The 54806-nt window shown below is 68.1% G+C and carries 62 protein-coding genes (1 of these 62 running past the window's edge); 28 read left to right on the top strand and 34 right to left on the bottom strand.

Features of this window, described 5'->3' with window-relative positions:
* The 5 genes from MKL20_RS14845 to MKL20_RS14825 all read right to left on the bottom strand — a co-directional run.
* Nucleotides 1–193: the beginning of a GNAT family N-acetyltransferase gene (locus tag MKL20_RS14845; RefSeq protein WP_244037309.1), read on the bottom strand. The gene continues 413 nt to the left of window position 1, outside the view; 193 of the gene's 606 nt are visible here — the first part of the coding sequence; it begins with the start codon at nucleotides 191–193; its stop codon lies beyond the left edge, outside the window.
* Between the two features lie 185 nt (nucleotides 194–378).
* Nucleotides 379–645, bottom strand: coding sequence for a 50S ribosomal protein L27 (rpmA, locus tag MKL20_RS14840; protein WP_007568208.1), 267 nt, complete (start codon nucleotides 643–645; stop codon nucleotides 379–381).
* Nucleotides 646–709: 64 nt separating this feature from the next.
* Nucleotides 710–1024 carry a 50S ribosomal protein L21 gene (gene rplU / locus MKL20_RS14835; protein WP_007568206.1) on the bottom strand — a complete coding sequence of 105 codons (315 nt, stop codon included), beginning with the start codon at nucleotides 1022–1024 and terminating at the stop codon, nucleotides 710–712.
* 177 nt (nucleotides 1025–1201) lie between these two features.
* Complete coding sequence (locus tag MKL20_RS14830) at nucleotides 1202–1570, bottom strand: hypothetical protein (RefSeq protein ID WP_244037308.1); 369 nt, start codon at nucleotides 1568–1570, stop codon at nucleotides 1202–1204.
* A gap of 180 nt (nucleotides 1571–1750) precedes the next feature.
* Nucleotides 1751–2371 carry a YceI family protein gene (locus MKL20_RS14825; RefSeq protein WP_244037307.1) on the bottom strand — a complete coding sequence of 207 codons (621 nt, stop codon included), beginning with the start codon at nucleotides 2369–2371 and terminating at the stop codon, nucleotides 1751–1753.
* Nucleotides 2372–2525: 154 nt separating this feature from the next.
* On the opposite strand from MKL20_RS14825, the gene ruvA reads away from it, so the two are divergent.
* The 7 genes from ruvA to MKL20_RS14790 all read left to right on the top strand — a co-directional run bounded on the left by ruvA (nucleotide 2526) and on the right by MKL20_RS14790 (nucleotide 7535).
* Nucleotides 2526–3143 (top strand): Holliday junction branch migration protein RuvA, encoded by a 618-nt coding sequence (ruvA, locus tag MKL20_RS14820; RefSeq protein WP_243962383.1) that lies wholly within the window; start codon nucleotides 2526–2528, stop codon nucleotides 3141–3143.
* Nucleotides 3144–3370: 227 nt separating this feature from the next.
* Entirely contained in the window at nucleotides 3371–3643 is a 273-nt protein-coding gene (locus MKL20_RS14815; protein WP_244037328.1) for a bacterioferritin-associated ferredoxin, read from the top strand.
* Between the two features lie 45 nt (nucleotides 3644–3688).
* Nucleotides 3689–4186, top strand: a complete 498-nt coding sequence (gene bfr, locus MKL20_RS14810) for a bacterioferritin (RefSeq protein WP_243962384.1) — start codon at nucleotides 3689–3691, stop codon at nucleotides 4184–4186.
* Nucleotides 4187–4334: 148 nt separating this feature from the next.
* Nucleotides 4335–5132 (top strand): 4-hydroxy-tetrahydrodipicolinate reductase, encoded by a 798-nt coding sequence (dapB, locus tag MKL20_RS14805; protein ID WP_244037306.1) that lies wholly within the window; start codon nucleotides 4335–4337, stop codon nucleotides 5130–5132.
* 27 nt (nucleotides 5133–5159) lie between these two features.
* Entirely contained in the window at nucleotides 5160–5798 is a 639-nt protein-coding gene (locus MKL20_RS14800) for a 2,3-bisphosphoglycerate-dependent phosphoglycerate mutase (protein WP_244037305.1), read from the top strand.
* Nucleotides 5799–6443, top strand: a complete 645-nt coding sequence (locus tag MKL20_RS14795; RefSeq protein WP_244037304.1) for an alpha-ketoglutarate-dependent dioxygenase AlkB — start codon at nucleotides 5799–5801, stop codon at nucleotides 6441–6443.
* A gap of 123 nt (nucleotides 6444–6566) precedes the next feature.
* A complete protein-coding gene (locus MKL20_RS14790; RefSeq protein WP_244037303.1) occupies nucleotides 6567–7535 on the top strand; it encodes a hypothetical protein in 969 nt (322 codons plus the stop codon).
* Nucleotides 7536–7790: 255 nt separating this feature from the next.
* Here MKL20_RS14790 and MKL20_RS14785 read toward each other — a convergent pair whose 3' ends face one another.
* Entirely contained in the window at nucleotides 7791–8213 is a 423-nt protein-coding gene (locus tag MKL20_RS14785; RefSeq protein WP_243962389.1) for a hypothetical protein, read from the bottom strand.
* Between the two features lie 136 nt (nucleotides 8214–8349).
* Nucleotides 8350–9165, bottom strand: coding sequence for a hypothetical protein (locus MKL20_RS14780; RefSeq protein WP_244037302.1), 816 nt, complete (start codon nucleotides 9163–9165; stop codon nucleotides 8350–8352).
* A gap of 316 nt (nucleotides 9166–9481) precedes the next feature.
* Between MKL20_RS14780 and MKL20_RS14775 the strand changes: the two genes are divergently transcribed.
* Together MKL20_RS14775 and MKL20_RS14770 are read left to right on the top strand one after the other, a co-directional pair.
* Nucleotides 9482–10522, top strand: coding sequence for an aspartate-semialdehyde dehydrogenase (locus tag MKL20_RS14775; protein ID WP_244025570.1), 1041 nt, complete (start codon nucleotides 9482–9484; stop codon nucleotides 10520–10522).
* 651 nt (nucleotides 10523–11173) lie between these two features.
* On the top strand, nucleotides 11174–13207 hold the full coding sequence (locus MKL20_RS14770) for an alkaline phosphatase family protein (protein WP_244037301.1): 2034 nt from the start codon (nucleotides 11174–11176) through the stop codon (nucleotides 13205–13207).
* Here MKL20_RS14770 and MKL20_RS14765 read toward each other — a convergent pair.
* The 3 genes from MKL20_RS14765 to MKL20_RS14755 form a co-directional block, all read right to left on the bottom strand.
* A complete protein-coding gene (locus tag MKL20_RS14765) occupies nucleotides 13119–13400 on the bottom strand; it encodes a DUF2312 domain-containing protein (RefSeq protein ID WP_243962447.1) in 282 nt (93 codons plus the stop codon). The genes MKL20_RS14770 and MKL20_RS14765 overlap by 89 nt on opposite strands.
* A 116-nt stretch (nucleotides 13401–13516) precedes the next feature.
* Nucleotides 13517–13825 (bottom strand): DUF1244 domain-containing protein, encoded by a 309-nt coding sequence (locus MKL20_RS14760; RefSeq protein WP_243962393.1) that lies wholly within the window; start codon nucleotides 13823–13825, stop codon nucleotides 13517–13519.
* Nucleotides 13826–13887: 62 nt separating this feature from the next.
* Nucleotides 13888–14652, bottom strand: a complete 765-nt coding sequence (locus tag MKL20_RS14755; RefSeq protein WP_244037300.1) for an N-formylglutamate amidohydrolase — start codon at nucleotides 14650–14652, stop codon at nucleotides 13888–13890.
* 193 nt (nucleotides 14653–14845) lie between these two features.
* On the opposite strand from MKL20_RS14755, the gene MKL20_RS14750 reads away from it, so the two are divergent.
* Together MKL20_RS14750 and MKL20_RS14745 are read left to right on the top strand one after the other, a co-directional pair.
* The gene (locus MKL20_RS14750) at nucleotides 14846–16165 is read left to right on the top strand and encodes a glycerate kinase (protein ID WP_244037299.1); all 1320 of its coding nucleotides are present in this window, start codon (nucleotides 14846–14848) and stop codon (nucleotides 16163–16165) included.
* A 364-nt stretch (nucleotides 16166–16529) separates the two neighbouring features.
* Nucleotides 16530–16892 (top strand): DUF1036 domain-containing protein, encoded by a 363-nt coding sequence (locus MKL20_RS14745; RefSeq protein WP_244037327.1) that lies wholly within the window; start codon nucleotides 16530–16532, stop codon nucleotides 16890–16892.
* A gap of 8 nt (nucleotides 16893–16900) precedes the next feature.
* Here the strand turns inward: MKL20_RS14745 and MKL20_RS14740 are convergent, their stop codons facing one another.
* Nucleotides 16901–17332: a DUF2442 domain-containing protein gene (locus tag MKL20_RS14740; RefSeq protein ID WP_244037298.1), complete on the bottom strand. Its 432-nt coding sequence runs from the start codon at nucleotides 17330–17332 to the stop codon at nucleotides 16901–16903.
* A 4-nt stretch (nucleotides 17333–17336) separates the two neighbouring features.
* Nucleotides 17337–17525, bottom strand: a complete 189-nt coding sequence (locus MKL20_RS14735; protein ID WP_244037326.1) for a DUF4160 domain-containing protein — start codon at nucleotides 17523–17525, stop codon at nucleotides 17337–17339.
* A 335-nt stretch (nucleotides 17526–17860) separates the two neighbouring features.
* Here MKL20_RS14735 and pyk point away from each other — a divergent pair, with 335 nt between their 5' ends.
* Nucleotides 17861–19297 (top strand): pyruvate kinase, encoded by a 1437-nt coding sequence (pyk, locus tag MKL20_RS14730; protein WP_243949423.1) that lies wholly within the window; start codon nucleotides 17861–17863, stop codon nucleotides 19295–19297.
* A gap of 3 nt (nucleotides 19298–19300) precedes the next feature.
* Here pyk and MKL20_RS14725 read toward each other — a convergent pair whose 3' ends face one another.
* The 6 genes from MKL20_RS14725 to ubiG form a co-directional block, all read right to left on the bottom strand.
* Nucleotides 19301–20311 carry an alpha/beta fold hydrolase gene (locus MKL20_RS14725; protein ID WP_244037297.1) on the bottom strand — a complete coding sequence of 337 codons (1011 nt, stop codon included), beginning with the start codon at nucleotides 20309–20311 and terminating at the stop codon, nucleotides 19301–19303.
* A complete protein-coding gene (locus tag MKL20_RS14720; protein WP_243962397.1) occupies nucleotides 20308–20910 on the bottom strand; it encodes a tetratricopeptide repeat protein in 603 nt (200 codons plus the stop codon). Before MKL20_RS14720 ends, MKL20_RS14725 begins: the two co-directional genes overlap by 4 nt.
* 130 nt (nucleotides 20911–21040) lie before the next feature.
* Nucleotides 21041–21166 (bottom strand): type B 50S ribosomal protein L36, encoded by a 126-nt coding sequence (gene ykgO / locus MKL20_RS14715; RefSeq protein WP_003601867.1) that lies wholly within the window; start codon nucleotides 21164–21166, stop codon nucleotides 21041–21043.
* A gap of 166 nt (nucleotides 21167–21332) precedes the next feature.
* The gene (locus MKL20_RS14710; RefSeq protein ID WP_244037296.1) at nucleotides 21333–21950 is read right to left on the bottom strand and encodes a PAS domain-containing protein; all 618 of its coding nucleotides are present in this window, start codon (nucleotides 21948–21950) and stop codon (nucleotides 21333–21335) included.
* 135 nt (nucleotides 21951–22085) lie between these two features.
* Nucleotides 22086–22673: a YbhB/YbcL family Raf kinase inhibitor-like protein gene (locus MKL20_RS14705; RefSeq protein ID WP_244037295.1), complete on the bottom strand. Its 588-nt coding sequence runs from the start codon at nucleotides 22671–22673 to the stop codon at nucleotides 22086–22088.
* Between the two features lie 46 nt (nucleotides 22674–22719).
* Entirely contained in the window at nucleotides 22720–23481 is a 762-nt protein-coding gene (ubiG, locus tag MKL20_RS14700) for a bifunctional 2-polyprenyl-6-hydroxyphenol methylase/3-demethylubiquinol 3-O-methyltransferase UbiG (RefSeq protein ID WP_244037294.1), read from the bottom strand.
* Between the two features lie 263 nt (nucleotides 23482–23744).
* Here ubiG and MKL20_RS14695 point away from each other — a divergent pair, with 263 nt between their 5' ends.
* The 5 genes from MKL20_RS14695 (at nucleotide 23745) to MKL20_RS14675 (ending at nucleotide 31274) form a co-directional block, all read left to right on the top strand.
* Complete coding sequence (locus tag MKL20_RS14695; RefSeq protein ID WP_243962401.1) at nucleotides 23745–24980, top strand: aspartate kinase; 1236 nt, start codon at nucleotides 23745–23747, stop codon at nucleotides 24978–24980.
* A gap of 294 nt (nucleotides 24981–25274) precedes the next feature.
* Nucleotides 25275–27536 carry a phosphoenolpyruvate--protein phosphotransferase gene (gene ptsP, locus MKL20_RS14690; protein ID WP_244037293.1) on the top strand — a complete coding sequence of 754 codons (2262 nt, stop codon included), beginning with the start codon at nucleotides 25275–25277 and terminating at the stop codon, nucleotides 27534–27536.
* A 157-nt stretch (nucleotides 27537–27693) separates the two neighbouring features.
* Entirely contained in the window at nucleotides 27694–28779 is a 1086-nt protein-coding gene (prfA, locus tag MKL20_RS14685) for a peptide chain release factor 1 (protein WP_243962403.1), read from the top strand.
* 11 nt (nucleotides 28780–28790) lie between these two features.
* A complete protein-coding gene (gene prmC, locus MKL20_RS14680; RefSeq protein ID WP_244037292.1) occupies nucleotides 28791–29693 on the top strand; it encodes a peptide chain release factor N(5)-glutamine methyltransferase in 903 nt (300 codons plus the stop codon).
* Nucleotides 29694–30113: 420 nt separating this feature from the next.
* Nucleotides 30114–31274, top strand: coding sequence for a DUF4167 domain-containing protein (locus MKL20_RS14675; protein WP_244037291.1), 1161 nt, complete (start codon nucleotides 30114–30116; stop codon nucleotides 31272–31274).
* 204 nt (nucleotides 31275–31478) lie between these two features.
* Here the strand turns inward: MKL20_RS14675 and MKL20_RS14670 are convergent, their stop codons facing one another.
* The 4 genes from MKL20_RS14670 to MKL20_RS14655 all read right to left on the bottom strand — a co-directional run bounded on the left by MKL20_RS14670 (nucleotide 31479) and on the right by MKL20_RS14655 (nucleotide 34654).
* Nucleotides 31479–32234, bottom strand: coding sequence for a hypothetical protein (locus tag MKL20_RS14670; RefSeq protein ID WP_244037290.1), 756 nt, complete (start codon nucleotides 32232–32234; stop codon nucleotides 31479–31481).
* Nucleotides 32235–32251: 17 nt separating this feature from the next.
* Nucleotides 32252–32977 (bottom strand): RlmE family RNA methyltransferase, encoded by a 726-nt coding sequence (locus MKL20_RS14665; protein WP_244037289.1) that lies wholly within the window; start codon nucleotides 32975–32977, stop codon nucleotides 32252–32254.
* The gene (locus MKL20_RS14660) at nucleotides 32974–34056 is read right to left on the bottom strand and encodes a Ppx/GppA phosphatase family protein (protein WP_243962408.1); all 1083 of its coding nucleotides are present in this window, start codon (nucleotides 34054–34056) and stop codon (nucleotides 32974–32976) included. The genes MKL20_RS14665 and MKL20_RS14660 overlap by 4 nt, the downstream gene beginning before the upstream one ends.
* A gap of 124 nt (nucleotides 34057–34180) precedes the next feature.
* A complete protein-coding gene (locus tag MKL20_RS14655; RefSeq protein ID WP_243962409.1) occupies nucleotides 34181–34654 on the bottom strand; it encodes a response regulator in 474 nt (157 codons plus the stop codon).
* Nucleotides 34655–34966: 312 nt separating this feature from the next.
* Between MKL20_RS14655 and MKL20_RS32990 the strand changes: the two genes are divergently transcribed.
* From MKL20_RS32990 to MKL20_RS14610, 8 genes are all read left to right on the top strand, one after another.
* A complete protein-coding gene (locus tag MKL20_RS32990) occupies nucleotides 34967–35773 on the top strand; it encodes a cold-shock protein (protein ID WP_279594763.1) in 807 nt (268 codons plus the stop codon).
* Nucleotides 35774–36534: 761 nt separating this feature from the next.
* Nucleotides 36535–36846, top strand: coding sequence for an iron transporter (locus MKL20_RS14640; protein WP_244037288.1), 312 nt, complete (start codon nucleotides 36535–36537; stop codon nucleotides 36844–36846).
* A 29-nt stretch (nucleotides 36847–36875) separates the two neighbouring features.
* Nucleotides 36876–38366 (top strand): PepSY-associated TM helix domain-containing protein, encoded by a 1491-nt coding sequence (locus MKL20_RS14635; RefSeq protein WP_279594768.1) that lies wholly within the window; start codon nucleotides 36876–36878, stop codon nucleotides 38364–38366.
* A complete protein-coding gene (locus MKL20_RS14630; protein WP_244037286.1) occupies nucleotides 38363–38710 on the top strand; it encodes a DUF3325 domain-containing protein in 348 nt (115 codons plus the stop codon). The genes MKL20_RS14635 and MKL20_RS14630 overlap by 4 nt, the downstream gene beginning before the upstream one ends.
* 347 nt (nucleotides 38711–39057) lie before the next feature.
* Nucleotides 39058–40581, top strand: a complete 1524-nt coding sequence (adh, locus tag MKL20_RS14625) for an aldehyde dehydrogenase (RefSeq protein ID WP_244037285.1) — start codon at nucleotides 39058–39060, stop codon at nucleotides 40579–40581.
* 336 nt (nucleotides 40582–40917) lie between these two features.
* Nucleotides 40918–41343, top strand: a complete 426-nt coding sequence (locus MKL20_RS14620) for a DUF779 domain-containing protein (RefSeq protein WP_244037284.1) — start codon at nucleotides 40918–40920, stop codon at nucleotides 41341–41343.
* Nucleotides 41344–41359: 16 nt separating this feature from the next.
* Nucleotides 41360–41770, top strand: a complete 411-nt coding sequence (locus tag MKL20_RS14615; protein WP_244037283.1) for a carboxymuconolactone decarboxylase family protein — start codon at nucleotides 41360–41362, stop codon at nucleotides 41768–41770.
* Entirely contained in the window at nucleotides 41767–42207 is a 441-nt protein-coding gene (locus MKL20_RS14610; protein ID WP_244037282.1) for a cupin domain-containing protein, read from the top strand. The genes MKL20_RS14615 and MKL20_RS14610 overlap by 4 nt, the downstream gene beginning before the upstream one ends.
* Nucleotides 42208–42450: 243 nt before the next feature.
* On the opposite strand, the gene MKL20_RS14605 is transcribed toward MKL20_RS14610, so the two are convergent.
* The 7 genes from MKL20_RS14605 to gap form a co-directional block, all read right to left on the bottom strand.
* Entirely contained in the window at nucleotides 42451–43473 is a 1023-nt protein-coding gene (locus MKL20_RS14605) for a tetratricopeptide repeat protein (protein ID WP_243962417.1), read from the bottom strand.
* Complete coding sequence (locus MKL20_RS14600) at nucleotides 43470–44114, bottom strand: thiamine phosphate synthase (protein ID WP_244037281.1); 645 nt, start codon at nucleotides 44112–44114, stop codon at nucleotides 43470–43472. Before MKL20_RS14600 ends, MKL20_RS14605 begins: the two co-directional genes overlap by 4 nt.
* 20 nt (nucleotides 44115–44134) lie before the next feature.
* Complete coding sequence (gene fba, locus MKL20_RS14595; protein WP_243962419.1) at nucleotides 44135–45205, bottom strand: class II fructose-bisphosphate aldolase; 1071 nt, start codon at nucleotides 45203–45205, stop codon at nucleotides 44135–44137.
* A gap of 151 nt (nucleotides 45206–45356) precedes the next feature.
* Nucleotides 45357–45602, bottom strand: a complete 246-nt coding sequence (locus MKL20_RS14590; protein ID WP_244037280.1) for a hypothetical protein — start codon at nucleotides 45600–45602, stop codon at nucleotides 45357–45359.
* A 115-nt stretch (nucleotides 45603–45717) separates the two neighbouring features.
* Entirely contained in the window at nucleotides 45718–46920 is a 1203-nt protein-coding gene (locus tag MKL20_RS14585; RefSeq protein ID WP_244037279.1) for a phosphoglycerate kinase, read from the bottom strand.
* A 15-nt stretch (nucleotides 46921–46935) separates the two neighbouring features.
* Nucleotides 46936–47394, bottom strand: a complete 459-nt coding sequence (locus MKL20_RS14580) for a hypothetical protein (RefSeq protein ID WP_244037278.1) — start codon at nucleotides 47392–47394, stop codon at nucleotides 46936–46938.
* Nucleotides 47395–47481: 87 nt separating this feature from the next.
* Nucleotides 47482–48486: a type I glyceraldehyde-3-phosphate dehydrogenase gene (gene gap / locus MKL20_RS14575; protein ID WP_244037277.1), complete on the bottom strand. Its 1005-nt coding sequence runs from the start codon at nucleotides 48484–48486 to the stop codon at nucleotides 47482–47484.
* Nucleotides 48487–48971: 485 nt separating this feature from the next.
* On the opposite strand from gap, the gene MKL20_RS14570 reads away from it, so the two are divergent.
* Together MKL20_RS14570 and MKL20_RS14565 are read left to right on the top strand one after the other, a co-directional pair.
* Nucleotides 48972–49262 carry a DUF4164 family protein gene (locus MKL20_RS14570; protein WP_092039553.1) on the top strand — a complete coding sequence of 97 codons (291 nt, stop codon included), beginning with the start codon at nucleotides 48972–48974 and terminating at the stop codon, nucleotides 49260–49262.
* A gap of 38 nt (nucleotides 49263–49300) precedes the next feature.
* Complete coding sequence (locus MKL20_RS14565) at nucleotides 49301–49696, top strand: cell division protein ZapA (RefSeq protein ID WP_244037276.1); 396 nt, start codon at nucleotides 49301–49303, stop codon at nucleotides 49694–49696.
* A gap of 139 nt (nucleotides 49697–49835) precedes the next feature.
* Here MKL20_RS14565 and MKL20_RS14560 read toward each other — a convergent pair whose 3' ends face one another.
* From MKL20_RS14560 to madL, 5 genes are all read right to left on the bottom strand, one after another.
* Nucleotides 49836–50588, bottom strand: coding sequence for a hypothetical protein (locus MKL20_RS14560; RefSeq protein WP_244037275.1), 753 nt, complete (start codon nucleotides 50586–50588; stop codon nucleotides 49836–49838).
* Nucleotides 50578–52209, bottom strand: a complete 1632-nt coding sequence (locus MKL20_RS14555) for an RNA-directed DNA polymerase (RefSeq protein WP_244037274.1) — start codon at nucleotides 52207–52209, stop codon at nucleotides 50578–50580. Before MKL20_RS14555 ends, MKL20_RS14560 begins: the two co-directional genes overlap by 11 nt.
* 199 nt (nucleotides 52210–52408) lie before the next feature.
* A complete protein-coding gene (locus tag MKL20_RS14550; RefSeq protein WP_244037273.1) occupies nucleotides 52409–53080 on the bottom strand; it encodes a GntR family transcriptional regulator in 672 nt (223 codons plus the stop codon).
* A gap of 84 nt (nucleotides 53081–53164) precedes the next feature.
* Nucleotides 53165–53929, bottom strand: a complete 765-nt coding sequence (madM, locus tag MKL20_RS14545; protein ID WP_243962449.1) for a malonate transporter subunit MadM — start codon at nucleotides 53927–53929, stop codon at nucleotides 53165–53167.
* 23 nt (nucleotides 53930–53952) lie between these two features.
* A complete protein-coding gene (gene madL / locus MKL20_RS14540) occupies nucleotides 53953–54390 on the bottom strand; it encodes a malonate transporter subunit MadL (protein ID WP_244037272.1) in 438 nt (145 codons plus the stop codon).
* A 225-nt stretch (nucleotides 54391–54615) separates the two neighbouring features.
* Here madL and MKL20_RS14535 point away from each other — a divergent pair.
* Nucleotides 54616–54806: malonate decarboxylase subunit alpha (locus MKL20_RS14535; protein WP_244037271.1), on the top strand; the 191-nt coding region annotated here is incomplete at its 3' end.

The following is a 54806-nucleotide window of genomic DNA, read 5'->3' as shown; positions in this document are numbered from 1 at the left end:
CACGCGTCGTGAGCAGGAACGCATCGACGGTGTGCCGGTCGAGCGGGTGCGGGATCCGGGCGGTCATCTCGGCTACCGCCCGCTCGCCAGCGAGCCGGAGGATTGCGTCCTTGTCCTTCGCCGTCGGCCAGCGCAGCCACAGCCGGCGCGTCTCGATCCGGAAAACGTCGTCGCGGGTGAGATCGGGGAACATCGTGCCCTCGCAGGGCGGCGTTCCCGGCTCCGGGGCACCGCCTCAAGACGACGAAGGGGAGGATGGTGCCCCATCCTCCCCGGTGTTCCGTCCGATCCGTCCCGTCAGGGGCTCGGCATCGACGTCTCCGGTCCGGTGTGGGACACCGGGCGGGACGCCAGCTTCGCCGCTCGGGCGCCCGCCTGTTATTCCGCGGCCTGGGCCAGCGGGGTTACGGCCACGAAGGCGCGCCCGCGGCGCGTCTCGAAGCGGACATGGCCCGGTACCAGCGCGAACAGCGTGTGGTCCTTGCCCATGCCGACATTGCTGCCGGGATGCCATTTGGTGCCGCGCTGGCGCACGATGATGTTGCCCGGAATCACGGCTTCCGAGCCGAACTTCTTGACGCCGAGGCGCCGGCCTTCCGAGTCGCGGCCGTTGCGGGACGAGCCGCCTGCTTTCTTGTGTGCCATGGGATCTGCTCCGAATGCGTGTGGGTCGCGCGGATCGCGGGCCTCGCCTGGGGCCCGCGCTCGATCACGCGGAGATGCCGGTGATGCGCACCACGGTGTGGTGCTGGCGGTGACCGCGCTTGCGGCGCGAGTTCTGGCGGCGGCGCTTCTTGAAGGCGATCACCTTCTTGTCGCGGCCGTGGCTCACGATCTCGCCCGTGACGCTGATGCCCGACAGGGTCGGCGCACCGACCTGCGTCGCGCCCGCACCGTCGGCGAACAGGAGGACCTCACCGAAGGTCACGGTTTCACCGGCCTCGCCCGGCAGGGTGGCGATGGTGATGGTGTCGTTGGCGGCGACGCGGTACTGCTTGCCGCCCGTCTTGATGACTGCGAACATCGTTGCTCTCGTGTTCTCGAACGGCCTCCGGGGCGGCTGCCCCTGGACCGGCTTCTTGTTTGAAGTCATTGCACGGGCGGACCCGGACAACGCGAAACGCGCGGACCTCGTCGAGGAGGCCGCGCGCCATGCCGGGTCAGTAGGGGCGGGGTGGCGCCGTGTCAATCCTGAACAGGGTCAGCGGATCGGCGCGCCGGTGGCCAGAATGCCCTTGGCGACGCTGCCCTGGGGGCCGAACGCGGCCAGCGCCTGCGCGCACCACGCCTCCCGCCCGTCGGCGGCGAGCTGTTGTCGGACCTGCGTGGCCCGGGTCCGCAGCTTCTCCTGAAGAATCGCTTCCTGCGCCGCCGCGACCTTGGTGGCGAGCCGCAGGGTGGTCAGCTGTCCGGCCTTCACCTGGATGCCCGGGCAAGCCTGTTCGGCGATGATCGTGGTCGCCGCCGCCTCGGCATAGTTGTCGAGCGGGGAGGGCGCGAGTGGGGAAGGCGCTTGCGCGGAGGCCGGACCCGCCAGCACCAGAACCGAGATCAGCCAAGCACCGCGCAACGCTCAGACCTCCATGGCAGCGATCGGCGCGCCGCCCGCGACCGGCTGGACCCTATCGGGCGACCGATCCGGAGCGGGGGCGCGGGGGCCGGTGCTGCCTATACCGGTACGGGCGCTCGCGCCATCTCCGAGCCCGTTCGATCACGCCGCGCCGCCGGGCCGACGCGCTTGCGCGCGGCTCTAAGGAGCTGCCTTGAACTCACCTTCGATGCGCAGGGACACCTCGTCGCCCAACGCCGGCAGGTAGGCGTTCACGCCGAAATCCGAGCGCTTCACCACGGCGCGCCCGTCGAAGCCGACGGTGTAGCGCTGGTCCACCGGGTGGATGCCGGCCTGGTTGAAGGTGGCGTCGATCGCCAGCGGCCGGGTGACGCCGCGCAGGGTCAGGTCGCCGGTGATCCGCGCGGTGGTCGGGCTCGTCGGCTCCACGGCGGTGGCCGTGAAGGTGGCGCTCGGAAACTTGGTCGTGTCGAAGAAGTCCGGCGCCGCCAGATGCTCGTTCAGGCGCGCGCTGCCGGTGATAATGCCGGCGAGCGGCACGCTGACCTCCAGGCGGCTCTTGTCCGGCGCCTTCGGGTCGAGGTCGAGCTTGCCGGTCAGGCCGGTGAACTGGCCGTAATAGGTCGAGTAGCCGAGATGGCTCACCGACCACGTGACCTTGCCGTGATCCGGATCGAGGACGTAGGCGCCTGGCCGGACCTGCGTCGGATCCTTGCTCGGCGCCGCCGCAGCCGGATCGTCCGCCGCCCGGGCCGGGTCGAGGCACAGGAGGCCGATCAGGGCGAGTATGGGCGCGCGCATGGTCGTTTCCCCCGCTCGTCCGGCCGACTTCGATCCCCATCAAGCCTTGCCGTGACGGCACCCCTGATTTCACGAAGTGCGGCCGGGCTCAAGCGCGTCTGGCGGAGGCGCCCGGGCTTCTATAGGCATCGCCCCGACAGCGGACGGGCACAGAATGATCGGCAAGCTCAGGGGCGTGGTGGATTCGTTCGGCGAGGATTTCGTGATCCTCGACGTTTCCGGCGTCGGCTACATCGCGCATTGCTCGGCGCGCACGCTCCAGCGCTTGCCCAAGGTCGGCGAGGCCGCGGAGCTGTCGATCGAGACCTATGTCCGCGAGGACATGATCCGGCTCTACGGCTTCCGCTCCGATGCCGAGCGGGAATGGTTCCGGCTGCTCCAGACCGTGCAGGGCGTGGGCTCGCGGGTGGCGCTGGCGATCCTGTCGGTGCTGGAGCCCGACGCCCTGGCGAGCGCCATCGCCACGGGCGACAAGGGCTCGATCAGCCGGGCGCCCGGCGTCGGGCCGCGGCTGGCGGCGCGGCTGACCGCCGAGCTGAAGGACAAGGCGCCCGCCTTCGCACCGGTGGACCCGGCCCTGATCGCGCTCACCGGCGCCGTCGAGGAGGGCGCCGCGCCGCGTCCGGTCGCCGACGCGATCTCGGCCCTGGTCAATCTCGGCTACCCGCAGGTGCAGGCCGCCGCCGCCATCGCGGCGGCCCTGAAGGGAGCGGAGGAGGGGGCTGAGGCCAAGGTGCTGATTCGGCTGGGACTGCGCGAACTCGCCCGCTGAAGCCGGACAGGCTGAGTTGCCGAACCGGATGATCGGACGTGAGCGATCCGATCGGCTCCCTGTGATTTGCGCCGCCTTGACCCGGAGCCGGAGCGATGCCATCTCCCCGATGACCAGTAAGGCCTTGAAAAGTCTTCTACTTTTCAGTCGTTCTAATCTGGTGGGTCCGAAATGCCTTGCTCGACACGGTCGGGTTGGGCCCGAGGAAGACGGGTTCTGCAGCGCGCATGATCGTCTGTTCTTGCAACGTCCTGTCCGACGGCGCAGTGCGCAGCTGCCTGTCGCCCGGCCCGGGCTGTCCCCGCACTCCGGCGCAGGTCTACGCCTGCCTCGGCTGCAGCCCGAAATGCGGGCGCTGCGCCCGCACGATCCGGGAGATCATGCGCAACGCGCTGGGAGAAGCCGCGGGCGATCAAGGCAGCCATGAATGCTCGACGGCTTGCGCGAGCGCTTGCAGTTTGGTTTTATTCCAAACTGCGGAGGACGGGATTTCGGCGTGACGCCACGACCCCCCCGCCAGAATAGCTGTTGGGAGTACGGGGGCCATGAAGGGCGACACCAAGGTCATCGAGTACCTGAATCGCGGCCTGAAGAGTGAGCTGACTGCGGTCAGTCAGTACTGGCTGCATTTCCGGATGCTCAATGACTGGGGCTATATCGATCTCGCCAAGTTCTGGCGCAAGGAATCGATCGAGGAGATGAACCACGCGGACCGGTTCATCGACCGGATCCTGTTCCTCGACGGCTTCCCGAACCTGCAAGAGCTGGAGCCGCTGCGAATCGGCCAGACCGTGCAGGAGATCATCGAGTGCGACCTCGCCGCCGAGAACGGCGCCCGCAGCCTCTATCTCGAAGCCGCGCAGTACTGTGAGTCGATCAACGAGCGCGTGTCGAAGAATCTGTTCGAGCAGCTCGCCGAGGACGAGGAAGGCCATATCGACTTCCTCGAGACCCAGCTCGAGCTGATCAAGCAGATCGGCCTGCCGCTCTACGCGCAGAAGCATATCGGCGGCCTCGAAGCGATCGCCCCCGAGAAGGACTGAGCTTATAGCGGGCTTCCGCGTCGGGCTCCTTGAGAGACGATGCGGAAGCCCGCGATCGGGACCATCCCTAACAGACGGTCCGGCCCATTGATGGCGCGCCTGACTTCGGCCAGGCTCGCCGGGGACGGAACGACACAGGACAACGTGAATGCGGCTCGTGGTGGTCGGCGCGGACGGGCGCATGGGGCGGATGCTGGTGCGGGCGGTGGCCCAGGCTGAAGGCTGCACCCTGGCGGCGGCGATCGAGCGCGAGGGCTCGCCGGTCCTCGGGCAGGATGCCGGCGTGCTCGCCGGACTTCCCACCCTCGACGTGGCGGTGACCGACGACCCGCTGAAGGCCTTCGCTACCGCCGACGGCGTGCTCGACTTCACCGCCCCCGCCGCCACCGTGCAATTCGCCGAGCTGGCCGCCCAGGCCCGCATCGTCCACGTGGTCGGGACCACCGGCCTGTCGGAGGACGATCTCGCCAAGCTCAAGGCGGCTTCCTATCACGCGCGCATCGTGCGCTCCGGCAACATGTCGCTCGGCATCAATCTGATGGCGGAGCTGGTGCGCCGGGTCGCCAAGGCGCTGGGCGACGAGTTCGACATCGAGATCGCCGAGATGCACCACCGCATGAAGGTGGATGCGCCCTCGGGCACCGCCCTGTTGCTCGGCGAGGCCGCCGCGGAGGGGCGCGGCGTCGACCTCAAGGACGTGCGGGTCTCGACCCGGGACGGGCATACCGGCGCGCGCCGGCCGGGTGATATCGGCTTCGCCACCCTGCGAGGCGGCTCCGTGGTCGGGGACCACAGCGTGATCTTCGCCGGAGCCGGCGAGACCCTGACCATTAGCCACCACGCCGCCGATCGCGGGCTGTTCGCCGCCGGCGCCGTCAAGGCCGCGCTCTGGGCGCACCCGAAGCCGCCGGGGCTCTACTCCATGGCGGACGTGCTCGGGCTCTAGACTCTCACCAGGGGACCTGATCTGCCGATGGAGCGCCTGCTCGTCCTCGCTCGCCATGGCCAGAGCGAGTGGAACCTCAAGAACCTGTTCACCGGCTGGCGCGACCCCGGGCTCACCGAGCGCGGCGTCGACGAGGCGCGGGCGGCCGGTCGTGCCCTGAAGCGGGCGGGCTACGGGTTCGACATCGCCTTCACCTCCGAGCTGGTCCGGGCGCAGCGCACCTGCGCGCTGACGCTGGAGGAGATGGGTCTCTCGGATCTCCAAGTCGTGCGGTCGCAGGCGCTGAACGAGCGCGATTACGGCGACCTCGCCGGCCTCAACAAGGACGACGCCCGCGCCCGATGGGGCGAGGAGCAGGTCCATCTCTGGCGGCGCTCCTACGATGTGCGGCCGCCCGGCGGCGAGAGCCTCAAGGACACCGCCGCCCGGGTCCTGCCCTACTATATCGAGACGATCCTGCCCCGGGTGATGGCCGGGCAGCGGGTCTTGGTGGCGGCCCACGGCAATTCGCTGCGCTCCCTGGTGATGGTGCTCGACCATCTGGGTCCCGACACGATCGCCGGCCTGGAGATCAAGACCGGCGTGCCGCTGGTCTACCGGCTCGTCGCCGACACCACGGTCGCCTCCAAGGCGATCCTGGCCCGCGACGGCGAAGCGGGCCGTTGATTGGCGACCGAACTCGCACCGGGACTGATCCACCATCTGGGCTTCCTGGATCCGGCGGCCCGCGCCCGGCTCGCCGCCGAGGTGGCCGCGGTGCTCGCGTCCGCGCCGCCCGTCACGCCCTGCATGCCACGCACCGGAAAGCCGTTCTCGGTGCGGATGTCGAATGCCGGGCCGCTCGGCTGGGTGTCCGACCGGAGCGGCTACCGCTACCAGCCAACCCACCCCGAGACCGGCGCTCCATGGCCCGCGATCCCGCCGACCGCCCTGGCGGCCTGGGACACGCTGGCTGCGTTTCCGGCACCGCCGGAAGCCTGCCTGATCAACCTCTACGCCCCGGACGCGCGGATGGGCCTGCATCAGGACCGCGACGAGGCCGACTTTTCGGCCCCGGTCGTCTCCCTGTCGCTGGGAGCGGCAGCCCTGTTCCGCTACGGCGGCCTGCAGCGCTCCGATCCGACTCGCTCGGTGCGGCTCCATCCCGGCGATGCCCTGGTGATCGGCGGCGCCTCGCGCCTGATCCACCACGGGGTCGACCGCCTTTACGCAGAGAACGACCTGCTCGCCGAAAACCCGTTGCCGGGCTACCTGCCGGCCGGCGGCCGCTGCAACCTGACGCTGCGCCGGGTCAGCGCCGCCGAGGCGTAAGCGCCGGCTGACGGATCTCCCGATCTCCTGATCTCGCAAGCGCTTGACACTGGCAGCCGGCCGTCGGACCCATCGCACAAGGCGAGGCCGCATGGGCCATGGCCCGAGGAGAACCGGTTTCCGATGCTGGTGCGTAACCTGACGCTGCGTCTCGGGCGGGTTCTGTCCCTGGCCGTCCTGATGGCCGGGCTCGGCTCCGCGGCGCATGCCGCCGAGCCGGTCTATCCGCCGGGCTCCCGCTTCGGATTCGAGCCGCCCGCCGACATGGCGCTGTCGCGGCGCTTCTCCGGCTTCGAACGCAAGGAGGGCGGCGCCACCGTGTCGGTGGTCGAGCTGCCGCCGAACGCCTTCGCCGAGATGGTCAGCGGCTTCACCGACGCCAACCTGCTGAGTCAGGGTTTTGCTGTGGAGAAGCGTGAGGAGGTCAAGGTCGGCGACAACGAGGGCATGCTCTACACCGGCGAGCAGCCTGCCGATCCGAACGCCTCCGCGCCCGCGATCCGCAAGTGGATTCTCGTCGTCGGCACGCCCACCGTCACCGGCCTGATCATCGCTCAGGCGCTCCCGGATGCCGAGACCGAGGAGACGATGCGCAAGCTGGTGACCGGCGTCACCCTGCGCCCGGCCCTGACCCTCGACCAGCAGGTCGAGGCGCTGCCCTTCCGCATCGGCAACATGGCGGGCTTCCGCCCCGTGCGGGTGCTGGCCGGCAACTCCGTCCTGCTCACGGCCGGGCCGAAGGACCAGATGCAGAACCTGGAGCAGCCGATCCTGGTCCTGGCCCAGGCGGTTCAGCAGCCGCCCACCGCCGAGCAGCGGGACGGCTTCGCCCGGTCGGCCCTGGCCTCGAACCAGACCATGAAGGATTTCATCATCGAGCGCGCACAGAGCTACCGCTCGAACGGCGTCGATTGGCACGAGATCGTGGCCCGGGCCATCGACATGCCGACCAACGTCCCCGTGGTCGTCTCGCAGACGATCCGGTTCAATCCGGACGGGTACCTGCGGGCCCTCGGGGTGGTGCGCGAGGATCAGCGCACGGGCGTGCTCGCCAAGTTCCGCGAAGTCGTGGACAGCGTGCAGGTTAAGTAGATCGCGCAGTGACGATACAGGCAGCGGCGATCATCCTGATATCCCAGTCTCGCCCCTCATCCTGAGGTGCCCGGCGATCGAAGATCGCTGGGCCTCGAAGGAGGGCTCCAGGGATCGCGCGGCCGGCTGGAGGGCTCCTTCGAGGCTCGCTTCGCTCACACCTCAGGATGAGGTGGTGAGCGGGAAAGTCCCCCAAAAAAGAAAAAACGCGGACCCTGGGGCCCGCGCTTCTCAACCTCGAAACGGACGTTCCGCTTAGTACGGGCGGCCGTAGAGCGGCGAGGTCGGGTCGATCCGGTCGACGAAGGACAAGTCGACGTTGCGGATCGCCGAGGAGCGCGCGCCGATGAACGGGCCGTTGGTGATCGGGTCGGGCAGCTGGCCGCTGTCGAAGCGGTCGTTGCGACCGTAGACCGGGGTCAGCTGATTCGAGGCGGCGATCAGGTAGGGGTTCAGGGCCGGGTTCCGCGAACCGCCGGCACCCGGGACGTTGGAGGTCAGCGGGACGTTGCCGGCGTCGAGCCAGCTGCGCGGACGGACGCGGATCGGAAGCGGGCGGCTGACGCTGTAGACGCGACCCGGGCCGAAACCATCCTGGGCCTGGGCGGGCACGGACGCCAGGGCGCCGAAGCCGGTGGCGGCGATGACGCCGAGAAGAGCGATCTTAAGCGAGCGCATGGCCAACCTTGTCTGTGAGTGCCATCAGTATGGCGACCGAAGCTTAACAGTTCGCCGCCTTTGATAGAACGACGCTTGAGTGAGGCTGTGGTTCCGCGAAAATGGCCGAGCTTCGGCGATTTGCCGTATTCTGGCCTCATTTTTTCGTGTGCGCCCGCCGACGACCGATCGAGCCGGTCGGTTCGGTGGCATCCGCGACCGTGGTTACTGAACATCCACGGTCCGTCCGGGGCGCCAGGAAGGCCGCCGTCGCGTCGGGATCGGCCGGGTCGTCGAGGCTCAGGGCGTCGATCATGCAGCCCAGGGCCCGCGCCTCGGGCGGATGGCCGAGCGGTGCGCAGAGCCAGCCGTCGAGCCGGAACGCGGTTTCGCGGCTGACAAAGCCGGTGCAGGTCCGCCGCGTGGCGCCGCCGAGGGTGACCTCCAGGGTCTCCACGGCGCCGAACTTGGTGGCGATCCGACCGCCTGGGCCGGTCCGAGTCACAGCCAGCGCCGGTCCGTCGGTGGCGGCCCGGCGGGCCAGCAGGATGAACAAGCCGGGCGCCGGGCCCGCAGCGTTCCCACGCGCCAGTGTTACGCGAAGCGCCGGGGCCTCGACCGCCTCGAAGGCACCGCGCGCCAGTGCGTCTTCACGCAGGCCCGTGGCCGGGTCGATCCGGGCAGCCGTGACCCGGACCGGATCGAGACCGGGATCGGCAAGCCCGAACCGGACGGGGGTCGCCGCTAAAGGGGCCTTGAGTGCCGGCGTGGCGGGCACGAACGGGGTCGCGACCTGTTCCGCGACGGCCTGCTGCGGCACGCCCGGCGGCTTCCGCGCGTAGAGGCAGAGCGCGGCGATCATCGCGGAGGCGACGACCAGGCGCAGGCCGAGACCGGCAAGCGACAGCGTGCGCCGCCCCTCCGGTTCGCCGGACGCTTTCTTCGCCTCACCACTCGGATGGTCGCTCTGCATAATGTCCCGTGCGGACGGCCGCTGGTGTCGGCCGCGCTCGATCATCACCGCGCCGGGTTGATCACCACCCCCCAACCGGGCGTCATGCCCGGCATTCCCGCGACAGGGTGAATCGATCCTTGCCGCGGCTGCGACGGCCTTGACAGCCTCGCCCCTTCGGCGCCTTGCTCGCAGAGGCCGTCGCCCCCACCTCGTGCGGGTTCGCGGCCGCGTCCGTTTGGCGGGCGCCCCTTCGGCGCGAACGATCCTTCGGCCGAGTTTGCTGGCATGAGCGCGGCACCCGGTTCGGTCGGGGCTTTCCGCGCGGAGACGAGAGATGGGTTACAAGGTCGCCATCGTAGGCGCCACGGGCAACGTGGGCCGTGAGATGCTGGATATCCTGGCCGAGCGGGCCTTCCCCGCCGACGAGGTCGTGGCGCTGGCCTCGCGCCGCAGCCAGGGTCAGGAAGTCTCCTTCGGCGACAAAACGCTCAAGGTCAAAGCCCTCGACACCTACGACTTCTCCGACACCGACATCTGCCTGATGTCGGCGGGCGGCGAGACCTCCAAGGAGTGGTCGCCCCGGATCGGGCAGCAGGGCTGCGTGGTGATCGATAACTCGTCGGCGTTCCGCTACGACGCGGACGTACCGCTGATCGTGCCCGAGGTGAATGCCGACGCGATCGTGGGCTTCACCAAGCGCAACATCATCGCCAACCCGAACTGCTCGACCGCTCAGCTCGTCGTCGCCCTGAAGCCCCTGCACGAGGCGGCCACGATCAAGCGTGTCGTGGTCTCGACCTACCAGTCGGTTTCCGGCGCCGGCAAGGAGGCGATGGACGAGCTGTTCAACCAGACCCGCGCCGTGTTCACCGCCGGCGACATCAAGGAAGGCGGCAAGTTTACCAAGCGCATCGCCTTCAACGTCATCCCCCACATCGACGTGTTCATGGAGGATGGCTACACGAAGGAAGAGTGGAAGATGGTCGCCGAGACCAAGAAGATGCTCGACCCGAAAATCAAGCTGACCGCCACCGCTGTCCGCGTGCCGGTCTTCATCGGGCATGCGGAGGCGGTGAACGTCGAGTTCGAGCGTCCGCTCTCGGCCGAGCGGGCCACCGAGATCCTGCGTTCGGCGCCGGGTATTCTGGTGATCGATAAGCGCGAGAACGGCGGCTACATGACCCCGCACGAGGCCGCCGGCGAGGACGCAACCTACATCTCGCGCATCCGCGAGGACGCGACCATCGAGAACGGCCTGAACTTCTGGTGCGTGTCGGACAACCTGCGCAAGGGCGCCGCCCTGAACACGGTGCAGATCGCCGAGGTGCTGGTGAACCGCAAGCTGCTCAACCGGGCCAAGCCCAAGGCGGCGTAACAGAGCGGCATAAGGATACGAGGCGGCCGCGATCGGAAGATCGCGGCTGTTTTCGTTTCAGAGCCTGTTTGACCGCACGATCGCAGTCGAATGATGGCTCTGCTGATGGAGATCCCAACCGCTCCCCTCATCCTGAGGTGCTGCGCAGCAGCCTCGAAGGAGCCCTCCAGGGATCGCGCGGCTGGCTGGAGGGCTCCTTCGAGGCCTCCGCTACGCTCCGTCGCCTCAGGATGAGGCCGAGGATGGGAAAAGCCGGTCAAACAGGCTCTCATACGATCGCCGGTTGGAGAGTGCACAGCAGCCTTCACCGTCATCGCGAGCGCAGCGAAGCGACCCAGGGATACGCTACGGTCGGAGATCGCGCGCCGCACTGGGTTGCTTCGCTGCGCTCGCAATGACGGAGCGGGTTAAAAGACATACGCGAATGTCCCCGGCAATCGGATCGTCTGTGAATAGGCTTGAGACGGCCTGTCTTATGTCTTCGCCCGTCTACGCCGCAGTTCTTCAGGCGCTGATCGTCCGTTCAAGCAGTCGCGCGCATGTCTATTCGACGCGAAGCAGCGCGGCCGGCGGCGGCGCAGGGCTCGTTCCTGTCACAGCGCTGTAATCTTCCCCGGCCACGCCGCTCCCCGGATCGGTCGGAGATTCCTTATGCGTCGCGTCATCGTTGCCTGCCTCGTCGGATTGTGCGCCTCCAGCGCCGCCCGCGCCGAGACGCGGCCCCACAACGTCATCCTGTTCGTCGCCGACGGCCTCAGGGCCGGGATGGTGAACGCGCAGAACGCACCGACCATGGACCGGCTGATGAAGACCGGCGTGCGCTTCACCAACACGCACTCGATGTTCCCGACCTTCACCATGCCGAACGCCACCGCGATGGCGACCGGCCACATGCTCGGCGATACCGGCCAGTTCGGGAACACGATCTACACGGCCTTCCCGGTGCCCGGAGCCGGCGACAGCCTGACCCCGTTCCTCGAGAGCGACCCGGTGCTCGGCGATGTCGACGAGCATTTCGCCGGCAACTACCTCAACGAGGAGACGATCCTGAAGGCCGCCCGGGCCAAAGGTTTTTCCACCGCCAGCATCGGCAAGCTCGGGCCCTCCCTGGTCTTCGACCACACCGAGCGCTCGGGCCAGTACAACATCCACATCGACGACAGCACCGGCCGGGCCGGCGGGATCCCGCTCGGCGACGCGTTCCGCGCGCGCCTGAAGGAGGTCAGCCTGCCGGACCAGGCGCCGACCCGCGGCGCGAACGGCCAGGCCGGCACCGCCGAGACGCCCGGCACCGTCGCGGCCAATGTCGAGCAGCAGGCCTATTTCGCCTCCGTCGCGACCAAGGCGGTGCTGCCGCTGTTCAAGGCCCGGCAGAAGCCCTTCGTGCTGGTGTTCTGGTCGCGTGACCCGGATGGGACACAGCACAATCACGGCGACAGTCTGGGGCGGCTGGTGCCCGGCATCAACGGGCCGACGAGCCTCGCCGCCATCCGCAACGCCGACGACAACCTCGCCGCGCTGCTGACCGCCCTACGCGAGCAGGGCCTGGCCGACACCACCGACGTCGTCCTCACCTCGGATCACGGCTTCTCAACGATCTCGAAGGAGAGTGCCACGAGCTACGCCGCGTCGGACTCCTACAAGGGCGTGCCGGCCCGGCAACTGCCGCCGGGCTTCCTCGCTATCGATCTCGCGCACGATCTCGGCCTGACCCTGTTCGACCCGGACGCGAAGGGCGCGAAGGTGGAGGCCGGGACCTTCCCGAGCCGGGCCAACGGCCTGATCGGATCCGATCCGGTGAAGCCCGACGTGGTGGTGGCGGCCAATGGCGGCTCGGACCTCGTCTACGTGCCGAGCAGCGACAAGGCGCTCGCCCGGAAGGTGGTCGAGGCCCTGTCCCGCCAGGACTACGTCAGCGGCCTGTTCGTCAGCGACGCGCTCGGCACGATCCCCGGGACCCTGCCGCTCTCGTCCATCGCCCTCGACGGGTCGGCGCTGACCCCGATGCCGGCAATCGTGGTGAACTTCCGCAGCTTCTCCACCGGCTGCGCCGATCCCAGCACCTGCGGCGTCGAGGTGTCGGACACCACCCTGCAGCAGGGCCAGGGCATGCACGGCAGTTTCGCCCGCTCCGACACCCGCAACGTCATGGGCGGGGTCGGCCCGGATTTCCGCGGCGGCCTGGAGAGCGACATCCCGGCGAGCAACGCCGATCTCGGCAAGACCATCGCCCGGATCCTGGATCTCGACATCCCCAACAAGGGCAAGCTGGTCGGCCGGGTCCTGACGGAGGCGATGGTCAACGGCGCCCGGCCCGCGGCCGAGAAGCATGTCCGCCGCTCGGAGCCGGATGCCGCCGGCATCGTGACGGTGCTGAACTATCAGACGGTTGGCGAGACCCGGTATTTCGATGCCGCCGGATATCCGGGCCGGACCTTGGGCCTCATCGACGAGGCGCATGCCGCCGGGGGGGCACTGACCTTCGACCGAGGCACCCAACCAATAAGCGAAGGGCCGTACCCGGTGGGGTACGGCCCTTTTCATTTCAGATTTCGCTCCGTCCGCCGAACTTGGTGTCAGTCCGGCGGCGTGTGCCCTACGCCATGCCCAGCGCCTGCATGTAGAGCTCGAGGATCGCCTCCTGCTCCTGGCGCTCGCTGTGATCCTGCTTGCGGATCCGGATGATCGTGCGCACGGCTTTCGCGTCGAAGCCCCGGCCCTTCAGTTCGGCAAACACCTCCTTGATGTCGCCCATGATGCCGGCCTTCTCCTCTTCGAGGCGCTCCAGGCGCTCGATGAACTGCTTCAGCTCGTCGGCGGCCACGCCCTCGGCCGACGAGACGTCGCCGCCGGGCCGCTGGGCTGCTGCACTGGGCATCGAATGGGCGTTCATGGGGCTCTCCGGGATGCGCGGCGCGGTTGCGCCCTGGACCGGTGGTTAACGGGCCGAACTTACCGGAAGCTTAGCCGATTCTCGCGTCCCCTCTCGCCCGGTCAGTGATCCTTGGCCTGAGAGGCGGCGAATCCTGCCTGCTGCTCCGGGCTCGCCTCGGCCTGATGCAGAGCTTTCCACTCGGCATACGGCATCCCGTAGACCGCCTCGCGGCTCTCGTCCTTGGTGAGCGGCACGCCGGTCTCGTCGGCGGCATCCTTGAGCCAGTTCGACAGGCAGTTCCGGCAGAAGCCCGCCAGGTTCATCAGGTCGATGTTCTGCACGTCGGTGCGGTTGCGCAGATGCGACACGAGCCGGCGGAACACCGCGGCTTCGAGTTCGGTCTGGGTCTGCGGGTCGATCTCGGGCATCGTGGGAAACGCTTTCCGGTTGAGGATCGGTCGCACGGATCTCGGGATCGGCCGCGTTCCGATCAAGCCGCGATCAGCGGGCGCAGGATGCGGGCGAAGCGCTCGGCCCATTCCTCTTGGCCGGCCTCACCGGCGATAAGGTCCTGGCGGATCTCGACCAGGGCATTGGGCAGGCCGCGGGCGGTGGCGTGGCGGTCGATCGTGTCGCCCGGCAGGCCGCCGCCATAGGGCTGATTATCGCCGACCGTGAGCCCGGCCGGATCGGCCTCCAGGGATTCGATCAGCGGCCGGGCGAGGCGCGCGTCCCGATCGTACAGGATGCCGACCTGCCAGGGCCGGGCGATGCCGCGCCAATAGGGCGTGAAGCTGTGCATGGTCAGGATCGCCGGGGGACGCCCGGCGGCCTGGGCAGCCGCGACTGCTTCGTCGATCGCGGCGTCGAACGGCGCGTAGAAGCGCGCGATCCGGGCCTGCTTGCCGGCCTCGTCGATCTTAGCGTTGCCCGGCACCACGGCGCCGTCGGAGAGGCGCATCACCAGGGTCGGATCGGACCGGCCGCGGTTCGGGTCGATGATCAGGCGAGAAAAGTTCGTCAGGATCGCCGGCACGTTCAGCCGGGCCGCGAGCCCGCGGGTCACAGCCGCCGCGCCGATATCGTAGGCGATGTGGCGGCCGAACTCGGATTCCGGCACGCCGAGCGCGATATCCGGAGGCACGAAGTTCGACGCGTGGTCGCAGGCGATCACGAGGCCGCAGGCGGGATCGCCCGGGATGATTTCGCACGGGTGCGGGGCCGGGGCGCGCGCTTCTATCTCCGGACGGGTCACGGGGCTCCGAGGGTTGGATGTGCGTGTGACCGCCGATCGCGCTTGCCGTGAGGCGGCGGCTCGGGCAGATCACCTGACAAGGCACGATGCCTATCAAAGAACGTGCGCTCACGGCAAGAAACGGGCCCGCCGCCCACCAACGAATGGGCGGGGATCGCACGCGCAAATCACAGTGAGGAGCCCGTCCGACGCCATGCCCGAGACCGTCCCGCCGATCGCCGACCCCGCCGTCCTGCAACAGCGCGCGCTCCTCGAGACCCTGCTGTATGCCGGCATCCGCGCCGCCCATCCGGACCTGTGCCTGCCGGCGCACCTGCCGGCGCCGAGCCCGGGCCGCCTGATCATCCTGGCGGCCGGCAAGGCGGCGGGCAGCATGAGCGCGGTGGCGAGCCGGTTCTACCGGCAGCAGCACGGGCTCGGCGACGACAGGATCGTCGGCCTCGCGGTGGCGCGCCACGGCTACGGGCAGGACGCGCCGGGCATCCACATGGTCGAGGCCGGGCACCCGGTCCCCGACGAGGCCGGCATCGCCGCCACCCAGGAGGCGCTGCGGCTCGCCACTGAGGCCGGCCCGGATGACGAGGTGCTGGTGCTGCTCTCGGGCGGCGGCTCGGCCAACTGGATCGCCCCGGCCGGTGAGCTGACGCTGCCTGAGAAGCAGGCGATCACCCGGGCGATGCTCCGCTCCGGCGCGCCGATCGGCGAGATCAACACGGTCCGCAAGCACATCTCGCGGATCAAGGGCGGCCGGCTCGCGGTGGCGGCCCGCAACGCCCGGCGGATCCTGACGCTCGCGATCTCCGACGTGCCCTTCGACGATCCGGCGGTGATCGCCTCGGGCCCGACCGTGCCCGATCCCTCGACCCTGGCCGATGCCCGCGCCATCTGCGAGCGCCGGGGCATCCCGCTCCCGGAGACGGCGGTCCGGCTGCTGAACGACCCGAACAACGAGACCCCGAAGGCCGGCGATCCCGCCTTCGCCCGCGCCGAGTACCGCATCATTGCCCGACCGATCGACGCCCTTGAGGCTGCCGCCGCCGCAGCGCGCGAGGCAGGCTACGAGCCGATCATGCTCGGCGCCGACCTCGAAGGCGAGGCAAGGGAAATCGCCGCCGTGCATGCCAGCGAGGCCAAGCGCTACAAGGCCGCCGGCCAGCGCGTCGCGCTGATCTCGGGGGGCGAACTCACCGTCACCATCCGGGGCGAAGGTCATGGTGGTCCGAACCAGGAATACGCCCTGGCGCTCGCCGTGGCGCTGGACGGTGAGCCCGGCATCTTCGGGATCAGCGCCGACACCGACGGCACCGATGGCGGGCGCGGCCTCGCCACGGACCCGGCCGGCGGCCTCGTCGACCCGACCACCCTGGAACGCGCCCGTGCCGCCGGCCTCGACCCGGCCGCGATGCTGGCGCAGAACGACTCGACCGCATTCTTCGCGGCCCTTGGCGACCTCGTGAACCCCGGCCCGACCCGCACCAATGTCAACGATTGCCGCATCATCCTCGTCGGGTAGCACCGCTCTCGATCGCATCGCGGCACGGTCCACGGCACGTCAACCGCAGGTCGCGCCTTGGTTGGATCCGTTAGCCGCGCTGCACGCACTCCCCCGTGCGGTCCACCGGATCCATACGCCGGGCCGGGCTACGCAGCCGCCGAACGGAGCGCGGGTCCCCTCTCCCGTGCGGGAGAGGGACAGGGTGAGGGGTGCGAGCTTTCCGGAAAGACCTGGTCCCTCACCCCAACCCTCTCCCGCACGGGAGAGGGGGCGTGTCGCGCCTGGTCCAGGCCGAGAGCGCCCGTCGGCTCGTGCGTCGGCGGCTCAAGCCCTACTCGCACTCGGGTTTGCGCTCCTCTACACGAGCCCCGCCAAGGCGGATCTGCGCCTGTGCAACCAGACCGCCAGCAAGGTGGGCATCTCGCTGGGCTACCGGGACCCGCAGGGCTGGGTGACGGAGGGCTGGTGGGATCTGGCCCCGAAGGCCTGCGAGACCCTGCTCAAGGGCGCGCTGGCGGCGCGGTTCTATTACGTGTTCGCCGTCGACTACACGCGGGGCGGCGAATGGAGCGGGCGCTCGCTGATGTGCACCCGCGATTCCGAGTTCACGATCCGCGGCGTCGAGGATTGCCTCGCCCGCGGCTACGACCGGAACGGCTTCTTCGAGGTCGATACCGGCGAGCAGAAGAGCTGGACGATCCAGCTCACCGATCCCAACCGGGCGGACGCGCCGGCCAAGCCGTAGGGTGTTCGTCAGGCGGCCTCGGCAGCGTGGTCGAGGCCGATGGCAGCGAGGCGCACGGTCTTGGGGAGCAGGTGCGTGCCGCCTTCGTAGTAACGCCACATCCGGACGCTGACGCCGAGCGCGCGCGCGGCCTCGTGTTGCGTCATCCGCGGTACGCGGCCGAGCCGCCACGCGTGCAACCACGCGGCCCCCTGTTCCAGGGCGAGCCGCCACAGAGTATCGGCGGCGATCTCCATCTCGTCGGTCCAATGGACATTCCGACCCCATTCCCCGACCGTCACGGCGGCGAAGGCACGGGCATCGGCGCGCAGCGGCGCAAACACCGCGAAGGTGTCGAGATGCGCCCCGACATCGACCGGGCCCTCTGCTCCGTTCTTCCAAGTCACCAGCAAAGTCCGCCCCGGCCCGGCGCGAACACCTTTCAGAGTCGGCACATCCATCAGCTCATGACCTCCGGTTCAGACGGTTCCATGACTCCAAGAGCAATGCGGTGTTATCCCTGGCCCAGGCCAAAGCCTCGTCCGCCCGCCGGGCATTCCCCGCCCGTATCCGAAGAGTCTCGATCTCTACGAGCACCCGCCAACCACGACCCTCGATATGAAAATGCGGCGGGTGGTGATCGTCGGCGTACATGGCGATCTTGCAGGTCGCGAAACGCATCAGCGTCGGCATGGTACGGCCCTAAGCGCCGGACCGAGATGCAGTGAAAGGCACTCTAGCGACCGGGCCGAAAACGGCAATGGTTGCCGCAGACGTGGTCCGTTCGTACGCCCTTGCGCCGGGTGTTTCGATCGAGACTCAGTGCGGCCGCCGCGTATGTTGGCAGACGCAAGGCTCGCAGGGCAACGCGCATCTGCGCCCTTGACGCTGCCCCGGGCGGGATGCCTACACCGCCACCCAACGAACCGAACCGACGCCGTCGCGGGCAGACCGCGCGCGGACGCGGCGGACTACCCGGAGGATCACGCTTGAAACGCTCGCGCCGCACCAAGATCGTCGCCACCCTCGGGCCGGCCTCGGATTCGCCGGAGATGATCGAACGCCTGTTCCGGGCGGGCGTGGACGTGTTCCGGCTCAACATGAGCCATCTCCCCCGCGAAAAACTGCCCGAGAAGGTCGAGGTGATCCGGGCGATCGAGCGCGAGGCCAAGCACCCGATCGGCATCCTGGTCGATCTGCAGGGGCCGAAGCTCCGGCTCGGCACCTTCGCGGAGGGCGCCGTGATGATCGAGACCGGCGCCACCTTCGTGCTCGACGGCGACCCGACACCCGGCGATGCCGGCCGATGCCACCTGCCGCATCCGGAGATTTTGGAAGCCCTCGAGGCCGGCCACGCGATCCTGCTCGACGACGGCAAGCTGCGGCTGACCGTTCTCGAGACCTCGGAGAACCGCGCCGTGACCCGCGTCGAGGTCGGCGGAAAGATCTCGAACCGCAAGGGCGTGTCGCTGCCCCATACGGTGATCCCGGTGCCGGCGATGACCGAGAAGGACCGGGCCGACCTCGATGCCGGCCTGAATGCCGGGGCCGACTGGATCGCCGTGTCCTTCGTGCAGCGGCCCGAGGACGTGGCCGAGGTCAAGAAGGTCTGCGCCGGCCGCGCCTTGGTGATGGCCAAGATCGAGAAGCCGCAGGCGCTGACCCGGCTCGACGAAATCATCGAGATCTCGGACGGCCTGATGGTCGCCCGCGGCGATCTCGGTGTGGAAATGCCGCTGGAGCAGGTGCCTGGCGTGCAGAAGCGGATCACCCGCAGCGCCCGCCGCTTCGGCAAGCCCGTGGTGGTGGCGACCCAGATGCTCGAATCGATGATCACGGCGCCGGTCCCGACCCGCGCCGAGGTCTCGGACGTGGCGACCGCCGTCTACGAGGGCGCGGACGCGGTGATGCTGTCGGCAGAGAGCGCGTCGGGTGCCTTCCCGGTCGGGGCCGTGGAGACGATGAACCGCATCGCCGAGCAGGTCGAGCGCGACGCGGTCTACTGGTCGATCATCCGGGCGCAGAGCGCGACCCCGGACGAGACCGCCGCCGACGCGATCGCGGCCGCCGCCCACCAGATGGTCGACGCCCTGAACCTCGACGCGATCATGGCCTGGACCAATTCCGGCTCGACCGCCCTGCGCCTGTCGCGCGAGCGCCCGAACGCCACGGTGATCGCCCTGACGCCACGGCGCGAGACCGCTCGGCGCCTGGCGCTCGCCTGGGGCACGCACCCGATCGTCACCAAGGATGCCAGCGACGTGGACGATATGTCGTTCCGCGCGGCCAAGTTCGCGGTCCGCGAAAAATTCGCCGCCGTGGGCGACCGGGTGATCGTGGTGGCCGGCCTGCCCTTCGGGACGCCGGGGGCGACGAACCTCGTGCGGCTCACCTTCATCACCCGGGAACACGCCGAGAAGGCGTGAGGTCTAATCCTTGAGAAGGGGAGCGGCCTCGCGCCGCTCGCCGGCGAACCGGACGATCTCTTCGGTGAGGCGCTCGGACGCCACGAAGTGGAGCATGTGACCGATTCCCGGCAGCAGCACGAGCCGGGCACCGGGGATCGCCTTCGCCAGCGGGATCGCCTGGGTCTCGCTGCGGACGATCGGGTCCGCCTCGCCGGAGATCACCAGAGTCGGGACGCGGAGGTCGCCGTAGCGCGGGCTCTGCACGGCCAAGGCGGCCGGCAGGCCGACGAGATCCTGCACGTTGGCGAGCAGGGTTCCGGGCCGCAGCACCAGGGCGGCGCGGACCGCCTCGGCGTATCCGGGTGTCGACTGTTGTGGCAGGAAGACCCGCTTGGCCGTCTCAGGGAGATAATACTGGGCGAGGGGCGGTCCGACGGTGCGGCTCAGCAGCCATGTCACCGGCGGTTTCAGCGCCAGCCGCCAGTACCAGGGCAGCACCAGCATCCGCGCCGGCATCGGCATGGCGACGGGGGCCGCAAGGACCAGGCCGGAGACTCGCTCGGGATGATCGAGGGCAAGCGCCAGGCCCAGAGCGCCAGCCCAGGAATGGCCGAACACCACCGCCGGCCCGACGCCCATTTTTTCGAGCGCCTCCGCGATGATCCGGGCCTGCACGGCCGGCGCGGCGGCCTCGCTGCCATCGATGCGGTCGCTCCAGCCGAAGCCCGGCCGGTCGAAGGCGATGACGTGGAAGCCCTTCTCGGCGAGACGGCGGCCGATGCCCTCCATCGGGTCGGAGGCGTTGGCCGAGGCCCCGTGCAGCAGGATCAGCGGGGGGCCGTCGGCCGGTCCGGCCTGGATGGTCGCCAGCCGTCCGCCGGCGACCTCGACGAAGGGACCGGCCGGCGGATTCTCGGCGCCGACCCGCAGGGCGATGACGAGGCTCGCCACCGCGCCGAGCGCGAGGATCAGACCCAGGATCGCGAAGGGGAGAGCGAGGATCGTGATGAGGAGTGCGGCCACCCGGCTCACAGGTCGCGGCCGTCAACCTCCGGCGCCAGGCGGTCGACCGCCTCGCCGATCTTCTCCATCGTCGGATAGAGCGCCTTGGCCCGGCGGAAGGCCGCCAGCGCCCGGGCCTTGTCGTCGAGGGATTCGTAGATCCGCCCCATGGCGGCCCAGGCCTCGAAATGGCGCGGCTCCAGCACCAGGGCACGGCGCAGATCGGCGATGGCGTCGTCCTTGTCGGTCAGGAGCCAGAACACCGTGGCGCGCCGGTTCCAGCCTTCGGGCCAGTTCGGCTCCAGGGCAGTGACACGATCCATCAGCTCGGCGGCCAGGGGGAAGTCGTGGGCCGCGATGGCCTGCCGGGCGCGGTCGGTGAGCAGGTCCGCAGTCGGGCTGCCGGAGGTGTCGAGGCGGCGCTCGATCAACTTGGCGATGCCCTTCGCCTCGGCCGGATCCTCGCTGGCGCGCAGGCGTGCGAACAGGTCGTCGAGGCTCACGGGCTTGGGCGCCGGCTTCGCCTCGGGTGCCGTGCGGCCGGACCGTCCGGCATCCGGGGCCGCAGAGGCGCCAGATACGAGGACCGGCAGGCAGACCAGGGCGGCGAGGAGGCGGGTCGGCATCATCGCGCCAGAGTGTGCGCGGGTGCGGCCCTCGTCAACGTGCCGCGGTGCCGCGCACGCGAAAGCAGCCGCAACCCGGACGGGTGCGGCTGCTTTCGCGTTGATACACCCGGCCGAAGCCGAGCGGCAGGCTTCAGCCCTGGCGGGCCTTGAAGCGCTTCTGGGTCTTGTTGATCACGTAGACCCGGCCCTTGCGGCGCACGAGCTGGTTGTCGCGGTGACGGCCGCGCAGGGACTTGAGGGAATTACGGATCTTCATCGGTTTCTCGAGCCCGGGTGGGGCCGTCCATTCACGGGGGATCGGGAACGTGGTCACGAAGCGGGACGCGACGAGCGCGTCCAGCGATCACGGCACACGCATCGCGGGATGGCGCCGCCATATCAGGATTCGCCACCGCAAGGCAAGGCGTCGCAGGCGCAGCGTCTCAATGCACGCTGTCGAGCTGCGGCACCGCGGCGGTTCCCACCAGTTGCCGACCGATCTCGTGCAGCAGCCCGTCCATCAGCGGCTTCAAGCGCTCGAAGTCGGAGCCCGTCAGTCCTTCGGCCGCCGTGAACAGCGCCAGGGCCAGTTCGGCCACGCGGTCGATCCCGCTCCGCTGGCCGTCGATCGCGCAGAAGGCGGCCTCGTCGATATAGCCGTCCCGGCTGCTCTCGGTGACGTCGATGACGATGCCGCGCGCCTCGCTCACCAGTCCGTCCGGCCCCATGACGAAGCGGCCGCGCGCCAGGACCCAGCGCACGTCGTCGGGCGCCAGGACTGTGCGGTACTGAGCGACGTAGAGGCCGCCGTAGCGCTGGAGATTCTTTACGATCGACTCGATACGCGGACGATCCTGCGGATGGATCCGATCGAAGAACAGCGCGTAGGTGGTGCCGCGCCCGGTCGCCGCCCGGGGAATGCCCAGCATCGTCGCCGCTACGGAGTCGCAGCGCACGACATCGTCGGCGAACCGCCATTCCCAGGTCCCGACATTCGTGGCGGCGAGGGCGCGCGTGACGATTTCGCTGTTCTGCCGCCTCGGGCGCGCATCCAAGCCCACAGAATCCGCTCCAAAAAAGGTGAAGTGCTTGTCCGCGAAGGCGGTATCTGGTCGACTCAGTAGCCCGGCGCGGGAGCCCGTACAACGCAAACGGCCCAGGGCCGCGATCCCATCCCCGTTCATCGATGAGCGGGTTCAGGGGCGGGCATAGCCTCCCACCAGCCGGCCCTTGCCGATCACCCGCCCACGCATCGCATCGAGGAGAGCCCCCCGACCGGGATGCGCGGGAAGATCGAGGCTGCTTCCCATGGCGTAGAGCTGGAAATGGTAATCGTGGCGTCCGTGGCCGCTCGGCGGATCGGGCGGGAGCCATTCCGGACGCAGGAAACTGTTCTTGCCAAGGCTCGGCTCAAGGCTCGACCCGGCGGCCTCCGGCCGGTCGGGGCTCGGTAGTGCGCCCTCGTCCAGTCCGGCGGTGGCGGGCGAGAGAGTCCACACGATCAGGTGAACGAGCGGTTGCGGCGTCGGGCTGCCGGCGTCTTCGACCAGCAAGACCAGCGCCGCGGTGCCGGTCGGCAAACCGCTCCAGGCGAGCGGCGGCGAGAGCCCAGGCCCGTCGGCGGTGAAGCGGGCGGGGATCTCGCCATGATCCGCGAAGGCGGGGCTCGTCAGCGTCAGCGTGTCCGGGACATCCCCGAAGGCCGCGTCATAGGCGGTCTTCTCGACCCCGGCCTTGATCCCGGACAGGGCCTCGCCGACCACGTGGGGGATCTTTTCCAGCATCGTTCAAGCCTCCGCTGCGGTCTCAACCGCGAACGGCAGCTCCGGTTCAGCCTCGTCGCTCGGCCGCGACCATGTAGTTCACGGCCTTGTCCCGGCTGGTGCGCCACCCATCGGTCAGCGGATTGTAGGCGACGCCGACCGTGTCGGTGACGTCGAGGCCGCCGGCCCGGATCGCGCGGGCGAACTCCTCCGGCGTCACGAACTTTGCCCAATCGTGGGTGCCCCGCGGCAGCCAGCCGAGCACGTACTCGGCGCCGACGATAGCCAGCGCGAAGGAGCGCAGCGTCCGATTGAGGGTCGCCCCGAACAACATGCCGCCCGGCTTCACCGCCGCGCAGGCGGTGCGCACGAAGGCCGTCCTATCCGAGACATGCTCGACCACCTCCATGATCAGCACGGCGTCGAAGCTCTGGCCGGCGGCGACTACCGCCTCGATGGTCTCGCCGCGGTAATCCACCGGCACGCCGGCCGACTCAGCATGAGCGCGGGCGACCGCGATGTTCTGCTCCGCGGGATCGAGGCCGGTCACCTTGGCGCCGAGCCGGGCCAGGGGCTCCGACAGCACCCCACCGCCGCAGCCGACATCGCAGATCGTCAGCCCGTCCAGCGGAAACGGCGTCTGCGGATCCCGGCCGAAGCGCCGGCACAGCGCGTCGCGGATATAGGCGAGCCGCACCGGATTGAACCGGTGCAGCACCCGCATCGGCCCGGCCTCGTCCCACCAGGTGGCGGCGAGGGCGTCGAACCGCGCGACCTCGCCGCGATCGACGAAGCCGTCCGTGCCGACATTCGTGGCTGCCCTATCCATGCGCGTTCCGTCCAGACGATATTCCGGTCCTGTCCGCCCCTGGCCGGAAACCACGGCGCTCGCTGAGCGATCGGGGTTCATGGGCCGGCGGGACAGGTCCTGCGCCGCCATAGCATGCCTGTCCTATGGCCGTCGCCGCGGCGCCGGAGCCATGCCCGGGCGGTTGTTGACACCCTGCCGAGCCGCTTGTACCCGCCGGGCACTGTCCGGGACCCGCCAGGGCGGTCCCTCTCCCAGACGTCGGGAATCCGCAAAGAACCAACATGCCCCGTCTGGTGATGAAATTCGGCGGCACCTCCGTCGCCAATGTCGAGCGCATCCGCAACGTGGCCCGCCACGTCGCCCGCGAAGTCGCGGCCGGCTACGAGGTCGCCGTGATCGTGTCGGCCATGTCCGGCAAGACCAACGAGCTGGTCGACTGGGTCAAGGATGCCAACCCGCTCTACGACCCGCGCGAGTACGACGCCGTCGTCGCCTCGGGCGAGCTGGTCACCGCGGGCCTCCTGGCGGTCGCCCTGCAGAAGGACGGCATCAAGGCCCGCTCCTGGCAGGGCTGGCAGATCCCCGTGGTGACCTCGGACGCGCATGGGTCCGCCCGCATCGCCGAGATCGACCCGAAGAACCTCGAAGCGGGCTTCGCCAAGGGCGAGGTCGCGGTGATCGCCGGCTTCCAGGGCATCCATGCCGAAACCGGCCGGGTGACCACCCTCGGGCGCGGCGGCTCGGACACCTCGGCGGTGGCCGTGGCGGCCGCGATCCAGGCCGAGCGCTGCGACATCTACACGGACGTGGACGGGGTCTACACCACCGATCCGCGGATCGTGCCGAAGGCTAGGCGCATGGAGCGCGTGACCTTTGAGGAAATGCTGGAGATGGCGTCGCTCGGCGCCAAGGTGCTGCAGGTCCGTTCGGTGGAACTCGCCATGGTCCACCGGGTGCCGACCACGGTCCGGTCCTCATTCGATCCGCCGGACGCCGCGCGTCCGGGCACCCTCATCTGCGACGAGGACGACATCGTGGAACAGCAGATCATCACCGGGATCGCGTTTTCCCGGGACGAGGCGCAGATCACCCTGCGCAAGGTCAAGGACAGCCCCGGCGTGGCCGCCGCCATCTTCGGGCCGCTGGCCGACGCGAACATCAACGTCGACATGATCATCCAGACCGTGTCGGGCGACCAGTCGACCACCGACATGACCTTCACGGTGCCGGCCGCCGAGTACGAGCGCACCCGGGCGATCCTCGACCAGGCCAGCCCGCAGATCGGCTACGCGCAGATCGAGGGCGCCACCGACGTGGTCAAGGTCTCGGCGATCGGGGTCGGGATGCGCAGCCACGCGGGCGTCGCTGCCAAAGCCTTCCGGGCTCTGGCCGAGAAGGGCATCAACATCCGCGCAATCACCACGTCGGAGATCAAGTTCTCCGTGCTGATCGATGCGGCCTATACGGAGCTTGCCGTGCGCACGCTCCACTCGCTATACGGCCTGGATCAGGCCTGATCCTGAAAGGGCCTAGTTTAGAGCGTTTGCCGCCTGCACGGATGCCGGTTAGGCGGTCGGGCGCGCCCTGAAATAGGGACTTGGATAAGGGCTCGAAATCGTGTCCGATCGGGCAAGGTTTCGGGAGCGGATCGGGTGTCTTGAGCTAGAACAGTCACGGGCCTTTCCGCCGATCCCAGAGGTGCTCTGGAGGAATGCGGCTCGGTCCATCGGGCGCCGGCCGTTGCGATGGTGGCGCCAAGGTTGCAGGGTGGTCGACGCCAAGGCCACTCGCCACGTTGGAACGACGAATCGATGCCCGCTGCGCCCGGAGGCCCGCGCCTGCTGCTGCGCCGCCTCCGCGAAGCGATGGCGGAGCCGGTCAGTCCCCAGGCGCGCCTCGACCGCATCGTCGTCCTGATCGCCGCCAACGTGGTGGCCGAGGTCTGCTCGGTCTACGTCCTGCGGGACGACAACACCCTCGAATTGTTCGCCACGGAAGGCCTGAACCGCGAGGCGGTTCACCTGACGCGGATGCACGCCGATGAGGGCCTCGTCGGCCTGATCGCGCGGACCGCCGAGCCGCTCTCCCTGTCGGACGCCCAGAACCATCCGGCCTTCTCCTACCGGCCCGAGACCGGGGAAGAGGCCTATCACGCCTTCCTGGGCGTGCCGCTGCTGCGGGCCGGCAACACGCTCGGCGTGCTCACCGTCCAGAACCAGACCTACCGGGTCTATTCCGAAGAGGAGATCGAGGCGCTCCAGACCACCGCGATGGTGCTCTCGGAGATGATCGCCTCGGGCGAGCTGGAGGGCCTGGCGCCGGATGCCGGCACCGCTGCCCGCCGCCCGGTGGTCGCCCGCGGCATCGCGCTCGCCGACGGCATCGGGCTGGGCCACGTGGTGCTGCACGAGCCCCGTGTGGTGGTGAAGACGCTGATCGCCGAGAATGTCGAGCGCGAGGTCGCCCGGCTCGACGCGGCGATCGAGGAGGTCCGCTCGGCCATCGACGCGCTGGTCGAGCGCGGCGACCGGATCGGCACCGCCGAATCGCGTGAGGTGCTGGAGACCGTCCGGATGTTCGCCCACGACAAGGGCTGGCTCCGGCGGATGCGCGAGGCCGTGGCCTCCGGCCTCACCGCCGAGGCGGCGGTGGAGCGGGTGCAGTCGGACAACCGCGCCCGGATGATGCGCCAGTCGGATCCGTATCTGCGCGAGCGCCTGCACGATCTCGACGACCTCGCCAACCGGCTGCTGCGCACGCTGACCGGGCCGGAGGCGGGCGGCACCGTCGTGCTGCCCGAGAACGCCATCCTGGTGGCCCGCACCATGGGGCCGGCGGCGCTCCTCGACTACGATTCTTCGACCCTGCGCGGCATCGTCCTTGAGGAGGGTGGTCCGACCAGCCACGTCGCCATCGTGGCGCGGGCGCTCGGCATCCCGGCGGTGGGCGAGGTCGAGAACGCCTCGGCCCTGTGTGACGCGGGCGACGCGATCATCGTCGACGGCGTGGCCGGCGAGGTCCATGTCCGGCCGGGCCCCGAGGTCGAGGCCGCCTATGCCGAGATGGTGCGGCTGCGCGCCCGTCGGCAGGAGCAGTACCGGGCGCTCCGCGACGTGCCGGCCCAGACCCGGGACGGGGTGCGGGTCGGCCTCCAGCTCAATGCCGGCCTGCTGGTGGATTTCAGCCACCTGCACGAGACCGGCGCCGAGGGCGTCGGCCTGTTCCGCACCGAATTGCAGTTCATGGTCGCCCAGCGCATGCCCTCGGCGGCAGAGCAGCAGGAGCTCTACCGCAAGGTGTTCGCGGCCTCGGCCGGCAAGCCCGTGACGGTGCGGACCCTCGATATCGGCGGCGACAAGATCCTGCCCTACATGGCCAAGCTCGAGGAGGAGAACCCGGCGCTCGGCTGGCGGGCGATCCGCATCGGTCTCGACCGGCCGGCTCTGCTGCGGATGCAGCTCCGCGCGCTGCTGAAGGCCGCCGACGGCGACCCGCTCAAGATCATGTTCCCGATGGTCGCGACCGTGGACGAGTTCGTCCGCGCCCGGGGCATCGTCGAGCGCGAGAAGGCCTATCTGCGCCGTCACGGCTACCAGCTGCCGACCGAATGCCGCCTCGGCGCGATGGTCGAGGTGCCCTCGCTGCTGTTCCAGATCGACGAGATCGCCAAGGAGGCCGACTTCCTCTCGGTGGGCTCGAACGACCTGATGCAGTTCCTGTTCGCGGTCGACCGGGAGAACCGCCGGGTCGCCGACCGGTTCGACCCGCTCTGCGTCGCGGCCCTGCGGGCGTTCCGTCTGATCGCCGAGCGGGCCAATGCGGCCGGCTGCCCGGTGACGGTCTGCGGTGAGATCGGCGGCCGCCCGCTCGACGCGATGGCGCTGATCGGGCTGGGCTACCGCAGCCTGTCGATGTCGCCGGCCGCCATCGGCCCGGTCAAGGCGATGGTGCTGAGCCTCGATGCCGGCGCCATCACCGAGCTGATCGACACCGAGATGGCCCGGATGCACGATGGCGATTCCCTGCGCCCGGCCCTCACCGCCTTCGCACACGCCAACGGCGTACCTATCTAACCCGCGATGCGACCCTTGCCGAAGGTTCGGCCGGGGTTGTACGGCACAGCCACGACGCTTTCGGTTGATGCGCTGCGGCCTCCCGCGCTCCAACCCTTGAGACGAGACGCCGCCCGGCCCGGAACGTCGTGCGCAAAAACCTGCAGAAACACGGGCGATGATCCCCTTTCCCACCGAGCGCCTCGACGCCATCCTGGCGCGTCACGAATTCGTCACCGCACAGCTCGCCACCGGCGAGGGTGAATCCGAGACCGTGATCCAGCTCTCCCGGGAGCTGTCCGACCTCGACCCCGTGGTGGATGCGATCCGCGTCTACCGGGCGGCGCTGGCGAACCTCGCGGATCTCGAGGCGATGATCGACGAGCCGGGCACCGACTCGGAGATGCGCGCGCTCGCGGCCGACGAGAAGCCGGAGGCCCAGGAGCGGCTCGAAGAGGCCCACCGGGCGCTCCAGCTCATGCTGCTGCCCAAGGATGCCGCCGACGAGAAGAGCGCGATCCTGGAAGTCCGCGCCGGTACCGGCGGCGACGAGGCGGCCCTGTTCGCCGGCGACCTGTTCCGGATGTACGCGAAATACGCCGAGTCGAAGGGCTGGCGGGTCGAGGTGATCTCCGAGAGCGAGGGCACCGTCGGCGGCTTCCGCGAGGTCGTGGCCGAGGTGAAGGGCAAGGGGGTGTTCGCCCGCCTCAAGTTCGAGAGCGGCGCCCACCGGGTGCAGCGGGTGCCCAACACCGAGACGCAGGGGCGCATCCACACCTCGGCGGCAACAGTGGCGGTGCTGCCGGAGGCCGAGGAGGTCGACATCGTCGTCAACGACGCCGACCTGAAGATCGATACGATGCGCGCCCAGGGCGCCGGCGGCCAGCACGTCAACAAGACCGAGTCGGCGATCCGCATCACCCACCTGCCGACCGGCATCGTGGTCTTCGTCCAGGAGGAGCGGTCGCAGCACAAGAACCGCGCCCGCGCCATGTCGCTGCTGCGCGCCCGGCTCTACGACGCCGAGCGGACCGCCAAGGATTCCGCCCGTGCCGCCGACCGGCGGGCGCAGGTCGGATCCGGCGATCGCAGCGAGCGGATTCGGACCTACAACTTCCCGCAGGGCCGGGTCACCGATCACCGCATCAATCTCACCCTCTACAAGCTGGAAGAGGTGATGGCCGGCACGGCGCTGGACGAGGTCGTCGACGCCCTGATCACCGAGCACCAGGCCGAGCTCCTGGCCTCCGAGGGCATGGCCTGAGCGGCGCCGTGATGGCGGAAACCAGCCAGGGCCTGTCGCGCCGGGAGGCCCTGCGCCGGAGCACCGCCCTGCTGGGCGCGGGCGGCATCGCTGAAGCCGCGGGCGACGCGCGCTTCCTGATGCTGGGCCTATTCGGCCTAGAGACCCGAGACCTTGTGCTCGACGGCGAAAGACTGCTCGGCGCGGACGAGGCGAAAAATCTCGACGCCGCCCTGGCGCGGCGGCTGTCGGGTGAGCCGGTGGCCCGCATCCTCGGCGCCTGGGAGTTTTGGGGTCTGCCGTTCCGGCTGGCGCCGGAGACGCTGGTCCCGCGCCCCGACACGGAAATTTTGGTGGAAGCGGCGCTGGCCGCCGTGTCGGACCGGGGGGCACCCCTGCGCTGCCTCGACCTCGGCACCGGCTCCGGCTGCATCCTGGTGGCGCTTCTGAGCGAGCTTCCGCACGCCTTCGGGATCGGGCTCGACCGCTCACTGGGCGCCCTGCGCATGGCCCGCCACAATGCGGATGTGAACGGGATCGGTAACCGGGCCGCCCTCGTGGCGGGGGATTGGTGCGATGCCGTCCGGGGCGGCTTCGACCTCGTGGTCTCGAACCCGCCCTACATCGCGGATGGACTGATCCAGCACCTCGACCGGGATGTGCGTGCGCATGACCCGCGCGCGGCCCTCGCAGGCGGCCCGGACGGGCTCGCTGCCTACCGGCGGATCCTGGAAGGCGTACGCACGAATGCGCTGCTCACGCCGGGCGGGACGCTCCTGTTCGAGATCGGCTACGATCAGGCGGAGCCCGTCCGCAACCTCGCGCGCGCCGCCGGCTTCGCGGATCGCGGTCTCACCCGGGACCTCGCCGGACACGACCGGGTGCTCGGATTCAGTCTTTCGCCCGACCTTTCTTCCGGCCACACGGATGCCTAACTTGGGACCGACGATCGATGCGTCGAGAAAATGCTTGTTGCATCTCGTTGGGAACGCTAGAGTCCGCTTGAAGATCGCGAACGGTTCGTTAAGACGGACTCCTATAAGGTCGGCGATGATCTCTGGTCGCCGGTTGGTTCGCTGATCCCCCGTACCGTTGAACTGGAACGCGCGTGTGAATGCGTGGCGGTTCGACAGCACTCGAACCTGACAATCGACTGGTTTCTGGCGTCTGGCCCGGACGCGCGGTGCGAGGGATGGTCAGGCAGACGCGCGGACCGCGGAGCGGTCGAACGCGCGGCTTCACCGGGTGCATTTGGCCGGAGCGCGTCTGATGATCGACGCCGGACGCCCCGAAGAACTGTCGTTTGCGTGAACGAGGGTCACTGAAGACCAATGAGACCAAATCAGAATCGACGGATGCGCGGCCGTAACCGGCCGAAAGGTCCGAACCCGCTGACGCGCTCGTACGAATCCAACGGCCCCGACGTCAAAATCCGTGGCACCGCGCAGCATATCGCCGACAAGTATGCCCAACTCGCCCGCGACGCGCAGGCGGCCGGCGACCCCGTTGCAGCGGAAAACTATTTTCAGCACGGCGAACACTACTTCCGGATCGTCTCCGGCGCCCAAGAGCAGACCCGCCCGGCCAATACCGGCGGCTATGCCAGTCGTTCCTACGAGGACGACATGGACGAGGGGGACGACGAGGGTCAGGGCAACGGCTCGGGCCAGAACGGCCACGCCTATAACGGCTACGACGACGGCGATCCCGGCCAGCAGCCCCAGCCCTACGAGATGCGCCAGGACCTGAACCAGCAGGACGGCCGTCAGCAGCAGGGCCGCGACAGGTTCCAGAACCAGAACCGGGACCAGCGCCGCTTCGACAATAACGGCCGGCAGGATTACCGGCGCCAGGACCAGCCCCGGCAGGATTACCAGCGCCAGGATGCCCCGCGTCAGGACTACCAGCGTCCCGACTACCGGCAGGATCGCCAGGAAAATCGGCAGGACAACCGCCAAGAGAATCGCCAAGAGAACCGGCAGGACGGTCGTCAGGATTACAACCGCCAGGATTACCGGCAGGATCGCCAGGAGAACCGTCAGGATACCCGTGGCGATCAGAACCGCTACGAGTCCGGGCGCTCCGAGACATCGCGGCCTGAGGGGCGGCAGCCGGAAAACCGGCCGGACGCGCGCCAAGAACCACGCCAAGATACCCGGCAGGACAGCCGCTCCGACGAGCGTCAGCCGCGTCGCAGCGAGCCGCGGGGCGAGGCTGTCACCCGCACCGAGACGCCGCGGCAGGCCGAGCCCGCGCCCCGTCGCGAGCGCCGCCGGGAACCGGTCGCAGCCCCGGTCACCGCCGAGGATCCGGCGAGCCTGCCGGCCTTCCTGATGACGCCGCCCCGCCCTGTGGCGGCGACAACCCCGGTCGAGCAGCCATCCGCACCGGCGCCCGAGGCTGCCGCCGAGGACGCGCCCGTGAAGCCGCGCCGCCGTCGCCGGCCGCGCTTCGAAGGGATCGCCCCGGAGGAGGGCGAGGCCCGCGCACCGACCGAGGACGCACCGACCGAGTAAGGCGGTTCTCCGGTATCGTGAAACGACAAAAGCCGTCCCGGAAATCCGGGGCGGCTTTTTCTTGGGGTTGAACGCACCGCTCGCCGTCATTGCGAGCGCAGCGAAGCACCCAGGGCAGCGCGCGATCTCAAGACGTAGCGCCTGACTGGGTTGCTTCGCTACGCTCGCAATGACGGTGCGGGCCCGCAACCCGAAAAAATGACATCAGGCCCGGGCGGCCCGCCAGTCCGGATAGGCGTGGACCCGGTGGATCAGCCTGTGGCGCCGGCCGATCTCGCCGAAGGGCGCGATCTCCCAATCCCAGGCCTCGGCCGGCTGGGGCAAGGTCACGCCGAACATCAGGTCGAGGCTGTTCGTCACCCTCCCGGTTTGGTCTTCCTCGCGCTGAACCGTATCGGTAATCAGGCAAACCCGCCCGGTCCCGGCCGCGAGCCGGTCCAGGGCCGCCAGATGAGTCTCGATGAGCTGCGTGCCGAGCTCAGGCGGCGCCTCGCGACCCCGCGCCTCGTAAGCCTCGATCGGCACGATCGGAAGTTGCGACAGGAGGTTGGCCGACACGATCAGGTCGGCAGCCGTGCAGATCTCCGAGAGGCCGGGATCGGTCAGCCCGGCGCTGATCTCGGCAGTCACGAGGGCGACGTTGCGGTGTCGCCGTGCGGCGAGCCGCGCCGGCCACGGATGGACGGCGTCGACCAGGATCACCCGATTGAACAGATCTGCGAGCGCATCGAGCGGCACGTCGTCGAGGAGCCCGGAGCCGAGGACCACAGCCGAACTCCGCCGCACCGTCGCCTCGGCGGCGCCGATGATCACGCCGCGCGCCCGGGTGAGGTGCGGCGCCCAGGCCGCCCGGCAGCGGCGCGACCGGGCGTGGAGCAGGCCGCTCTGGCGGACATAGCCGAGCCGGCGCAGGCGCAACGGCGCGGGATTGACCAGCGACAGCACCCACTCCACCAGCATTGGGGGAGACCTTAGGCTTAGGCCTCGTCCGCGGCCGCGGCTCGGGCCGACGCGCTGCGATAGCCGGTGGCCAGCACGTAGAGCTCGCTCGAATCGGACCGGCTTGCCGCCGGCTTCACGTGGCGCACCGCCGTGAAGTCACGCTTCAGATCGGCCAGCAGAGCGTTCTCGGTGCCGCCCTGCAGCACCTTGGCCAGATAGGCGCCGCCCGGTCCTAAGATCTCGCGGGCGAACTCGGCCGCGGTCTCGGCGAGCCCGATGATCCGCAAATGGTCGGTCTTCTTGTGGCCGGTGGCGTTGGCGGCCATGTCGGACAGGACGATGTCGGCCGGCCCGCCGAGCAGCGCGGTGAGCTGGGCCGGCGCCTCGGGATCCAAGAAGTCGAGGGTAATGAACTCGACCCCCGGCATCGGCTCGATCTCCAGGAGGTCGATGCCGACGACGCGCCCCGTGGCCCCGACGATCCGCGCCGCGACCTGCGACCAGCCGCCGGGCGCCGCCCCGAGATCGACCACCCGTTGGCCGGGCTTGAGCAGCTTGTAGCGCTCATCGATCTCGATAAGCTTGTAGGCTGCGCGTGAACGATAGCCCTCGCGCTTGGCCCGGGCGACGTAGGGATCGTTGAGCTGCCGCTCCAGCCAGCGCTTCTGCGACAGCGTCCGGCCGCGGCCTGTCTTCACCCGCTGCTTCAGGTCGCCGCGCACGCCCCCGGTGGAGCCTGCGCCGCCGCGCCGGTCGCTCATCGAACCGCTTTCCGGTTCCAGACGCCGTCTTCTCGCATCATGTTCATCAACAACCCTTCGCGCAGGCCCCTGTCGGCGATGCGCAGGCGCTCGGACGGGAACGCCCGCCGGATCGCCTCCAGGATCGCACAGCCCGCCAGTACCAGATCCGCCCGGTCGCGTCCGATGCAGGGATTGTCGGCCCGCTGCTCCAGCCGGGTGTCGAGCAGATCGTCGATGGCGGTCGAGACCTCGTGGTCGCTCATCCACAGGCCGTCGACCCGCCGCCGCTCATAGCGCGCCAAGCGCAGATGCATGGCGGCGATCGTCGTCACCGTGCCGGAGGTGCCGAGCAGGTGGAAATGCGGGGCGGTGGCGGCGGCCGCCGCACGGATCGCGAAGGCGGACAGTTTTTCCGCCACCTCCTCGACCATGCCCTCGAACATCCGCCGGGTGACCTCGGCGCCGCCGTGACGCTCGGCCAGGGTCACGACGCCCACCGGCAGGGAATCCCAGGCGCGGATTCGCAGGGTCGGGTCCGTGGACGGGTTGGCGGCTTCGCCGTCGAGCCAGGCGATCTCGGTGGAACCGCCGCCGATGTCGAAGATCACCACGGATTCGGCGTCCGGGTCGGCCAGCGCCGCGCAGCCGGTCACCGCGAGATACGCCTCGGTCTGTCGGTCGACGATCTCCAGGTCGAGGCCGACGCCGCGCCGGACGCGCTCGACGAAGGCGGCGCCGTTGACCGCGAGGCGGCAGGCCTCCGTGGCGATCACCTTGGCCCGGCGGACCCCCCGGGCCTGCATCTTGGTCCGGCAGATGCGCAGGGCCTCGACGGTCCGCTCGATCGCGGCGTCGTTGAGACGGTCGGAGGTGCCGAGTCCCTCGCCCAGGCGGACGATACGGGAGAAGGCGTCGATCACCCGGAAGCCGCTGAAGGTCGGCTCGGCGATCAGCAGGCGGCAATTGTTGGTCCCGAGGTCCAGCGCCGCATAGGCGACGCGACGACGGTCACGGCCCGGCAGCGGGGCCGTCGGCTGGAGCGGCGCAGCGCCGGGCGAAATGCGGGACGGCGCGGCCGCAGCGGTCTCGTCCCTCATCGGCGCGGCCGTCGGTCCTTCGGGTCGGCCGGGAGCGTTGCGCTCGGCCATTCTTGACGAGAGACCCTACAGGGTCGGTCGGGAACTGCAACGTCGGATCGAGACCGTACTCAGGCGGAGGCCTTCAAGCGACGGCCTTCATGGCGCTCGCCCGGCGCGGGATCGGCCGCAGCAGGCTCTTCACCTGCGAATAGGGGCGGGGCCGGTTGATCACCTCGTCGAGGCGCGACCACAGAGTCTTGGGCGAGAACGGCTTGGCGATGATCTCGTTGACGCCGAGCGCCACCGCCCGGTCGACCACGTTCCGGCGCGGCTGGGCGAGCATCAGGATGATCGGGATGGTCGGGCAGGGCGAGGTCGACGGCGTGCGGGCGAGCCGGATGAACTCTTCTCCCGACAGGATCGACAGATCCCAGTCGATAATACTGATATCCGGCTTGCTCTCGGCTAGTACCCCCAGGGCCTCGGCACCGTCCGGTGCTTCCAGCACGCGCTTGATGCCGACGCGCATGAGCATGTCGCGCACGATTCGCCGGATATAGAGGCTCTCGTCGACCACGAGGGCCGAAAGATCGGGGAAAGTCGGGGTCGCGATCATGGCCGGGTGCCGTTGCGGGGCGCGACGCGAGTCTAGCCGAACAGCCTTTGCGTTTCGCTAACGCCCTTGCCCACAAGGCGAACGCCCTGATCACCAGCACCGTGATCTGCGTTGTTTGCCGCAAGAAAGTAACGAAACCGGCGCGTCTTGGCCAAGAAGGTCCTTGCGGTCAAGGCCCGATTGCGTCAGGACTGGGGCGTTATTCTTGGTTACCGCGACCGGGGGTAATGATAGTGCGGGGCGTGGGCTGTCTGGGATGGCGCGCACGCGGTATTCGAGACCAGGGCGGCGGACGGTTTTTGCGAGCTTTCGATGGGACGTGGTCGTGATTTCAGGGGGCCGCAGAAGCGCGGCTTCGACGAGGCTGGCGAGCCGAGATGGCCTGATCAGGCTCCCCCCAGCGGCGGATACGGCGGTGGTGGTTTCGGTGGCGGTGGCGGCGGCGGCGGTTTCGGGGGTGGCGGTTTCGATCGCGGCCCGCCCCGCGGCGGTCCGGGCGCTGCGCCGGTGGCAACCGGGCCGGAGCGCGATGCGACGGTCAAGTGGTTCAACAAGGAGAAGGGCTTCGGCTTCGTCGAACTCGGCGACGGCTCGGGCGATGCCTTCCTCCACATCCGCGCCGTCGAGGCTGCCGGCCACGCTGACCTGCAGCCGGGTACCCGGCTGACGGTTACCACGGCGCAGGGTCAGAAGGGCCCGCAGGTCACGAGCGTCACCAGCGTCGATACGTCCACGGCCGAGGCGCCCGCGCCCCGGCGTGAGCTGCGCCCGCGCACCGGCGGCTTCGGCGGTGACCGTTTCGGCGGTGGCGGCGGCGGTAGCTATGGCGCCGGCGGTGGTGGTGGCTACGGCGGCGGTGCCGGTGGCGGCTTCGGCGGTGGTGGCCGGGCTGCGTCGTCCGGCCCCTCGGTCGAGATGAGCGGCACCGTGAAGTGGTACGACCCGGCCAAGGGCTTCGGCTTCGTCTCGGTCAATGACGGCGGCAAGGACGTGTTCGTCCACCGCTCGGCTCTGTCCCGTGCCGGTCTGGAATCGCTGGCCGAAGGCCAGCAGGTCACCCTCGGCGTCGTCGAGGGCCAGAAGGGCCGCGAGGCTTCGAGCATCAACGTCGAAGATTGATCGGTCCCGCGGCCGTCTTGCTGCCGCGATCCGTGAGAATGCTGGAAGGCGGTGATCCCACGCGGGGTCGCCGCCTTTCGCGTTTCGGGACCCCCATGCGCCGCCTGCTGAGACCGATCATCCTGCTCGCCCTCGCGAGCGCCCCGGTGCGAGCCGAGGATTTCAGCGGCTTCTACGCTGGCGTCAACGCCGGTTATGCTTTGGGCAAAGAGCGTGACCGGTCGGTCGGGATCCCCGCCACAGACCTGGGCGCCGGACCCGGTCGACCCGGCCCCGGCCCCGATCTGCCCCCGAGCGCGCGCGACGCCGCCGTCGGATTGCAGCGGTCAAGCCGAGGCTCTCCTGCGGCTGGGCGCTAACCCTCGGAGCTTCGGCGGCGGATCGGCCCGCTCGCACCGGACAGTGTAGGGCACGGCAGCACGACGACGCCCGGAAGCAGAATCGACTGCGCCAAGGACGAGCCTCATCCCACCCATGACCTCATCCTGAGGTGCCTAGCGATCGGAGATCGATGGGCCTCGAAGGAGCCCTCCAGACAGCTCCGCGATCTCTGGAGCCCTCCTTCGAGGGCGCCGCTCCGGGTCGCCGCCTCAGGATGAGGTGGAGAGTTGGAGAAGCGCGCAGCAATATGTGTCGCTCGGTCCGTCCGTCTCTTAAGCGGCTCTCGGCACACTGGAATCGTTCCGGAACATAGCCGTTGCGAGTCCCGGTCGGCCGCTGCTAGGCCGCCTCATGAGATCACAAAACCGGGAGACAACGCGATGAGCGTCCGCCCCCTGCCGGGATTCACCTACCGTCTGGCCGTGGCCGGACGCGTCGTGCTGGCAGCGTTCGGCGGCTATGGCGTTGCGGCTTTGTCGGCGATGCTCCTGGCGCTCGCCCTGCCGATGCCGCGCTCCGAGGCGGTCTCCGCCGGGACCCTGGCGAGCTTCGCGATCATGGCCGGGGCGGTGGTCTGGGTCTTTTCCGCCCGGACTCTGGGGCGCGCGGCTCTTGTCCTCGGGCTGATTGCGGCGCTGCTGGCGGCGGGCCTGTGGCTCGCCGGTGCGTTTTCCCCGGCGGTGGTCCCGTGAGCGCGCCGACAAAAAACGTCCGGCAGTCGATGGCGTGGCTGCACACCTGGTCGGGCCTCGTGGTCGGCTGGGTGCTGTTCGCGATCTTCGTGACTGGGACGGCGAGCTACTATCGCACCGAGATCTCGCACTGGATGCGGCCCGAACTGAGCGCGCCGGCAGTCGATCCGGTCGCCGCGACCAACCGCGCCGCCGCCTATCTGGGACGGCAGATGCCGGATGCCTTCGGCTGGTCCATCCGGCCTCCGACGGCGGAGAACCCCGCGGTCGAGGTCTATTGGTGGAACAACCCGGACGGGCCGTATCACCATGCGCTCCTCGATCCCGCTACCGGTGAGGCGTCGCAGGCGCGCGACACCAAGGGCGGCGATTTCCTCTACCGCTTCCATTTCGAGCTGAGCCTGCCGCCGGTCTGGGGCCGCTGGATCGTCGGCATCTGCGCCATGATCCTGCTGATCTCCCTGATTAGCGGCATCGTCACCCACCGGCGCATCTTCGCCGACTTCTTCACCTTCCGCCGGGACAGGTCGGCGCAGCGCGGCTGGCTCGATGCCCATAACGTCGTCGGCGTGCTGGCGCTGCCGTTCCACCTGATGATCGTCTATACCGGACTGATCGAGCTGGGGCCGATGCTGATGCCCTGGGGCGTGAAGGCCGCCTATCAGCACGATATCCTGGCCTATTACGACGAAGCCGGGATCATGGCGGCGACGCGCAAGCCCGCGGGCCAGCCCGGCACCCTGATGCCGTTGGGCGAGATTGTTGCCCGAGCCACCGCGTCCCATGGCGAGGCGCCCGAGGCCATGTTGGTGACGATGCCGGGCGATGCGGCGTCGAGCGTCACGGCGTTCTTCGAGGAGCCCCCCGGCCTCGCGCATCTGCATCCGCAGATCGTCTACGCGGGCGATACCGGCGCCGAACTGTCCCGCACCGGCGATGTCGGCGCGGCGACCCGCACCGGCGCCGTGATGATCGGCCTGCACGAGGCGCATTTCGCCGCCGCGCCCCTGCGGATCGTATTCTTCCTTTGCGGGCTCATGGGCGCCGCGACCATCGCCTCCGGCCTTGTGCTCTGGACCGTCGCGCGGGCGCCGAAGGGCGCGGATCCGGCCGGGTTCGGCCTACGCTTCGTCCGCGTGCTGAACCTCGGCACCATCGCCGGGCTGCCCACCGGGCTGGCCGCCTATTTCCTGGCCAACCGCCTGCTGCCGCTCGAATTTGCCGGGCGGGCAGATTGGGAGGTGCGCGGCTTCTTCGCGGCCTGGATCCTGTCAGCCCTGGCGGCGGCCTTCTACCCGAAGGCCAAGGCCTGGCCGGTGGCGCTCGGAATCGCGTCTTTCGGCTTCCTGGCGATCCCGGTGGTCGATGCCCTCGCCGTGGGCCAGGCGCGGTACCTCGGCTTCGACGCGGCGATGCTCGCGGTCGCCATCCTCCTCGGTCTCGGCGCCCGCCTCGCGGCCAGGCGGCCGAGCGGGTTCCGGGCGGCCCGGCCGAACCTGTCGCGAGCGGTGGAAGCGTGACCGCCTCGGCGCTGGTCCTGAGCCTCTGCCTCAGCTTCTCGAGCTTCGCCGCCTTGGCGCTCAGCCTCGACCGGCACCACCGCGCCGTGTTCCGCGTGCCTGCGCCCCGCAATCGGACCCGGAGCCTGCGCGCCGCCGGCTGGTCGGGGCTCGCGGTCGCGTTCGCCGCCTCAGTCGCCTGCAGCGGTTGGAATTTTGGGCCGGTCCAGTGGATCGGCGGCCTCACCGGGGCGGCGCTCCTGGTGGTGGCGGTGATGTCCTACCGGCCGACCTGGCTGCGGGCCGCGGCGGTGGCGGCGCTGCCGCTGGCGATGCTCGCCCTGCCCTTCGCCCTCGGGGCCTGAGACCCGGTCGCCGCGCTTACCGTCAAGGTCAGAAATCTATCATTAGACAAATGTCAAAGTGTTGGTCGAACAATCGTCGATCGCCCTTGGCATTTCCGTCGTTTCCGCGCCAGCAACAGGTGGGTTCGGACGAACCGAAAATTGTCCTCTCGCGATCCTGATCGGGAGGGCGTAGGATCAGCCCGCTCGCGCACTGGCCAAAAGTCCACCTTGATTCGGCATGCCAAAAGTCATTGGCTGCCATCCGAGCCGAACCGGACACAGCCGAGAAAACCGGCAGTCCGCGTACCAGCTTCAGCCCAAGAGCCACGGTTCGCGAGGCCGGGGCCTATGGAGGGAACAGAGCCATGAACAAGCCGGAATTTCTGGGCGACGCCCGGACCAAGTCGCCGTTCTCGGCCCGCTACGACAACTTCATCGGCGGCCAGTGGGTCGCCCCCACCGCCGGCCGCTATTTCGAGAACACGTCCCCGATCACCGGCAAGGTGATCTGCGAGGTCGCCCGCTCCGACGCCTCCGACGTCGACAAGGCGCTGGACGCCGCCCACGCGGCCAAGGACTCCTGGGGCCGCACCGCCCCGGCCGAGCGCGCCCGCATCCTCAACAAGCTCGCCGACCGGATGGAGGAGAACCTCGACCTGATCGCGCTCGCCGAGACCTGGGACAACGGCAAGCCGATCCGCGAGACCACCAACGCCGACATCCCCCTGGCGATCGACCATTTCCGCTACTTCGCCGGCTGCGTCCGCGCCCAGGAAGGCTCGATCTCGGAGATCGACCACGACACGGTGGCCTATCACTTCCACGAGCCGCTCGGCGTCGTCGGCCAGATCATCCCGTGGAACTTCCCGATCCTGATGGCGGTCTGGAAGCTCGCCCCGGCGATCGCGGCGGGCAATTGCGTGGTGCTGAAGCCCGCCGAGCAGACCCCCGCCTCGATCCTGGTGGTGATGGAGCTGCTGGCCGACCTGCTGCCACCCGGCGTGATCAACATCGTCAACGGCTTCGGCCTCGAGGCTGGCAAGCCGCTGGCCTCCTCGCCGCGCATCGCCAAGATCGCGTTCACCGGTGAGACGACCACCGGCCGCCTGATCATGCAATACGCCTCGCAGAACCTGATCCCGGTGACCCTGGAGCTGGGCGGCAAGTCGCCGAACATCTTCTTCGCCGACGTGGCCAACGAGGACGACGACTTCTTCGACAAGGCCCTCGAAGGCTTCACGATGTTCGCCCTCAACCAGGGCGAGGTCTGCACCTGCCCGAGCCGCGCGCTGGTGCACGAGTCGATCTACGACCGCTTCATGGAGCGGGCGATCAAGCGGGTCGAAGCGATCACCCAGGGCTCGCCCCTCGACCCCGCCACGATGATCGGCGCCCAGGCCTCCGGCGAGCAGATGGAAAAAATCCTCAGCTACATCGATATCGGCCGCCAGGAAGGCGCGCAGCTGCTCACCGGCGGCGAGCGCAACGTCAAGGACGGCGAGTTGGCCGAGGGCTTCTACGTGCAGCCGACGGTGTTCCGCGGCCACAACAAGATGCGGATCTTCCAGGAAGAAATCTTCGGGCCGGTCCTGTCGGTCACGACCTTCAAGGACGATGCGGACGCGCTCGCGATCGCCAACGACACGCTCTACGGCCTCGGCGCCGGAATCTGGACCCGCGACGGCACCCGCGCCTACCGCTTCGGCCGGGCGATCCAGGCCGGCCGCGTCTGGACCAACTGCTACCACGCCTACCCGGCCCACGCGGCCTTCGGCGGCTACAAGCAGTCCGGCATCGGCCGTGAGACCCATAAGATGATGCTCGATCACTACCAGCAGACCAAGAACATGCTGGTCAGCTACTCGGCCAAGAAGCTCGGCTTCTTCTGAGCTCTGGTCCGGGTCATCCCCCGAGCCGATTTCACCCCGGCCTCACGGCCGGGGTTTTTTCTTTGGGGGCCGATGCGTTTCGCGCCGTCATCCCGGGCCGCAGGGTTATCCAACCCTATCCCCTCATCCTGAGGTGCCCGCGCTAGCGGGCCTCGAAGGAGCCCTCCAGCCAGCCGCGCGATCCCTGGAGGGCTCCTTCGAGGCCTCCGCTACGCTTCGGCACCTCAGGATGAGGGCGGGGGTGGGATGGTCCGATTTGGCAGCAGTTCAAATCTTGCGCGCTGTAGAAATTCGAATCTCAGCACGCATATCCAACGATCAGCAGGGGAGGGCAGCATGAGTGCGGTTTTCACGCAAGAAGCCACCACCGCGGAGCAGACCGGGGCCGACGGCACGCCGCTGCGGGTCACCGCCACCCCGATGGCGCTCGCGCTGATCGACGAGTTGCGAGGCGAATATGGGCCGGTGATGTTCCATCAGTCCGGGGGCTGCTGCGACGGGTCCTCGCCGATGTGCTACCCGGTCGGCGACTTCCTGGTGAGCGACGGCGACGTCCACCTCGGCACCGTCGGCGGCGCCGACTTCTTCATCAGCCGATCACAGTTCGGGGTCTGGAAGCACACCCACCTGATCCTCGACGTGGTGCCCGGGCGCGGCGGCATGTTCTCGCTGGAAAACGGCCGCGAGAAGCGCTTCCATATCCGCTCGCGCCTGTTCACCGAGGCCGAGAACCGGGCGCTCGAGGGCGCGTGCAAGCTCTGAGGCGGGGAGGGGACCGATGGCGACCGTGAAGCTCTGGAGCGATGCCGAGGCGGAGGCCGACCCGCGGGTGCGGGCGGTGTTCGCCGATATCCGGGCGACCCGGGGCTCGGATTTCATCAACAATTTCTGGCGCGGCCTCGCCAACGACCCGGGCCTGCTGGAGCGGACCTGGGCCAGCCTCAAGGTGGTGATGGGGCCTGGCAGCCTCGATCCGCTCACCAAGGAACTGGTCTATATCGCGGTCTCGATCGCCAATGGCTGCCCCTATTGCATCCACTCGCACACCGCCGCCGCAGGCGCGAAGGGCCTGACCCCGGAGCAGCACGGCGAGTTCCTGGCGGTGGTCGGCATGGCCAACCAGACCAACGCCCTGGTCAACGGCATGCAGATCCCCGTGGATTCCGCGTTCAAGGTGGGCGAATCATGAGCGACGGATCCGACACCGGGAAACCGGGCCTGATGGTGCTACGCGAGAGCGCGCCGTTCCGGGGCAAGCAGGGCCACATCTATCGCCCGGCCATCTCGGCCGAGGCGGTGGGCGCCAAGGCCCTGCACATGCAGCTCCTGGAGATCCCGCCGGGCGAGCGCGCCCACGCCCACAAGCACGAATCGCACGAGACCGCGATCCACGTCCTGTCCGGGGTCTCGGGCTGCTTCTGGGGCGAGCGCCTGGAGCACCACGTGATCGCCGGGGCCGGCGAGTTCGTCTACATCGCCGCCGACGTGCCGCACCTGCCCTACAACCGCAGCCAGACCGAGCCGGTCACAGCGGTGATCGCCCGGACCGATCCCAACGAGCAGGAGAGCGTGGTGTTGTTGCCGGAGCTCGAGGCCGGGGTCGATTGGTCGAAGGCGGAGCGGTAAGCTTCAGGTCCAGTCGTTAGGCTGACTGAGGCCGACCGCCTGCCGGACGAACGGTCTTCCAAACCGAACACCTCATCCTGAGGTGCCGAAGCGAAGCGGAGGCCTCGAAGGAGGCCTCCAGGGATCGCTGAGGCATCTGGAGGCCTCCTTCGAGGCCCCGCTCTTCGATCGCCGGGCACCTCAGGATGAGGGTGTGGGTGGGAGAGATCCCGCCAGTTCGGACCAGCTCGTCCGGCCTCAGCGCTACCGCTGCTCGCTGCGCTCGTTGGCCAGCCGCTCGGCGCGGGTGCGCTCGTCGCCGGAGAGGCCGGACAGGGTCTGGTCGAGCCAGGCATCGGACAGGCCTTGCGCAGCGGCAGCGAGGTTCCAGGCCGCGGCCTCGATCGGGTTCTTGGCGACGCCGCGCCCGACCGCGTAGAGCCGCGCGACCCGGTTCTGCGCGATGGCATTGCCGCGGGAGGCCGCGTGCAGGAAGTAGCGAGCGGCCGAGCGCTCGTCCTTGGTCACGCCGTTGCCGTTGAACAGCAGGATCGCGTACTCGACCTCGCTGGCGAGATCGCCGTTATCGGCGCCGCGCCGGAACCACTGGGCCGCCTGGCTGGCATCTTTCGGCACGCCGCGGCCCTGGAGGTAAAGAACGCCCAGATCGTGCTGAGCCGGCCCGATCTCGGCATCCGCGGCCTTGCGGAACTGCGCGGCGGCCGCCGCCTCGTCGGCGGTGGCACCGGTGCCGATCAGGATCAGGCCGAGATTGTAGGCCGCCGTAGCCGAGCCGTTGGCGGTGGCCTGCTCCAGCCAGCGCCGGCCGGCCTTCGGGTCCTTCGGCATGCCGCGGCCGTCGAGCGCCATCAGCCCGAGCGAAGACATCGCGGCGGCGTCGTTCTGGGCGGCCGCGAGCCGGTACCATTCGGCCGCCTTCACCGGGTTCTGCTTGATGCCGAGACCCTGGTTGTACAGCTCGCCCAGCAGCGTCATCGCCGCCGCATCCTTCGGATTCGCCTCGATCCGCTTGGTCGCCTCCCGGAAGGCCGTGACGTACTGGCCGCGCTGGTAGGCGCCGTAGGCGAGATCCGCCGGCTGGCCGTTATTGGGCGGCACGGCACCTCGGGAATAGTTCGGCGTGTACGGGCTCGGAAGCTCCGGCGTCGTCTTCTTGTCGGAGGGGGCAGCGGTCTTCGCCGGGTCGAGGGGCCCGGACGCAGCGAGCGTCGGCAGCGGCCACGCCGCCGCCAGGAGCACCGCGAGCCTCAAGGCGCGGAGATTCACGCGGCCTGCCCTTCGAGCAGCGCTTGCGCCCGCGCGACGGCGTCCGCGTCGGTCAGCCAGAGCGCGCTTTCGAGGCCGATGAACTCGGCGCCCGTCGCGACCAACGGGCCGATCTCGTCCGCCGCCGCCGCGACCGCGACGCAAGGCGTCTCGAAGATCTCGACCCACCATTCGGCCCGCGCCAGCACGGTCTCGGCCTCGGGGGCGACGCCGTCCGGGTAGAGGCCGCCGAACATCAGGTAGTCGATGCCGGCCTCGCCCGCCTCCATGGCGCCGTGCTTGGTCTCCAGGCCGCCAGCCCCGAGGATGCGGCCGTCCCGGAGGCGGTCGCGCAGGTCCTTCAGATCGCGCGGCTTGTCGACATGGACGCCGTCGGCGCCGCCCCGGGTCGCCACCGAGACGAGGTCGCCGGTGAAGCCCGGGCAAGCCACCACCAGGGCCGCGCCGGTCTTTTGCGTGATCGGCGCGACCTGCTTCACGCGGGCGGTGAGCCCGCGCTCGTCGGTGGCGGCAAGCCGCAGGATCACGGCCGCGACATCGCCCACCTTGCAGGCCGCGCCGAGCGCGGCCGCGAAGGCGTCGATGCCGTCGGCGTCCAGGCCGTGGGGCCCCAGGAGGGCGAGGCGCTGCTTGCTGCTCATCGGTTCGGCTGCCCGGCGTGTCAGCGCGCGCCGATCTTCGGATCGAGCGAGCCGCTGGCGTAGCGCTTCGCCATCTCGGAGACGGAGATCGGCCGGATCTTCGAGCCTTTGCCGGCGGTGCCGAACTCCTCGAAGCGCTGCTTGCACAGCTTCGTCATCGCATCCATGGCGGGCTTCAGGTACTTACGCGGATCGAACTCGGACGGGTTCTCGGTGAGCACCTTCCGGATCTGGCCGGTCATCGCCATGCGGTTGTCGGTGTCGATGTTGATCTTGCGCACGCCGTGCTTGATGCCGCGCTGGATCTCCTCGACCGGCACGCCCCAGGTCGGCTTCATCTGGCCGCCATACTGGTTGATGATGTCCTGAAGGTCCTGCGGCACCGACGACGAACCGTGCATCACCAGGTGGGTGGTGGGCAGGCGGCGGTGGATCTCCTCGATCACGTTCATCGCGAGCACGTCGCCGTCAGGTTGGCGGGTGAACTTGTAGGCGCCGTGGCTGGTGCCCATGGCGACCGCGAGGGCGTCGACCTTGGTGGCCTCGACGAACTTCACCGCCTCGTCCGGGTCGGTGAGCAGCTGGTCGTGGCTCAGCGTGCCCTCGGCGCCGTGGCCGTCCTCGGCCTCGCCCTGGCCGCTCTCCAGCGAACCGAGCACCCCGAGCTCGCCCTCCACCGAAACGCCGGCCCAATGGGCCATCTTGGTGACGTTGCGGGTGATCTCGACGTTGTAGTTGTAGTCGGCCGGGGTCTTGCCGTCGGCCTTCAACGAGCCGTCCATCATCACCGAGGTGAAACCGTACTGGATCGCGGTGGCGCAGGTCGCCTCGTTGTTCCCGTGGTCGAGATGCATGCAGACCGGGATGTGCGGGTAGATCTCGACCAGGCCGTCGATCAGCTTGGCCAGCACCACGTCGTTGGCGTAGGCGCGGGCGCCGCGGCTCGCCTGCAGGATCACCGGCGAGTCGGTGGCATCGGCTGCCGCCATGATCGCCAGGCCCTGTTCCATATTGTTCAGGTTGAAGGCCGGTACGCCGTACTCGTACTCGGCCGCGTGGTCGAGGAGCTGCCTCAGGGTGATCCGTGCCATGGTGGTCTGTCTTCCCGCTTGCCGTCTGGTGGTCCGCCCGATCGCCGCCGGCGCCGGAAACCTCAGTGGACTTGCACAGGCAAGTCGGCCGAGGTTCTTACCTGTACATCGTGTCAAACGCCGACCGGCTTATCCGTTCGGTGAAGGACGCTCAGCGCGCCCTGTTCTCAAGGACCGTGACACGCTCTTCGACCTCGCTGACGCGGGCATCGAAGTCGCCCGCGGTCGCGCGCATCATCACCAGCATGCCGGCGGCGTTGCGCCGGTCCTTCCGCAGGCTCGCCTCAAGCTTGTCGAAGCGCGCGAGCGTCTCGGCACGAAACGCCGTCGTGTCCGCCCGCAACTGCGCGATGCTGCCCTGAATGCCCTTCAGGATCTCGATCGTCGCGTTCTCCACATTGTCACTCATCGACTCAGGGCCCCCGCCGTCCGACGCCGGGAGTATAGATAGGTGCGCGCCGCCGTGGGAGGAGCGCACGCGAGGCTACGCCGTGCGGTTTTCGGCGCGCTGGTCAGCCCTTGGCCCGCAGCGCCTCGACGCCCGGCAGGGCCTTGCCCTCGAGCCACTCGAGGAAGGCGCCGCCCGCGGTGGAGACGTAGGTGAAGTCGCCAGCCACGCCCGCATGGTTGAGGGCCGCCACCGTATCGCCGCCGCCGGCCACCGAGACGAGCTGGCCGGCCTTGGTGCGCGCGGCCGCGTGCTTCGCGGCAGCCACCGTGGCGGCGTCGAACGGGGCGAGCTCGAAGGCGCCGAGCGGGCCGTTCCAGACCAGGGTCTTGGCGCCGTCGATGGCGGCGTTGATCTCGGTGACCGAGCGCGGCCCGGCATCGAGGATCATGCTGCCCTCTGGGACCGAGTCCACCGGCACGGTCTCGTGCGGAGCCTGGGCCTTGAATTCGGTCGCCGCCACCGCGTCCACCGGCAGGATGATCCGGCAGCCGGCTTTGTCCGCCGCCGCCAGGATGCGGATGGCGGTCTCGGCGAGATCCTTCTCGCACAGGGACTTGCCCACCGCTTTGCCCTGCGCGTGCAGGAAGGTGTTGGCCATGCCGCCGCCGATCACCAGCGCATCGACCTTGGCGACGAGATTTTCCAAGAGGTCGATCTTGGACGAGACCTTGGCGCCGCCGACCAGCGCGATCACCGGGCGCTCCGGCGCCTCCAAGCCCTTGGTCAGGGCCTCCAGCTCGGCCTGCATCTCCCGGCCCGCATAGGCCGGCAGGCGGTGGGCCAGGCCCTCAGTAGAGGCATGGGCGCGGTGGGCCGCGGAAAACGCCTCGTTGACGTAGATGTCGCCGTTGGCCGCGAGCGCGTCGGCGAAGGCCGGATCGTTCTTCTCTTCGCCAGCGTGGTAGCGGGTGTTTTCGAGGAGCAGGACGTCGCCGTCCTTCAGGGCCGCCACGGCCCCGGCCGCGTCGTCGCCGATGCAGTCGGCCGCGAAGGCGACGGAGCGGCCCAACGCCTGGCTCAGCGCCGGCACCACCGGCTCCAACGAATCCTTCGGCTCGCGCTTGCCCTTGGGGCGGCCGAAATGGGCCAGCAGGATCACCTTGGCGCCCTTGTCGGCGACCTCCCGGATCGTCGGGACGACGCGGGCGATGCGGGTCGCGTCGGTGACGCGGCCGTTCTCCATCGGCACGTTGAGATCGACGCGCATCAGCACGCGCTTGCCCGTCAGGGCGCCGGCGTCGTCGAGGGTGCGGAAGGCGCTCATGCGGTCCTGTTGCGATTACTGGGCGGTGGTGGCGGGCGGCGCCGGGATCAGGCGATCGAGGTTCAGGCGCTGCACCGCGACCATCAGCACGACGGTGAGGATTGCAGTGATCACGGCGGTGAGCACCAGGGCGCCGGTTCCGGGCAGCCGCCGGGTGCGGTCGGCGAGCCCGCGCATCTCGGTGCGCAGGGCGGCCAGGTCGGATTGCCGGGCGGATTCGTTCATCCGGTTGGAGGCGATCTCGACCTTGTCCTCGACCCGCGACAGCAAAGCTTCGGAGCGGGCGTACTTGTCCTCGATCCGCGAGCACTTGTCCTCGATGCGCGCGAGCTGGTCGATGAGGTGGCTGGCCGGCAGCCCCTGCGACGGCGTCGTGGCGACCGGAGCCGCGGCCGGCGGGGGCGCTACGGGTTTCGGCGTGGGCGTCACAATGGCGCCCTGTCCGCTCGACGTGCCCTGCGAAGCGTCGGTCATCCCGGGATGATCCCCTGGTTCGAGGTTGAGCCGTTCGGTCGAAGAAACGCCCGCCGACCCTCTCAGGGCCGGCGGGCGGCAGGTTCTTTAGATGAGCTTGGCCATCGCCACGGCGGTGTCGGCCATGCGGTTCGAGAAGCCCCACTCGTTGTCGTACCAGGACAGGATGCGCACGAAGGTGCCGTCCATGACCTTGGTCTGGTCGAGGTGGAAGGTGGACGAGTGCGGGTCGTGGTTGAAGTCGATCGAGACGTTCGGCCGGTCGGTCACGCCGAGCACGCCCTTGAGCGGGCCCGCGGCGGCGGCCTTGATCGCGTCGTTGATCTCCTGGACCGAGGTGGCGCGCTTGGCCGTGAACACCAGATCCACCGCCGAGACGTTCGGGGTCGGCACGCGGATCGCGGTGCCGTCGAGCTTGCCCTTCAGCTCCGGCAGCACCAGGCCGACGGCCTTGGCGGCGCCGGTCGAGGTCGGGATCATCGAGAGCGCGGCGGCGCGGCCCCGGTAGAGATCCTTGTGCATCTGGTCCAGCGACGGCTGGTCGTTGGTGTAGGAGTGGATCGTGGTCATGAAGCCGCGCTCGATGCCCACGGCCGCGTCCAGCACCTGGGCGACAGGCGCCAGGCAGTTGGTGGTGCAGGAGGCGTTCGAGACGACGAGATGCTCGGCGGTGAGCTTGTCGTGGTTGACGCCGTAGACCACGGTCAGGTCGGCGCCGTCGGCCGGGGCCGAGACCAGGACGCGCTTGGCGCCGGCGTCGAGATGGGCCTTGGCCTTGTCCTTCGACGTGAAGATGCCGGTGCATTCCAGCGCGATGTCGACGCCGAGATCGCGGTGCGGCAGCTCGGCCGGGTTGCGCACGGCCGTGACCTTGATGCGCCGGCCGTTGACCGCCAGGAACTCGCCATCCACCGCGACCTCGCCGGGGAACCGGCCGTGCACGGAATCGAAGCGGAGCAGGTGGGCGTTGGTCTCCACCGGGCCGAGATCGTTGATCGCCACGACCTCGATGTCGGTCCGGCCGGCTTCCGCGATCGCGCGCAGGACGTTGCGGCCGATGCGTCCGAACCCGTTGATGGCAACCTTCGTCACGGCGTCACTCCTTCCTGATGCGGCTCACCGCGCGCCGGACCCGCAGAACGGTCTCGGCTGGCCCGCCTCCAGGCCGACCGGGCGGATCTGGGCGGGCGGGTTTGAACCTGCGATGAACCGGGCCGGGAGAGGCCGGGCTCCGCTGCCCTCACGCGTCGGGTCCGACGGTGGCGGCTGGGGCCTCGGGACTGTCACGGACCGGCCATCCGGCATGTCTTTTGCGGACCCTTTCGAGAGCGCGCGGCTGTCTAACATGGCGTCTCCACCTGTCAAACGCACGCGCGTGACAAACATGGCGGTATCCCACATCCAATAAATAGATGCGGGCGTTGGCGATTGCTGAGCCGCGGGGGATTGCGCGCGCACCGACATTTCGGACTGGCATTCCCGGCCCATCCGGCCGAAACTTGCAGCCCTGAAGCATCGACGTCGCCCGGACGCCGGCCACCCCGTTTCGGGACGATGCGTGCGGCGAGCGGAGCCCCATGGCCGACGACAGCACAGAGACGACGCGCCCGATCGACGACGCCTTCGCCCGGCTCGACGCCGCGCTGGCCCGCCTGGACGCGGTCGTGGCCCGCCGCCTGGAGGCCGAGGCCGAGCCGGACGACCGGGATGCCGAGCTGGCGCTGATGGACGAGGACCGGGCGCGCCTCGCCGCCGCCCTCGACGCGGCGAGCGCCCATCTCGCCGATGTCGAGGCCACGACCGGCGCGGTCGGCCAGAGGCTCGACCGCGCGATCGAGACGGTGCAGGGCGTCCTCGGCCGCGCCTGACCGCCTCCCTCACGCAAAGCCGTCCCTCGGAGCGATCCTTGCCCCAGATCAACGTGACCATCGACGGAAAGCTCTACCGCATGGCCTGCGGCGCCGGCGAGGAGGCCCATCTCACCGGGCTCGCCGAGAGCTTTGGGACGCGCATCGGCGAGATGCGCCAGAGCTTTGGCGAGATCGGCGACATGCGCCTGCAGGTGATGGCCGCCCTGACCATCGCCGACGAGCTGGCCGAGCTGCGCACCCGCTTCGCCGCCCTGGAGGCCGAGACGGCCGAGCTGCGCAAGACCGCCGAGGCCGCCGAGCGCAGCCGCGCCGAGGACGCCTCCCGCGCTGCTGATGGGATTGGGCGAGCGGCCGAGCGGATTGGCAAGCTGGCGGATTCGCTGGGTGGGAGCGGAGTGGGGAAGGGTGGGGTGGCTCAGGAGGTGGTGTGAGGAGGATTGGCAGTGGACGTCGGACAATTGGCGGTATCAATAGTTACCAACATGAAAGATGCTATTGGAGGCGTTCGATAACAATACGATTTCAAAATATTAGTCATATTCGATAATATTGCTCGTAATTTTTCTAGCATCACCTGCGAGCGACCTCCTGCACCGCTGCAGATCGCAAGAGTTCGACCAACTCAATTCGATTTAATCCTGCCGAAGCAGATCGAATTAAATATTCATATTTAATTCTGAGTGCTGAATTTCGACGCGGATTGAGAAGCAATATTTCCGACCAAATAGAATCATTGTCTTCGACGGATTTGGCATATTTTAGAAGCCAATACATTAATACTTGACGGAAATCGCCGGACCTGAAATTCTCTTCTGTATGTTTGACTTCAATAAGCATAGAGCCAATTGCGAAGTCACCCCGGCCCGACGCTATCCATCCAAGACCTGGAATGAGAGGACCGTGCTCCAAGGGTAGATTGGGACACTGCATTTGTATGCTTTTTAGCATGACGATTAGGTTAGATGCGGCATGGTCCGCTACTTCGATATCATATCGACTCAATTTATCGGGTATTTTAGCATCGTAATGCTGCTTCTGACGCGATGAGGCTATCCGAAGGCATTCGTCCCAGTCGCTCGGAGCCTCTCCGCGCAATAAACTTTCGGCGCGAGCCATAGACAATTCAAACAGCATGGCTTTCTGAAGTCGACTTTTGCCGATCAGTTCATCCGAAACGGCTTCAATATCAGAAAACGAAAAAGATTCCTTGTTAAGCGATCTGACCAAACCACCAGTCAATCTCGGAAATAGAACATCGAGAACACCCGGAATATCTCGTGCTACTGTTCGCGGATCTCTCCTTGGAAGTCGACTAAATGGCATTGTGAACCCAGTCCTCATAGCAGGAGGCGAAGCTGAGATTTTTGTCTTTCTCAATGCCAAGACGCCAGGATTCGATCAGTGAACCACGCAACTGGCCTCTCATCTTCGAGCCTTCGTCTCCAAATGCTTCGGCGGCAAGCCACAACATTCGCTGTTCGTCTGGCGCCAAATTGGACCATTTATTACGCAATCGATTGAAACTTGCTCGGTCTTTCCAATATCTCCAGCAATCAATGCATGCCCGTTTTACAGCTGGCGATGATGTCCGATCATAGGCCTGCCTAACGAAGGCTCCTCGCATTTCGGTCCGCGCAAACCGAATGGCGCGTAAATAGTGTAGGATATTAGCTTCTGGGACCAAGAGATGAGCCGCACGATCTGGTATTGCATCAAGCAGCACATCTAGTATTGAAAAAATAGACTCGAATTCAGAGCTGGAGCGGACGGCATAAACTCCACGCATAATTTTTGACCAAGATGCTCTGAACGCATCCAAATTATTTGGATCTAAGAGGGTGACGCAAAGTTGCTCTGCTATCTTGGGTTCTTGAAACTTAAGCGCTCGGCCGATTTGCGCTACAACAAAAGCATCGGGGTGAGATTTCTCAATCTCTAGATCCAACAAAAAGGAAATATCTATTGAACTAAATGACATTTTTAGCTTGGTGTATTCGGCTCTAGCATTGTCAGAGTACGGATCGAAATGTAGGTCCAATTCACGAAGAGCAGAGCTTGCGTCGTCCCCATTGCCTAACTGAGCCGAAACGAAATCTTTATAATGCTTAGCACTTAAAAAACTTGTTTTGCTTCGATTTAACGACAATCCATAGTCTGCAAGAGCGTGCGACAGTACGGATAACGCCTTGTAGCCATCCTGTTGAGAGCTACAAATTAAAGTAAAATCATCTACATATCGATGCCATATGATGCCGGCATCGGAAAGAGATCGATCTATCGGAGTCATCATGACTTCCGCAAGCACACGAGCGCATTGACCGCCGACTGGTAGGCCAAATGAACGACCGGCCGCCAACTTACTTAAAATGCGGTCGATTTGCATTGCAATTGTTGAGTTTTCTAAATCCAAATCTCTGATAACATTTTCAAGCCTGTGGTGATAGATATGCTCATAGAAACTCGCGATATCGGTTTGAATAACGATGGCATCGGTGTCCGTCAGTATACTCTCATTTATTGTTGCCTCTTTATATGTCCGCCAAGATTTTTTGCGATCAAAAAAATCTACTCCTTCGCCGCCAAGTCGGTAAGAATGTACGCGCGAGCTTCGATTGCGTTCATTAGCCTCTGCGATTGCCAATCCGAGACCATTTAAATAAAGATTCCAAAATGGATGTATTTTTGCGGTGATGCGAAAACCATGCGATCCTGAAGGAACTAATAGTCGCTCTGACGGGACAGTCAGTCCGTTCATGAACACAGTTGGCTTTCCAACAGCGCCGCTTTCTATTGCCTTAAATAAATTGACACAAATACTTGATAGATCTTCAGCTTTTTCTTTGATAAACGCTGCATCTATATCGTAAGGAAGCGTGTCGTTTTCCCCGCTTTGGCCAATCTCTACAGCCGCACGGAAGAAATGATTTTGATTTATTTCAATCATGCCTATCGTGCGCCTCACTCAAAATCTGGCCGGCGCTGTTGTACTGCAGGCGATATCCGAAGCCACTCTTAATGTTTGCGCGTGAGTGATTGCCTGTTAGCGGCGAAGGCGTCGCTGGAATGAAACGGCAGTCAGCGGATAGCAGCAGTTGAGGCGGACAGATCGGGATAGAACCGGACACTGACGTCCCACTTTCCCCTCAACCAACCGTATCCGCAATAAACCGCCCCAACGCCGCCGCGGCTCGCAGCATATGCGCCCGCATCCGCCGGGCGGCCAGCTCACCGTCGCCCTCGGCGATGGCCGACAGAATCTCGCCGTGCTCGTCCCAAGACCGGCGGATCCGGTCGGCGTGGCGGAGCTGGGTCCGGCGGAAGGCGGCCAGGCGCTCGCGGATCGCCAGGGCCTGCTCGGCCATGAAGCCGTTATGGGTCGCCGCGTAGAGCGCCTCGTGGAAGGCGCGGTTGAGCCGGTCGTAGGCGTCCACATCCCCGGCCTCCACGGCGGCGGCGGAATCCGCGTGGAGGTCCATCAGCCGGCCGCGCTCCAGCGGCGTCATCCGGTAGGTCGCGAGCCGGGCGCAGAGCGCCTCGATCTCCGCGGTGGTCTCGAACATGTCGGCGATGCGCTCGGGCGTCAGCCGGGCCACCACCACGCCCCGGCGGGGCCGGATCTCGACCAGCCCCGAGGCCGCGAGCTGGCGCAGGGCCTCCCGCACCGGGGTGCGCGAGGCGCCGTAGCGCTGGGCGAGGTTCTGCTCGTCCAGGGCCGTCCCGGCCGGGAGTTCGCCCGAGGTGATCGCGTCGGTCAGCGCGTTGCGGATCCGGTCCGAGAGCAGACCACTGTCGATCGTCTGGATGTCGCCGTGCATCAACTGGTCCCGCGCCCCTTCAGATCGGGCGCGCTCGCTGACGCCGAACCGGTATCCACTTCGGCGGCGAGCGCTTCGGAACGCTCAACCGACCAGCGCCCGCACCGTCAAGTAGAAGATCGAGGGACCGACCAGGCAGCCGATACCGGTGTGGAAGGTGGCGGTGAGCGCCCCGTAGGGCACGAGCTTCGGGTCGGTGGCCGCAAGGCCGCCGGCGACGCCGCTCACCGTGCCCATCAGCCCGCCATAGGCCATGGCCGAGCGCGGGTTGTCGAGGCCGATCAGCTTGGCGACCAGCGGCGTGCCGACCATCACCATCACGGCCTTGGTCACCCCGGTGGCGATGGACAGCGCCATGACGGTGGAATCCGCCCCGATCGCCGCCCCGGTCACCGGGCCGACGATGTAGGTTATCGCGCCCGCCCCGATGGTCGTGATCGAGACCGCGTCGTGATAGCCGAACGCGACCGCCGTGAGCGTGCCGACGAGGAACGGGATGATGGTGCCGAGCGCCAGCGCCAGCACGCCGATCAGCCCGGCCCGGCGGGCCTCGGTCACGTCGACCTCGAAGGCGGTGGCGACGATCGCGAAGTCGCGCAGCATCGCCCCGCCCATCAGGCCGATCCCGGCCAGCGCCGGGATGTCGGCGATGCCCTTCTTCCCGCCGGTGTAGAGCCCGCCGACATAGGCGAGCACCAGCCCCAGCACGATCGCGATGGCCGAGCCGTGAACGCGGCCCTTCGTGAAGCGTTTGGCTGCCAGGTTGGAGACCAGGATCAGGGCGCCGACCAAAGCGAAGGCCGCCACCAGGCTCTGCTCGACGAAGACGTGCTCGATGCCGTGCCAGATGTAAGGTCCGAGTTCCATGGCGCTCACCCCTGCTTCCCGGCGGGCACCGGATCGGCCTCGCCGCCGATCACCGATCCGCCATGCTCGACGTCCGGGCTGCCCGGGTCGCGCCGGCCGATCCGGCTCAGCAGCGCCACGGCGCCGAAGCACAGGACCAGGGAGCCGGTGGCCGCGATGATCACGATCGGGCCGCCGCTCACCGCCGCAACCACGTTCTGCTGGGCCGCCATGGCGACCACGATCGGGATGTACATGCCGGCCCAGAACTCGACGCCGAACTGGATGCCCTTGGTCAGGCCGCCCCGGCGGGACAGCCAGAGCCGGGCGAGGATCAGCAGGATCATGGCGATGCCGACGCCGCCGACATTGGCCTTCACCCCCAACGCGACGCCGAGGAGATCGCCGAGATACACGCCGAGCAGCGTGCACGTGGCCAGGAGGGCGACGCCCAGGACGATCATCGGCCTCGCCCTCCGGCAGGACCAGTCTCGGCGCAAGGCGACGCCAGTCTCGACGCGCTCGGCATGGGGTGTTTCCTTCCCGAATCAGTTCTGTGTTGATTGCTGACCAGTATGCAGGATATTGACACTTCAGCAATCCCGTATACGAAACCGTGATAAGACCGGCTTTGAAAATGCAAGGTGGCGGGCATATCCTGCCTCTCACATACCGAGGGAGACAGCCGGATGACAGAGTGGCGCGGCGAGAGGCAGGCCCGCGATGCGCGCATCCAGGCGGGGCGCGCCCATGCCGACGGCAAGGTCGTCCCGGCCGGGTCCGTCATCGAGCTGCTGGAGGCGGTGCTCCGCCCCGGTGACCGGGTCTGCCTGGAGGGCGACAACCAGAAACAGGCGGATTGCCTGGCGCGGGGGCTCGC

Source organism: Methylobacterium sp. E-066 (assembly GCF_022829635.1).
Classification (GTDB): Bacteria; Pseudomonadota; Alphaproteobacteria; order Rhizobiales; family Beijerinckiaceae; genus Methylobacterium.
This window is presented reverse-complemented; position numbering and strand designations above follow the sequence as displayed.

Bases quoted from the DNA above. Each gene is read 5' to 3' on its own strand.
- rpmA (WP_007568208.1), bottom strand. From the start codon at position 645: ATGGCACACAAGAAAGCAGGCGGCTCGTCCCGCAACGGCCGCGACTCG.
- rplU (WP_007568206.1), bottom strand. From the start codon at position 1,024: ATGTTCGCAGTCATCAAGACGGGCGGCAAGCAGTACCGCGTCGCCGCC.
- MKL20_RS14825 (WP_244037307.1), bottom strand. From the start codon at position 2,371: ATGCGCGCGCCCATACTCGCCCTGATCGGCCTCCTGTGCCTCGACCCG.
- ruvA (WP_243962383.1), top strand. From the start codon at position 2,526: ATGATCGGCAAGCTCAGGGGCGTGGTGGATTCGTTCGGCGAGGATTTC.
- MKL20_RS14815 (WP_244037328.1), top strand. From the start codon at position 3,371: ATGATCGTCTGTTCTTGCAACGTCCTGTCCGACGGCGCAGTGCGCAGC.
- bfr (WP_243962384.1), top strand. From the start codon at position 3,689: ATGAAGGGCGACACCAAGGTCATCGAGTACCTGAATCGCGGCCTGAAG.
- dapB (WP_244037306.1), top strand. From the start codon at position 4,335: ATGCGGCTCGTGGTGGTCGGCGCGGACGGGCGCATGGGGCGGATGCTG.
- MKL20_RS14800 (WP_244037305.1), top strand. From the start codon at position 5,160: ATGGAGCGCCTGCTCGTCCTCGCTCGCCATGGCCAGAGCGAGTGGAAC.
- MKL20_RS14790 (WP_244037303.1), top strand. From the start codon at position 6,567: ATGCTGGTGCGTAACCTGACGCTGCGTCTCGGGCGGGTTCTGTCCCTG.
- MKL20_RS14785 (WP_243962389.1), bottom strand. From the start codon at position 8,213: ATGCGCTCGCTTAAGATCGCTCTTCTCGGCGTCATCGCCGCCACCGGC.
- MKL20_RS14780 (WP_244037302.1), bottom strand. From the start codon at position 9,165: ATGCAGAGCGACCATCCGAGTGGTGAGGCGAAGAAAGCGTCCGGCGAA.
- MKL20_RS14775 (WP_244025570.1), top strand. From the start codon at position 9,482: ATGGGTTACAAGGTCGCCATCGTAGGCGCCACGGGCAACGTGGGCCGT.
- MKL20_RS14770 (WP_244037301.1), top strand. From the start codon at position 11,174: ATGCGTCGCGTCATCGTTGCCTGCCTCGTCGGATTGTGCGCCTCCAGC.
- MKL20_RS14765 (WP_243962447.1), bottom strand. From the start codon at position 13,400: ATGCCCAGTGCAGCAGCCCAGCGGCCCGGCGGCGACGTCTCGTCGGCC.
- MKL20_RS14760 (WP_243962393.1), bottom strand. From the start codon at position 13,825: ATGCCCGAGATCGACCCGCAGACCCAGACCGAACTCGAAGCCGCGGTG.
- MKL20_RS14750 (WP_244037299.1), top strand. From the start codon at position 14,846: ATGCCCGAGACCGTCCCGCCGATCGCCGACCCCGCCGTCCTGCAACAG.
- MKL20_RS14740 (WP_244037298.1), bottom strand. From the start codon at position 17,332: ATGGATGTGCCGACTCTGAAAGGTGTTCGCGCCGGGCCGGGGCGGACT.
- MKL20_RS14735 (WP_244037326.1), bottom strand. From the start codon at position 17,525: ATGTACGCCGACGATCACCACCCGCCGCATTTTCATATCGAGGGTCGT.
- MKL20_RS14720 (WP_243962397.1), bottom strand. From the start codon at position 20,910: ATGATGCCGACCCGCCTCCTCGCCGCCCTGGTCTGCCTGCCGGTCCTC.
- ykgO (WP_003601867.1), bottom strand. From the start codon at position 21,166: ATGAAGATCCGTAATTCCCTCAAGTCCCTGCGCGGCCGTCACCGCGAC.
- MKL20_RS14705 (WP_244037295.1), bottom strand. From the start codon at position 22,673: ATGCTGGAAAAGATCCCCCACGTGGTCGGCGAGGCCCTGTCCGGGATC.
- ubiG (WP_244037294.1), bottom strand. From the start codon at position 23,481: ATGGATAGGGCAGCCACGAATGTCGGCACGGACGGCTTCGTCGATCGC.
- MKL20_RS14695 (WP_243962401.1), top strand. From the start codon at position 23,745: ATGCCCCGTCTGGTGATGAAATTCGGCGGCACCTCCGTCGCCAATGTC.
- ptsP (WP_244037293.1), top strand. From the start codon at position 25,275: ATGCCCGCTGCGCCCGGAGGCCCGCGCCTGCTGCTGCGCCGCCTCCGC.
- prfA (WP_243962403.1), top strand. From the start codon at position 27,694: ATGATCCCCTTTCCCACCGAGCGCCTCGACGCCATCCTGGCGCGTCAC.
- prmC (WP_244037292.1), top strand. From the start codon at position 28,791: ATGGCGGAAACCAGCCAGGGCCTGTCGCGCCGGGAGGCCCTGCGCCGG.
- MKL20_RS14675 (WP_244037291.1), top strand. From the start codon at position 30,114: ATGCGCGGCCGTAACCGGCCGAAAGGTCCGAACCCGCTGACGCGCTCG.
- MKL20_RS14670 (WP_244037290.1), bottom strand. From the start codon at position 32,234: ATGCTGGTGGAGTGGGTGCTGTCGCTGGTCAATCCCGCGCCGTTGCGC.
- MKL20_RS14665 (WP_244037289.1), bottom strand. From the start codon at position 32,977: ATGAGCGACCGGCGCGGCGGCGCAGGCTCCACCGGGGGCGTGCGCGGC.
- MKL20_RS14660 (WP_243962408.1), bottom strand. From the start codon at position 34,056: ATGAGGGACGAGACCGCTGCGGCCGCGCCGTCCCGCATTTCGCCCGGC.
- MKL20_RS14655 (WP_243962409.1), bottom strand. From the start codon at position 34,654: ATGATCGCGACCCCGACTTTCCCCGATCTTTCGGCCCTCGTGGTCGAC.
- MKL20_RS32990 (WP_279594763.1), top strand. From the start codon at position 34,967: ATGGGACGTGGTCGTGATTTCAGGGGGCCGCAGAAGCGCGGCTTCGAC.
- MKL20_RS14640 (WP_244037288.1), top strand. From the start codon at position 36,535: ATGAGCGTCCGCCCCCTGCCGGGATTCACCTACCGTCTGGCCGTGGCC.
- MKL20_RS14635 (WP_279594768.1), top strand. From the start codon at position 36,876: ATGGCGTGGCTGCACACCTGGTCGGGCCTCGTGGTCGGCTGGGTGCTG.
- adh (WP_244037285.1), top strand. From the start codon at position 39,058: ATGAACAAGCCGGAATTTCTGGGCGACGCCCGGACCAAGTCGCCGTTC.
- MKL20_RS14620 (WP_244037284.1), top strand. From the start codon at position 40,918: ATGAGTGCGGTTTTCACGCAAGAAGCCACCACCGCGGAGCAGACCGGG.
- MKL20_RS14615 (WP_244037283.1), top strand. From the start codon at position 41,360: ATGGCGACCGTGAAGCTCTGGAGCGATGCCGAGGCGGAGGCCGACCCG.
- MKL20_RS14610 (WP_244037282.1), top strand. From the start codon at position 41,767: ATGAGCGACGGATCCGACACCGGGAAACCGGGCCTGATGGTGCTACGC.
- MKL20_RS14600 (WP_244037281.1), bottom strand. From the start codon at position 44,114: ATGAGCAGCAAGCAGCGCCTCGCCCTCCTGGGGCCCCACGGCCTGGAC.
- fba (WP_243962419.1), bottom strand. From the start codon at position 45,205: ATGGCACGGATCACCCTGAGGCAGCTCCTCGACCACGCGGCCGAGTAC.
- MKL20_RS14585 (WP_244037279.1), bottom strand. From the start codon at position 46,920: ATGAGCGCCTTCCGCACCCTCGACGACGCCGGCGCCCTGACGGGCAAG.
- MKL20_RS14580 (WP_244037278.1), bottom strand. From the start codon at position 47,394: ATGACCGACGCTTCGCAGGGCACGTCGAGCGGACAGGGCGCCATTGTG.
- MKL20_RS14570 (WP_092039553.1), top strand. From the start codon at position 48,972: ATGGCCGACGACAGCACAGAGACGACGCGCCCGATCGACGACGCCTTC.
- MKL20_RS14560 (WP_244037275.1), bottom strand. From the start codon at position 50,588: ATGCCATTTAGTCGACTTCCAAGGAGAGATCCGCGAACAGTAGCACGA.
- MKL20_RS14555 (WP_244037274.1), bottom strand. From the start codon at position 52,209: ATGATTGAAATAAATCAAAATCATTTCTTCCGTGCGGCTGTAGAGATT.
- MKL20_RS14550 (WP_244037273.1), bottom strand. From the start codon at position 53,080: ATGCACGGCGACATCCAGACGATCGACAGTGGTCTGCTCTCGGACCGG.
- madL (WP_244037272.1), bottom strand. From the start codon at position 54,390: ATGATCGTCCTGGGCGTCGCCCTCCTGGCCACGTGCACGCTGCTCGGC.